Genomic DNA, 56,744 nt, shown 5'->3' with positions numbered 1-56,744 from the left:
ATTAAGAGATTGATGGCTGACGCAGCCACTACAACTTGGGTCGTAGCAGACTCTCAAAAGTTCAACAAAAGCTCTTTTTCACAAGTATGTTCTCTGGAAAAGATAGAAGGCATCATTACCGATGCAGAGTTAACCCCTGAAGATACGGTGCGATATGGGGAAATAACCTCCATATATACCGTAAAAGAAAACGAGGTGAGTCATGGATGAGAATTGCAGTGATCGCCGATGATCTGACAGGCGCCAACGCGACGGGAGTACTTCTGACCAAACAAGGTATATCAACAGCAACCATCCTGCATGGCTTCTCCCCGCAAACGGCCTATAACTATGACGCGATCTGCATTGACACTGACAGCCGCTACACCCCGAAGCACGTAGCGTACAAACGAGTTTCAGATATTATCGGCAGCCTGTCGGGACAGGGCGTAGAGCTTTTTTGTAAACGCATCGACAGTACAGGCCGAGGAAATATTGGCGGTGAAATCGATGCCTGCCTGGATGCCTTGGGAGAAGATTCCGTTGCCGTCGTTATGCCGTCCTACCCTGTGTCTGGACGAACGACCGTTGGAGGCTATCTGCTTGTGAACGGCACGCCAGTCCAGGAAACTGACGTGGCTAAGGATCCGCAAGCACCGCTGAACGAGTCGCACGTTCCTTCCATTATTAGCAGACAATGCGCCAAGCCTGTAGCCACCCTGGAGATGAATGAAGTCCTGCAAGGATCGTTCCAGCTCACTTCCTGCCTTCAGGAAAAAATCAATGATGGCAGCCGGGTCATCGTAGCAGACGCCGTGAATGAAGAACAGATAGAAGCTGTCGCCAAAGCGATGGCGGCTCTGGATGTGATGTTCGTTCCTGTCGATCCGGGACCGCTGACTGCCGCTTATGTAAAGGAAAAATACAGCGGTTCCCCCTTCACACCGAAGATTTTGCTCACGATCGGCAGCTGTACGTCGGTAACTGGAAAGCAGATTCACCATCTGGCTGAAAACCTGCCGCTGCATACCGTTTATATCGATCCTTTAAAACTGGCAAGGGATGAGAATGGAGAAAGAGACGCAGAAATTTTAAGAGGAATGAACGAAGGTCTGCGGCTGTTGGAGGAACAAGCAGTTGTGCTGGTTACGACGTTCCAGGAGGATGCCCCGCTGCTTGATCTTCAGGCAATTGCCAAAGAGCAGCTCACAACCGAAGCATCACTTGCCAGAAGGATTACAGACGGCCTTGCCATCATCAGCCAGAGAATCATCCAAAAAAGCAGAACGAGCATCAGCGGATGTTTTTCAAGCGGAGGAGATGTGACCGCTTCAATATGCGCCGCCGGCAAAACCCATGGCATTCAGCTGCTTGACGAGGTGTTTCCTCTAGCTGCCTACGGACGGTTTATCGGCGGCTACCTCGACGGCCTGCCTGTCGTAACAAAAGGCGGCCTGGTAGGCAGTGAATCTGCGATTACAGAATCCGTTTTATTTTTACAGCGGAAGCTCACAAAAAAGACAAATGAAAAGGAGATATTATCATGACACAACCTACTTCTAAACCAATCATTGCCATTCCTATGGGGGATCCTGCTGGAATCGGACCTGAGATCAGTGTTAAGGCACTCGCTAAAAAGGAAATCTATGACCTTTGCCGCCCTGTTCTGATCGGGACAGCCTCCGTTGTTGAACAGGCGATGACCTTTGCTGGTGTTTCTCTTGGGCTGAATCCCATCAATGACCCCGCAGAAGGAAAATATGAATTCGGAACAATCGATATCGTTAATCTTGAGAATGTGGATATCAGCCAGCTGAAGATCGGAAAGGTTCAGGCGATGTGCGGCCAAGCCGCTTTTGACTATATTGAAAAAAGCATTGCCTTTGCCAACAATGGGCAGGTTGACGCCATTGCCACCACACCGATCAATAAAGAATCCCTGAAAGCCGCAGAAGTGCCGTATATCGGACATACCGAAATGCTTGCCGGCCTAACGGGTGTAGACGATCCGCTAACCATGTTTGAAGTGCGTTCCTTGCGAATTTTCTTCCTGACACGACACTTATCACTGAAGGATGCGATCGGCCAGATTACTGCTGACCGTGTGCATGATTATTTAGTCCGCTGTGACGAAGCACTAAAGCGTCTTGGAATTGAAAGCAGAAAAATGGCGGTAGCCGGCCTGAATCCTCACAGCGGTGAGCATGGACTGTTCGGCTCGGAAGAACTGGATGAGATCGGCCCGGGGATTGAGCGTGCGAAGCAGCAAGGCATCAATGCATTTGGCCCTGTCCCTGCAGATTCTGTTTTCCATCAGGCACTTCACGGAAAATATGATGCAGTGCTCTCCCTTTATCATGATCAGGGGCATATCGCCGCTAAGATGACCGATTTTGAACGTACGATCTCCATCACCAATGGCTTGCCGTTCCTTCGTACATCAGTCGACCACGGCACAGCGTTTGACATTGCAGGCCAAGGGATCGCGGGCTCTGTCAGCATGGAGGAAGCAATCAAGCTGGCTGCTCAATATTCTGTTCATTTCCGTACACTGAAGGTCTGATTTTAGAAAAACGAGAGAGGAATCACCGCCTCTCTCTTCTTCCAAAAACAAATGTAAACGGTTTCTTTTTCAACAATTTTAAAAACAGGAGGGGTTACGATGGCTTCAGCAAAATGGGGTAAGATCATCCCGGTCGCATTTATCATGTACATGCTCGCATATATGGACAGAATCAATATTGGTGTCCTGATGCCTAATATTCAAAAAGATTTGGACATTTCCTCGTCAGCCGCCGGGGATATTGCCGGAATTTTCTTTGTCGGTTATTTGATCCTGCAGATTCCCGGAGGCATTTTGGCCACGAAATGGTCAGCGAAAAAGTTTATCTTCATTCTCATGATCCTGTGGGGCCTTGCCGCGATGGCAACAGGCTTTGTTCAGACAGAAGGCCAGCTGAAATTCGTCCGTTTTCTTTTAGGAGTTGCGGAAGGCGGGGTCTGGCCGGCTGTGCTTGTCCTGCTCGCCAACTGGTTTACCCTTAAAGAACGAGCAAGAGCCAATGCGTTCTGGATGGCTTGCCTGCCTGTATCCGCCATGCTGATGGCTCCCCTGTCAGGCCTTTTGCTTAAACATTTCGACTGGAAGACGGTTCTGATCTTGGAAGGTGTACCACCGCTGATCTGGGCGTTCGTCTGGTATGCCATGGTCAAAGATAAGCCTTCTGAGGCCAAATGGATGAGTGACCAGGAACGGAACGAGCTGACGGCTGAGCTTCAAAATGAACAAAAAGGCGCCGTAAAATCATCCGGATACGGTGCAGCGTTTAAGAACATGACCGTATGGGGACTCGTCGTTATGTATTTCTTCTGGATGACCGGCTTCTACGGATACACCTTGTGGGTACCGAGCGTGGTCAGCACATTTACGAAAGACTCTGCAGTCATGGGCTGGCTGACGGCGATTCCGTTTACCTTCGCACTGGTAGGAATGGTCCTTAACTCTTATTGGTCCGACAGGCGCATGAACCGGGTGCAGCACGTGGTCATTCCTTTGCTGATTGGTGCTGCTGCGATGGTAGCAGGGCAATTTGTGGAATCACCCGCCCTTCAGATGATCTTGTTATCCATTACGGCGATTGGTGTCTATGCGCCGTATGGACCGCTTTGGGCGATTCCTACAGCGATCATTCCTGCAGGCATTGTCGGTGCGGCTCTCGGCCTGCAAAACGCCATTGGCAACCTCGGGGGCTATAACGGCCCAAAATTTGTCGGGCTGTTTAAAGACTTAACAGGCAGCTTCCATGCCGGATTCTATTTCCTGGCTGCTTCACTCGTACTTGCTGCCATTATTACACTTATTCTGGGACGGTCCATCCAGGCCAGCCAGAAGGCTTCATCAGACAAGCCAAAAATCAATAAAATCTCGTAGCATTTCAAGGCTGGTTTCTTACGGGCGGTCCACCGCTCCCGAGGAACCGGCCTTTTTTTCGTTCATTTATGTAAAAAGGCTTTCAAAAAAAGAAAAGTTGAAATTTACTAAAATCTTTTGCGTTTACCCTTGTAAAAAATTATTTAAGCATGTTATTATCGAATAATGAATTCGACACTAGATTCGACATCAATCGACATGAAGTAAATATTCACAATATTCTTATTCGGAGGGTTTTTTCGTGTCTACTAAAGCTCAGTCTTCACATACATTGGTTATCGGCCTCATGTTATTTGCTCTTTTCTTTGGAGCAGGCAACTTAATCTTTCCAGCAATGCTCGGACAAACTGCAGGAACCAACGTCTGGATTGCGACAGCCGGTTTCTTGATTACTGGAGTCGGTGTACCGCTACTCGGTGTTTTTGCTTTCGGAATTTCCGGCAGCGACGACCTCCGGGCGATGGGAAATCGTGTACACCCTTGGTTCAGTGCTCTTTATAGTTTTGTTCTTTATTTAGCAATCGGTCCTCTTTTTGCTTTGCCAAGAGCAGGAAGTGTTTCTTTTGAAATTGGTGTTAAGCCCTTTTTGCCAGCGAACAGCGGTCATTTGCCGCTTCTCATCTTCACGGTCGTCTTTTTCAGTATCACATGTGCCCTTTCACTTAATCCTTCAAAGATCGTTGATATCGTAGGTAAGATTTTAACGCCGCTTAAGCTTTCGTTCATCGGAGTGTTAGTAGCCGCTGCCTTCATTCATCCGATCGGCCCGATTCAGGCGCCTGCGAAAGAGTTTGTTCAAAACTCCTTCTTTAAAGGATTTCAGGAAGGTTACCTGACGATGGACACATTGGCTGCCTTCGTTTTTGGTATTATCATCATCAATGCCATCAAAGAAAAAAGAGGCAGCGATAAAAAAGTCATCGCAAGAACTTGTGCAAAGGCAGCTACCATTGCAGCTGCTGTATTGGCGATCGTGTACACTTCCCTATCGTACATGGGAGCTTCCAGTGTTTCTGAACTTGGCCATTTAAGCAATGGCGGAGAAGTTTTATCAGCTGTAGCCAATTACTATTTCGGCTCTCTCGGGAATGTATTTCTAGGACTCATGATCACAGTAGCATGTCTGACAACCAGTGTTGGATTAGTTACAGCATGTTCCGCTTATTTTCACAGTGTTTTTCCGAAAATCTCATACAAAGCATTGGCTGTTATTCTTTCCTCTTTCAGTGCATTAACAGCAAATCTCGGATTGAACGAGCTGATCGCCATCTCAGTTCCTGTGCTGACAGCGATCTATCCGATGGCCATCATGCTTATTTTCTTAAGCTTCGCCCACAACCTCTTTAAAGGGCGCTCAGAAGTGTATCAAGGAAGCTTGCTGTTTACCTTTATCGTTAGTCTATTTGATGGATTAAATGCAGCTAACCTATCGATAGATGGTGTGAATTCCTTTTTCTCAAACTTCCTCCCTCTTTATGACACAGGGCTTGGATGGATTCTGCCGGCAATTGTTGGAGCTCTCCTGGGCTATGCTGTTAGTCTTGTGAGATCGAATGGTACGGTTCTTCATTCTCATAAAGAAGAAAAGTTTCATAATCAAATTAGATATAAAAAAGCTGAATGAGATTGCTCATTCAGCTTTTTTGTGTTCCTTTCACCGGTCGGGTGCATCTTCAACATAATCAGAGGTCGTAAAAGCCCCGGCTGGAGGTGTCTGATTCTGCTGGGATGATTGCCCGCTCCCGCCGTTTAAATAGGCATTCGTTGAAGCTACCCATGTTCCATATTCACCCGCCAGCATAGATGTCGGCTTCATGTAAAGACGCCCGTTGATCAGATAATGGCGTGTGGTAATCGAGGGGTCGTCATAAATGAACAGATTGCCTGAAAAGGTGGCATAAGGTGAATCAAAAGAGATCTGTCTTGTATTTTCGGTCCAATATCCCTGAATTGGAACCGGAACTCCCCGAAAATTGAGGGTGCCCATTATTTTATTGTTTTCTATGGAATTGAGGACGACCGTTCCCCAGATGAGCGGCCTGCCGCCGACATCCGCACTGATTCCCCATCTCGATGGAACTGGTAAGGTTATCATTGCTGCTTGCTCCCCCTTTATGTTTAAGAAATTCAGCTTTCTTGCCAGTATATGTGCGGCCTGGGGGAATGGCTCACCAACTGAATCGTGTATTACTTCTGACTGGTCAGCAGCTCTCCTGAACCCATGATGACGCTGCAGCCGCCAATTTTAACTTCCTCATACTCCTTTTCTTTGCGAATCGTAATATCAATGATGCTTGGTCTTCCCATTTCAAATCCCTGTTCACTTCGAATACGATAAACTCCTTGTTGATTCTGGGCAATGTCCGTATGCTCAACAATATAGGCACCTAATGGGCCGCTCGCTGCCCCTGTCGCAGGATCTTCAGATATCCCCATCGCCGGTGCAAACATCCGGCTGTGTACAGTGGAATCCTTCATTTCTGTTTCCGCTGTAAACGCGAAAATGTGTTTCGTCGAAGGGTTTTGGCTAAAATACTTTTCCCAAATGTCTGTCCGGAAGTTGATTCTTTTCATCGCATCAAGGGAACGAACAGGGATAAATAAGAATGGTACTGCGGTTGATACCGTGCGGATTGGCAGCTCACCCGTTACATCTTCCGGGGAAAGAGAAAGCAATTTTGCCGCCAATGCTCTGTCTTCAAAATATTCCCCGAATAGTGGCATCGGCTGATTCATTTCAACGTTTAATACACGTCCATTCTCCATATAAACCGTAACAGGAATATCTCCAACACCTTCTTCAAAAATCCACTCATTCTTACCTTCAGAAGCCTCAAGCAAGCCCTTATGAGCCATCACATAGCCTGCGCCAAGGGTCGGGTGTCCAGCCATCGGGAGCTCCACATCCGGTGTGAAAATGCGCAGCTTTTTATCGTTTGCAGGATTGCTTGGAGACTGAACAAATACCGTTTCCGATAGATTCAGTTCTCTCGCTATTTTTTGCATCATTTCTGTCGTTAAGCCGGTGTCATCCAGAAAAACAGCCAGTTGATTCCCGCTGAAAGGCTTGTCGGTAAATACGTCTACAAGCGTATACGTTAAAGGTTTCATCTTTATCCTCCTCAAGTGTTCTTGCTCTCATCATATGATGGCAGTTAACATTAATCAAATGAATGTTTATAATATAAATCATGAAAAATATTAGGAAAAAAGCTGGGGCTTACCCAATCGGCGATCAGCCATGCTATCCGGGGATTAGAAACAGAACTGGAATTAACGCTGATGAACAGAGGGCGCAGCGGCATAACGTTAACGAACGAAGGAAAAAGGATGATGGAATACATCCAGGAGATTCTGGATTTGTCAGAACGAATGAAACAAGAAGCAGGTCTGCTGAACGGTTTAAAAATCGGAACAATCCGCATCGGTACATTTCCAAGTGTATCGGCTAGTCTTTTGCCTTCTATCTTAAAGCAGTTTCATCAAGCCTTTCCGGGGATTCAAACAGAAATATACGAAGGGGGATACGAGGAAATCAAACAAATGATCACTTCAGGAAAGATTGATATCGGTTTTCTGACGTCTTCAACCTCAGAGAGCCTTGATTTTATCCCGCTTATGGAGGATCACCTTTATATCCTCCTCCCAGACAGCCACAAACTGAAAAGGAGGAAAAGGATCAGTATCCATGAAATCAGCGATGAACCTTTTATCATGCCCAAAGCAGGCTGTGATGAGTTGATCAAGGGGCTTTTTAAAGAGAACAAAATCCTGCCCCAGATATTTTGCGAAATTGCAGATAACCAAACGATTATGGCTATGGTGGCAAAGGAGTTGGGAGTAAGCATCGTCCCTGAACTGGTTTTGCAGGGCGATACAAGAAAAAATGTTGCTGCAGTCACTATGAAAGAAAACTGTTACCGGACGATCGGCTTAGCCGTCAACTCTCTCGAACGGTGTTCTCCGGCTGCAGAAGCTTTTATTGAACTGGCAAAAAAATCATTCATAAAAAACTGAGTTTTTACTGTGATTCATGAAGCAATTTTTTAATGACCGGGACAGGATCATGCATCATTTATTGCAGCCGTAAGCTCTCCGGCGAAGGAGAGCTTATTTTGCTGCGATCAAGTTTTGCACGGCACTATCCAGAGATTGATCCGCCTGGAGCAAGCATTCTTTTTTGTTTTGAAGGGTCTTTTCCATATTGAAAAGGTCTTCCTCACGCTCCGCAATCATCCGCTTTACTTCGTCCGGATTAGGTCCGCCCTGAATCTTGCGGCGTTTGACGAATTCACGTGGACAGACGATTCCCTTCCATTCTTCTTCTGTCAAGGCTGCAGGATAGATGCTGCTGATCCATGCGTTCGCTGCTTCCACCTCAATATCGTTCAATTCTTTTCCTGCTGATGTACACTCTTTCGCAACGGCGCTCGCGATCTGGTGCGCTTTTCGGAACGGGACACCTTTATCTCGAGCCAGCACATCTGAAAGTTCTGTAATCGTGATGCATGATTGGTTCGCACGCTTGCCGATCTTTTCTGCATCAACCTCCATCGTCCGGATGACGGCATGCATGAGCTGCAATACCCGTGATGCCTTCTCATAGCTTCGATACAGATGAGGCTGCAGGTCGTCTTCCGTGTCCACGATGTCTCCAAACGGTGTATTATGAATCATCTGGATGGCTGACATCGCTTCACCGGCTGCTGAACTGGCAAGGGATCTGGAATGCTCGATCGACACTGGATTCCGCTTTTGCGGCATGATGCTGCTGATCTGTACGTATGGATCGGCAACACGGATGACCCCGAATTCCCGGGTCGCCTGAAGAAGCAGGTCCTGGATCCAGCGGCCTGCGTTGATCATGAGTGTCATGACTGCAGTTGCCGTCTCCAGCAGATAGTCTCCGCCAGCAATGGCATCATAGGAGTTCTCTACAATACTACTGAATCCTAAAAGTTCTCGGACCCGGTCGCGGCTGATCGGAAAGCTTGTCGTGGAAAGGGCAGCGGCGCCCAGAGGTGAACGGTTGACTCCTTCATACGCGGACCATAGGCGATGAATGTCCCTTATGACGACATCATAGATGGCCAGCAGATAGTGGCCGAGCGTAGTCGGCTGAGCCGGCTGTGTATGGGTATAGGCGGTCATGACCGTTCCGGCGTGTTCCTTCGCCTGCTCCAGGAGGGCCTCGCCGAGCAAGAGTGTGTTTTGAATGAGTGTAAGTATATGATTTCTCAAGACAAGACGGTACATCGCCACTCCCATATCATTACGGCTCCTCGCGATATGGACCTTTCCGGCAAGGTCTCCACCGATTTCCTCTGCAATCCGGCTTTCCATCATAAAAAATAAATCTTCATAAAGAGGATCATAATCCAGCTTACGGAAATCGATCTGCCGCACCTTTTCCACACCGGCAAGAATGGTCCCCGCTTCATCCCTCGCCAAAATATTTTGCTCAGCCAGCATGACCACATGCGCCCTGTGAATCGCGAACATTTCCGCAAACAAATAATCCCGCTGATCATTAAAAACGTGCCTCAGGAGATGTTCCTCATAGGTCTTGCCGGGGAACGAGCTGCCATCTTCGTGGATGAATTCATCCCTAGTTTTCACTTTTTTTCCTCCTTGTTTTTAGAGAGAGCGTTCGATCAAGTAGATACACCATCTTATGAAGCAGCGGATTGATGGGTTATGAAGACAAAAATGCACCTCCTGCTTGTGAACAAGCAGAAGATGCTGAATTACTATCTATACTATGGCCTCTTCGGAGCCAATTCCACTGCTTGGCGGAGGGCTTCGGTCATGCTTTTTTCATCGGCAATACCTTTACCTGCAATGTCGAAAGCGGTTCCGTGGTCCACGCTCGTCCGAATAATAGGCAATCCGATTGTGATATTTACGCCTGCATCCAGTCCCAATACTTTGACCGGTCCATGGCCCTGATCGTGATACATGGCGACGACAATATCAAAATCACCGCGGACCGTGCGGAAAAATAGTGTATCAGCAGGAAGGGGGCCAACAACATTAACGCCTTCTTTTTGTGCTCTTTGCACCCCCGGTATTACTTTCTCTTCTTCCTCACCGTATCCGAACAGTCCGTTTTCCCCAGCATGCGGATTAATTCCGCAGACTGCGATCTTTGGCGACTCAATTCCTGATTTCTTCAACGTCTCGTCCGCAAGCTTAATAACACGATAGACCCGCTCAGGATTAATCATTTTTACGGCATCAATGATACCGACATGAGTGGTAACATGAATGACTTTTAAGTTAGGAGCCGAAAGCATCATGGAAAACTCATCTGTTCCCGTCAGCTCAGCCAATATTTCAGTATGGCCCGGATACTTATGGCCACCTTTATGCAATGCTTCTTTGTTTAAAGGCCCAGTACAAATCGCATCAATCTTTCCTTTATTCGCAAGGTCAATCGCCTTGCTTAAATATTCAAAAGCCGCATGACCAGCAATTGGCGAAACCTGCCCAACCGGAAGATCTTCAGGCACTAGGTTCAAATCCAGACAATACACCGTACCATGTGTAAAATTCAAGTTTTCAAGTTCGTCTTCCGTAATCGTTTGAACTGTAAGGTGGCTATTCACATAGCTCTTTGCCCGCTCAAGAATTCGGGTGTCGCCAATGACAAACGGACGAGATAATTCATAGATTTCTGTGCTTGCAAGGCTTTTCAGAATGATCTCCGGACCCACACCGGCAGCATCTCCCATTGTAATTCCGACCATGCTTTTATTTTGATTCATGCTCTAACACCTCTCCTGTCATATGTTTCAACGCATGGACTAAAGAATTTTCATTGCCGAATCCGCCAGCCTTTGTAACCGTCCAGTACCGGCGTTTTTCATCACTTGCTATTCCTAACGGAAGCCCTGGCTCCACCTCAGACCGCAGTTCCATTTGGGACAACCCAACTTCCGAACAGACCGCCTTGGCCGTATCTCCGCCTGTAAGCACCAATCCTTCAATTGAAGGCACCCCATTAAGCAAAGAACGCGCGATGATGCCAAGCTCCCTTGAAATCATTTCCCCGACCTGATTTTTATGCAAACCCAAGTCCCTGCCAAGCTCCTGAGCTGCTGAACGGTTTACATCTGAGCCATCTACATAAAGGACAATATGGCGTTTTTCTGGAACCTGTTTTATTTTTTCGATCAGGCTCTGCAGATCATACGTCTTCCTGATAAGTTCTGACGGATCCATTTCCAACATCAGGGAGTCAGGCATTATACCAACCTTTCCTAGCTGTCCTTTTGTCGTTTGTGATAAGCTCGCCGACACAGTAAGGGTCTGGCTCACATTGAGCTTTTCTCCTAAACCCTGTGGTCGGGCCGCTAGACCAAGAACAGCTGGGAGGTACTCGATCAGGCCAGCTGATCCTGCCCACACGGTTTTTTTATTTAATGCAGAAAAAACATAAGCCGCTTTCTCCAAATGCTTGTCCGTTTCAGCATCACAGACAAACCAGGATACCCCCTCATCCAAGGACTCTAAAATTTTGGCCAAAACCTCTTCTTTCGAACGTGATAACAGAACACTGTTCACGACGAAGATTTTTTGATGAGCATACTTCTCGAGCAAAGCTGGGATATGGCTCTCCGTGACCGGGGTTTTCGGATCTTTGCCAAACTCGGTTGTTTCCACAGGCCGGCCATCAACATATTGGGTGCCATTGATTGTCTGTCTGTTTAACTTTGGATATGCGGGAGAAATAACAAGCATTTCCGGCTTGAACACCTCATATACCGCTGCCAGTTCTGAACCGATATTGCCGCGAAGAGTAGAATCTATTTTTTTATAAACATGTACTTCATCCCGTTCCTTTACGTGGGAAGCCGCTTGTAAGATACGTTTGCAGGCTTCTTTTTCACCAAGAGCTCTGCTGTCAGTATCATATATTGCCACATCTGCTGCAGCATCCGGTGATTGGGAAAGATCCAGCCAAACGATTGAACGGAAGCCCTGTTTGGATAATTGGACACCCGAATCGTTAGCGCCTGTCAGGTCATCGGCAAGAATAAATAATTGCATTGATGGAAACTCCTTTATGAATGAATCGTCCAGTACATTTTTTAAAATTCTAAAAATTACTACCCCTAGTATAGCGTATTTTTCAAGCTAACTTAGCCGCGGCAAAATGAAAAGATCAGACAAAGGAAAAACTGGATTTTCCCATTCATCTCATTCTTAAAGAAATAGACGAAAGAGGAGTAGGGGGTTTGAAGGGGCAGGTAGTTTACATAATTAGAGTTTGGACAGTATTTGTGCGACTTTGGACAGTAAATCAGTTGGTTTGGACAGTATTTACCCTTTTTTAGACAGTAAAAGTGGATATCTGGACAGTAAATGAATTTGACAGGCATGTTCCCCCGTCAAATTCCCGCTCCGCAGGCCAAAACCACAACAAAAAAGCGTTCAGAACATGGAAAGTAACGTTCTGAACGCAAAAACAAAGCATTTTTACTCCAATTCATCATCAAAAGGACCAGAAAAGAATGGTGCCAGGCACCGGGATTACACAAGTGTGTAATTCGGGTGCCTGGCACCATTATAGTTAACTAGCCTTCAACTAACACAAGGGATTTGTCGTCGTAGTTGCGTTCGATGTGCTTCTCGCCCCATGCACACAGAGAATCGAGGATCTCCTGAAGGGACCAGCCGTAATCGGTAAGAAAGTACTCCACTTTCGGCGGGATCTGCTGGTAGATCTTGCGTTCGATCACACCGTCTGCTTCCAGCTCGCGAAGCTGCTGAGTCAGCATCTTTTGTGTGATTCCAGGCATGGAACGCTTCAGTTCACTCGTTCTTTTTGTTCCTTTTGTAAGGTGGCAAAGAATAACGACCTTCCACTTGCCCCCGATCACTTCCAATGCTGCTTCAACCGGAATGTTATATTTCTTCATTTGCCTTCCTCCTCTTACAGTTACTTTTTTATACTATAGTTCAAAACGAACCCTATAATCGATAATAAACTGTATAAGACTTCTCGTATCATACCATAGGATTGCTTCTGTTTCAATGCCTCCTGTATAGGCACCTTTAAGTACCTATAGCACCACCGGGTTCCTAGCGTACCCAGAAGTGGCTGTGGTACTTGAAAGTGCGTACTTCTCAATACTTCCGCTATGCTCCATAATAACCCTAGTCAGCCGCACAGATTCATTGGGCCCTGTGCGATGGATATGCTGGCCACACTCATTTCTATCATGTTGAAGGGGGATTTATTATGGTTTCAAATACTGTTTCACATAAAACCCAGCCATCAGAGAAAAAAGGAACGTTTGCGCTGCTCGCTCTTGCGATTAGTGCATTCGGAATTGGTACAACAGAATTTGTGCCAGTTGGCCTGCTTTCTTCTTTGGCTGATGACTTAAATGTTTCAATTACACTTGCTGGATTACTCATTTCCGGTTATGCACTCGGTGTTGCATTCGGTGCTCCCATTCTGACTGCAGTTACCAGCCGTTTAAACCGGAAAACACTTTTGCTTCTTCTTATGCTCGTATTTATTGTCGGAAACACGGCGGCGGCGTTAAGCCACAGCTTTGCTTTATTGCTAGCAGCCCGTGTCATTACTGCTTTTTCACATGGCGTATTCTTTTCAATCGGATCGACCATTGCAGCTGATCTTGTCCCGGAAAATAAACGGGCAAGTGCCATTGCTATCATGTTTACAGGTCTTACCGTAGCGACCGTAACCGGCGTGCCGCTCGGAACCTTTATCGGCCAGACGTTCGGCTGGAGAGCAACTTTTGCTGCCGTTGCCTTGCTTGGTGTCATCGCCTTTATCGCTAGTCTATTTTTGATTCCTAACAATTTAAAAAGTGCTTCAAAAGCTTCTTTCAGTGATCAATTCAAGCTGATCACCAACGGAAGACTGCTTCTTGCGTTTTCTATTACAGCGCTTGGCTACGGCGGAACATTTGTAGCCTTTACATTCTTGGCACCTATTTTAGAAAAAATTACAGGCTATCATCCTAAATCAGTAAGTATCATTCTGCTTGTATACGGGGTGGCAATCGCCATTGGAAATACGATTGGAGGAAAAGCAGCAAACAAGAATCCAATCCGTGCCTTGCTTTGGATGTTTGTTATCCAGGCCATCGTAATGTTTGTTCTTTTCTTTACCGCTCCTCTAAAAGTGGCCGGTACAGTAACGATCGTCATCATGGGACTGTTTGCGTTTATGAATGTGCCTGGCTTGCAGGTATATGTTGTGCAACTGGCTGAAAAATATGTTCCATCTGCTGTCGATGTGGCTTCTGCCATCAACATTGCAGCGTTTAATGTCGGGATCGCAATCGGTGCCTACGTCGGCGGACTTGTCGTCGATTCCATCGGCTTGATTCATACGCCATGGGTTGGCGGACTGATGGTCGTCGGTGCTGTCCTGCTCTCTGCATGGAGCGGAGCGTTGGAACGAAGAACAGTGAAGAAATAAGGAAAGGGGCTGTCCAGAAAGTCGAAAATTGACCTTCAGGCAGCCCCTTTTTGGCTTGAAAAATCTTCAATAAAAAGTTATTTGAAGTGGAAGATGCGGGACTCCGGTGCTTGCACCAAAAAGTAGGCGTTCACGCCGGTAAGGCTCACCGCACGCCCTGCGGAAAGCGAGCAGCCTGGAACGGAAATCAAAAGCTTGCAGACTTCTTGGACAGCCCCTTTTTTGTATATTTTGGTCAGTGCTGAGATGTCGAAAGTTTATATAACATTCTTTTCGCGGGTATTTTGCTTATTTTGGCGGGTAAACCGTTCATTTCCGCTGGTAAATATCATGCCGTTCTGCCCGGCTTCTAAGCTTCAATAGAGCTTGCTTTCTCCATGATTTTACGGCGTGTATGCTCACTCCCTCTTCCTCTGCAATTTCGGCTTCTTTCATCTGGAGAAAAATCTTTTTAACCACCCATTTCCGCTGGTTCAGGGTCAAATCTGACAGATACATCTCCAATACTTCATTTTCAAGGGGAAGAACGCCCCCTTCAAAAGGTATGGTTTCTGTAAGCTCCAGGCTGAACCCGACATGAAAGGCTTTATATTTGGCTTCCTTTTTTAGTTGCTCGAGCATTTTTCCTCTAACCGTTCGATAGGCAAATGGACCAAAGTCTCCTTTATTTTGGTCAAACCGTTTGAATGCTTCCCAAAGACCAATAAGTCCTACTTGGTAATACTCATCGTAACGCCCGGTAACACCAAGGGACTGGATTTGCGATTTAATCAAGGGATCGAACTGAAGAGAGAGATTTTCGAAACTGGTTTTCATCTTATTTCATCCTTTAAAAAAGACACGTGCCTTACGTTTTATTCCGCCGGTAATCTAAACATAAAGCTCCGTTTTCATGCTGTCATATGATCAAAAGGGCAAAACCGTACGGGTAAAAGGGGCGAAAATGATGTTTTCGAGAGGGGTAATGGAGGTTTTCAAAAGGTCATGATTAGGGGTTTGGTTATTTTCATTTGTTTTTTATAGAGATGCCTCTTTTTTCACGGAACTTGCTATTTATAGGTGAAAGGAGGTGATGGACATGGCAACCACAGCAATCCAGGATACACAGCTTCGCATGGTGTTTGATGCAGGGATGGATGGCGATAAGCAGCTGTACAAAAACAAAAATTTTTCCAACGTAAAAACCTCTGCTTCGGCTGATCAGCTTTATGCGGTAGCAAACGCTCTTTCCCCTCTTCAGCAGCTGCCTTTAATCTCTGTTGAACGCAATGACTCACACAGCATTTATGCGTAAAAGACTATGAAAAACCAGGCATGATTCTATGGAAAGGAGGATACTAATATGGCTAAAACGTTGGAATTGCAGTTCCTTAACGAACAGGACAAAATGGTGACGATTTCCCTTGATGCTCCGAAAGAACCAGTGGATCCGGCCGCTGTCAAAGCCGCCATGGATACCATCATCGCCCAGAAAGTCTTCGTTTCGAACGGCGGAGATTATGTGAAGAAGAAGGGCGCCCGCGTCACGGACCGCACTTCAAGCGATATCGTTCTTCCATAACAGCGCAGTATGAACAAACCCCAATCGGCCGTCTTGCTGGTTGGGGTATCCTGCTTATAGGAGGTTATTAAAATGGAGTCGTGGCTCTCTTTCGTAAGCGATGTTGGCTTTCCAGTGGTGGTGACGCTGTATCTTCTGCACCGGATCGAAGGCAAATTGGATACACTGAACCACTCCATCCTGTCCCTGGCCGAACGGGTGCAAAGATAGCACAAAAAAAGCCTTGTCCTCCTGATATGGAGAGCAAGGCTTTTAATTATTGCTGAAGAGTTTTGGCAAGGGCAATTGCACCGCATAATCCGGCATTGTCGCCCAGCCCCGGCGGTAAGATAAAGTCTTGAATGTTTTCCTCGATAAGCTGCGGATGCTGTACATAGCCTTTGAGCGTATCCAGCACTTTTTTGCGGATGAGAGGGAAAAGCTGTTCCTGCTTCATCACGCCTCCGCCAAGAACCATCTTCTTCGGAGAAAGAATAAGAATGTAGTTTACAAGAGCCTGGGAGAGATAGTGGGCCTGATATTCCCAGACTTTTTCTTTGCCTGCAAGCTCGATGCCCTTCTGACCCCATCTCTTTTCAAGAGCCGGCCCTGCCGCCATTCCTTCCAAACAGTCTTTGTGGTACGGACAGCTCCCTTCAAAATGATCTTCGGGATGGCGTCTGACTAAGATGTGTCCCATCTCGGGGTGAGTCAAACCGTGAAGCAGCTTGCTCTCTGTGATGGCGCCGACTCCAATGCCCGTTCCGACGGTCATGTAAATGCAGGAGTCCAAGCCTTTCGCTGCTCCCCATTCCAGTTCACCGAGCGCGGCTGCGTTCACATCCGTATCAAAAGCCACCGGAACGTGAATGTGCTTCTGAATTTCTCCAACCAGGTCGTACTGTGCCCAATGCGGTTTTGGAGTACTTGTGATGTAGCCATATGTTTCGCTGTTCTTGTCCAGGTCAACAGGTCCGAACGATCCGATGCCCATCGCACTGATCTCTTTATCGCGGAAAAAATCAACCACCTGGCCGATCGTTTCTTCCGGAGTGGTTGTCGGTATGCTGATCCGCTCAAAAACCTCTCCGTTTTCATCACCGATACCGCAAATAAACTTCGTGCCTCCCGCCTCTATCGCTCCGAGTCTCATGCCATTTCCTCCTATTATTGGTGCCATCTTATTGGTGCCAGGCACCGCTTTTTGACATTTATGTAAGAGAGGGTGCCAGGCACCGGCCGTTACACACTTGTGTAATGGCGGTGCCTGACACCCTGTTAATTCTTAGCTGCTGTGTGATGTTATGAAAGATGCGTTTCCTTTAAGAGAGAATTTCTTTACGGTAGATGGAACGATGAAATGGTCTCCCTTCTTGAACGAAGATGTCCCATTTTGCGTCTCGATCTCCCCTTCTCCGTCAAGAACGCTGACTAGAAGATACATAGGGTTCTCCAGGTCCAGCGCTGTGCCGTTCAATGCCCAGTGGTAAACGGTAAAGTAGGATTCTTTGATCAGTTTTTTCACTGTCAGATCTCCCTGTTTGTTTTCAACGGGCTGGAAGTGGGCGTCCTCATGGGGAATCATCGCCACTTCAATTGATTGCTTAATATGAAGATCTCTTGTGTTGCCTTGAGCGTCTTTACGGTCATAATCGTAAACTCTGTATGTTACGTCAGAGCTCTGCTGGGTTTCAAGGATCATCGTCCCTGCGCCGATGGCATGAATGGTGCCGTTCGGAACATACACGAAGTCACCCGGCTGTATTTTTATTTTACGGAGAAGCTTGTCCCACTGCCCGTTGTCTACCATCGCCTGAAACTCATCCTTGGATTTTGCATAATGGCCGTAAACGAGCTCGGATCCTTCCTCGCAATCTATGATATACCAGCATTCGGTTTTTCCAAACGCCTCATGCTCTACTCGCTGTGCATATTCATCATCTGGATGCACCTGAACAGAAAGATCGGTTTTTGCATCCAAAATTTTAACGAGCAGCGGAAAGTCGTCACCTTCCTGACCGGCAAAAAGCCCCCTGTGCTTTTGCCACGCCTCGTCCAGTGTCAAACCTTTAAGCGGACCATTCAATATAGTGCTTGGACCGTTCGTATGAGCAGAAATCCCCCAGCATTCACCCGTCGTCTCTGACGGAATCTGATAGCCGAAAGTGTCTCTTAGCTTTGTTCCTCCCCATATTCGGTCTTTAAATACCGGCTGCAAAAAAATCGGTTCCGCGTACATACCAACATCCCCTCATAGTTTCATCCAATACAATAGATACAGCTTCTATTTTACATTATTCCTGGGGGATAGTGAAACGTAGAGAGGAGGATTATCTATGGAAAATAAACACATTGCTGCTTAGTTTTGATAGAGGGCCACCCGCGGCCATACAGCAGTCCAATCTTTCTTTCGCAAGCGTTGTTCGTAAATGGCGTAAAACTCCCTTGTTTCTTTAAAAAGTTGGGTAGGCCTCACTTCCATGGCAAGCACATCTTCCATTCCGCAGGGAGCTGTTATAAGGAGCCGATCCTGTTCATCCAGTTTCGCTCCCAGAGCCGTTGGCGTTTCAGGGAATTTAGAAATAGCGTCCTCTGAAGAAACGTACGGCTGCAGATTATTGATCACATGCATCCTCGCCTGGTTTTTCACGGACCAGGGAACTTCCGGCATAAGCATTCCTAGCCTATCCTCGAGTATTTTTTCTTCACTTTCTTTCGGATGTTTCGGGTCAAAATAAATGACATCCACATCTTGAAGGGGTGTCTTTTTTTCAAATCCATGAAGTGCATCCCAAATCGCTGAACGGATCGCTCCCGCACATACCCACCAATCGGGCAGCTGCAGCGTCTTGACCGCTTTTAATATCTCCATCAACCATGGATCATTTTCAAGGAAACGCTCGACATCTTTCTGATTTCTAAGGCTCATCATTTCTCTCCTTTTTAGACATAAAAAAGCAGCGGCAGTTTTGGCTCCGTTGCTTTATTTCACTTGAGTTATCGACAGTTTATAGCTTTGCGTACTCCAATGATTGTTTTCTTCGTAAATTTGCAGATAGGATGTTCCAGGCAACACGGTAACGTAAAGGACTCAGTGCCGTTCAATCCTCTGTCGTTTGTCCTTCTGGCATCGGCAGGCTCTCCCTTAATGATATGATCCATCCAGACTGAGCCGTCCATTCCGGAAACTCCGCTCAGTTCCACCTTTACCGTCATTTTTTTGCTTGAGGAAAATTTAAACCAGTCACTGTCCATCGGCATATGATAGCGGTCGCTGTATGTCTTGCCCAGCTTGATAGATTTTGCCTTCCCCCTGCTGTTGCCTGCGTCTGCTATGATTTTTGGAAGCTTATCAGAGAGCGCTCTGTCAGCTCTTGCCCTTCCATAGCCAGCAACGATGTTCCAATAATCTTTATAAGCAGGCAGCCTGGTTGCATTTTTTTCTAGCAAATATTCAATTTGACAGGGCGAATAATCGGGATGCTTGCTTTATAGAAGTGAAGCCACTCCACTTACTGCAGGGGCAGAGAATGACCTCCCGTTAACCGATTCAAACGAGCCGGTTCGATTGGTGGCCCAGATATTCTCTCCCGGCGCGGAAAGATCAAGCCGCGGTCCATAGTTCGAAAAATCGGAGACACGATCTTTTTCATCGGTAGATCCAACCGCTAGTACTTCTGGGTAGGCAGCGGGATAACTGACCTTCATATGCTCGTTTCCTGACGCCGCAACCACTAGGATTCCTTTGGAGTATGCGGTTAAAATCATTTCATATACAAACTGGCTGTAATTTGTGCTCCCCATGCTGATGTTGATGATATCCGGCTTTTGGCTGATGGCGTACTTCAGCCCATATAAAAAGTCAAACAGTGTTGCTCCTGCTGTGTTGAACGCCTGAATCCAAAACAGCGACGGTCACTTTTGAATGTTTTTTTGCTGCCTTAAGGTTGTCCCAGGCACGCGGCACCCCCATTCTTGGCAGTGACCATTGTCTGGCATAGAGCTTGTCATTCGGCTTAGAAAATGCTGTGAAAGTAAAATTCGGTTCAGCGGCTTCTACCAATGGAGAATTGCGAATCCTGTCCAGTGCAGCCTGATAGTTAGCTGTATGCGGCAGCTCGATCGTATATATATTTTCCTTCTGCAAGTTGGCAGATGTGTTCTTGATTCTGTAGCTTTTCGCAAGCGCAGCAGCAAACTGTCTATTTTTTAATTTAACGATAATCTGGCGGTCGTGAATGCCGGTTGTTTCATTGTCTGCAGCTGACAGAAAGGCGGAAGTCACTGTTTTCCTTTGAAAACGAACTGAGTTTGCGGTCCAGCATTTCCTGGTCATACGCTTCAGCAGAGATTGAAAAAAGCAGCAATAACAATACTGCCAGCAGGACCGTTGCCAGCGTCTTCTTTAACTTATTTTTCATTGTCCCTCCGTGCAAAAATATGTAAATCCATCTATAATTTTACCTTATTTTAGCAATGTAGCAAGAGGTAATGTCGGTGCCGGTAATGTCGGTGCCTTAAGGTCGGTGCCTGGCACCTCTCCCTCTTAGCTCTTATATGTTTTGCTTCCCCAATAAAAGATGCTGTGCCCGTTCCATCTGATTCTCTCAGCCTTCCCGTTGTATCGTTGTTCGTAATGAAGATGCGCTCCTGTAGAACCTCCCGTGCTTCCAACCGCTCCAATCTTTTGGCCCTGCGTAACCTTCTTTCCGACAAAAACATTTATGGCACTCAAATGTCCGTATAAAGTCTGCCAGCCTCCGCCATGATCAATAACAATGTATCTTCCATAACTGCGGTTTCCTAGATTTTTAACTTTAACTACTTTTCCAGCAGCTGAAGCGATCACCGTATCTCCCTCATCATACAACCGGTTTAGATCGACGGCATTTTGAGGGTTATGGTTCATTCTCGTTTGACCGATCCAAACTTGTCCTTCTGGAAACGGTATCCGGAAAACCGGTGAAGCCTCTACCTCCTTAAATGGCGTTTCGAGCAAAACAGCAGCCGTACACAGCGGAATGATAAAGAAAAACATTAGTTTTACTTTTGGCATCTGTTTGGATTCTCCTTTTCAAGTTAATGGGGTGTGAATTCACTATGTAATTGGAATATCTTCTTTTAGGGTGCAGTAAAATCCAAAAATTACTGATGGGAAAAATGTGTAAAAAAAATGGTGTCAGGCACCGCGCATTACACACTTGTGTAATGGAGGTGCCTGACACCAAAATATTAGATGATTCCTTGTTTTACCAAGGATGATTGAGGGCTGTTTTTTGAAACTAAACTCAAAAGAATGTACGCCGCAAGCGAAAGAACGACCGGCAGGACTACAGTATGCATTCCCCACAAATTAGGGGCAAAGGTATCCAGAAGGATGTAGGAAAGCACACCTGTAACGATGGACCCCACTGCACCTGCTGCATTTCCTCTCCTCCAATAAAGACCGAGGACGACAGGCCATATGAAAGCTGCTTCCAATCCTCCGAAAGAAAACAGGTTCAGCCAAATCAGCAAATCTGGAGGATTCAGAGCCATGATGAATACCAGAATTCCGATGATGGCAGTCACTGAAAAACTAAGCCGTTTAACCGATTGCTGGCTGGCTTCCGGTTTGATGTAATTAATATAGATATCCTTAACAATCGATGAGCTTACGATCAGCAGGATGGCGTTCACCGTCGACATGACAGCAGCAAGCGGTGCTGCGAGCACGATACCCGCAAGCCACCCTGGCAATACTTTCAGTGCGAGCATCGGCATCACCTTATCACCGATTTCCACCCCTGGTATGACAACTCTTGCAAACACTCCGGTCAAATGCATCCCAAGCATGATAAATCCGACGACAAACGTCCCGATGATCATGGCCTGATGCATCGCTTTTGAATTCCTATAGGACATGGCCCGGACAGAGATCTGCGGCAGGCCGACCACTCCAACCCCTACAAGCAGCCAGAATGAGGAAACATACAGCGGCGTCAAAGACTTGTCTGCTCCATAAGGTGAGATCAAGTTCGGATTTTCAGCAGCGAGCGTTGAGATGATATGAGGAACACCTCCGCCAGCTATAATGGTTCCCGCGAGTATAACGAGCGTTCCGATAAACATGACGATTCCCATTAGGGTATCCGTGATTACGACTGCACGAAAGCCGCCCGCTATGACATAAACAAGAACGGAAAACGAAAAAATCAGCAGTGCCACAGGGTAGGAAACACCAGTGAATGACTCGATGAGCCGGCCGCCGCCTACCCACTGCGCAGCCGTTGCAGAGAACAAGAAGATGCTGATGCTTGCCGCGGAAAAAATAACGACCCATTTGTTTTCATAGCGTGCTTTTAGAAAATCAATAAGCGTGACTGCGTCGATCTTCCTGGCGACAATCGCAAACTTTTTCCCCAGAACAGCAAGGGTAAAATATCCGGTCACAAGCTGCGCCATCGCCAGCAGCACCCAGCCAAGGCCGAGCTTATACGCGATGCCGGGCCCGCCAATAAAGCTGCTCGCACTTCCGTAAGTCGCTACCATCGTAAGGGCTAGAACGAAGCCCCCGAGGTGCCTGCCTCCCAGGAAATAGTCCTGTAAAAACCCCGAACCACTCTGTACCTGGCGGGAGGTATAGATTCCGACGACAAACATTCCGATCAAAAAGGCAAGTAAAGGAATGACCACTTCCCAGTTCATCGCTGCTCCTCCTTTAGGTTCTGCCGTTCAGGTTCACCTTCAAAAGGGACGTCTTTGAAGAAAAATTTGACCATGATGTATACCAAAATAGAAAACACAATAAAACCGGCGACACAGCTGTAGAAGAACCATGCCGGCAAACCCCATATGTAGTGATACTCCTTAACCGGTTTACCGCCAAGCCCGTAGGCAAATGCGTACCACCAGATAAAGTTCAGAACGGCTAGCCCGATGCCCATCAGCGCTTCCCGATTGGATATTTTAAATCGCGGATCCATCTCAACAGCTCCTTTCAGAATCCGTCAGTTTTTGTAGATCAATGTGTCTATTATGCCATAAAATACTGTCATTTTCTCGGTGGTGTCTTGTACGTGGTTTCTATGTGCACTTTGTGGTGCCCTCTTTGTGGTGCCAGGCACCACGTTTTGACACTTGTGTAAGAGCGGTGCCTGGCACCAAAAAGGCACCAAAAATAAAACAGCCTAGCTATTCGAAGCTACGCCGTTCGTATTCCTTATTTGATCGGCTCGATTGGGCCGCGCAGTTCCCCGCCCGGACTAAACTCCGAATAAACATTCACATAAGCATTTCCTTCGATGATCTCTTCCACAAGCCTAGACAAGGGCATTCCTTGAAGTGGTCCAATTAAATCATTACTGGTTATGCTCCCTGTTACAATCCCTGTATTTAAGCTGATGCCAGGTTTTATAGAGCCAAGAAGATAAGCGGTAACGGGACCGTTTTTCCCTGGTTGTCCTAAATGAATGCGCGCTTGAGTTAACTTCCTTAAATTATTAACCTGAAGCCGATAGTGCAGCTTGGTTCCATTGGAGCTGAGGACAAATTCTGTGGTGCCTGATGCCCGGGTGCCAACAGGGGGAACTACTTGGTCGCCTTTTAACCTGCATAAAAAATTTTTCAACAACAATCCAACCACTCCTTTCCGATAGCTATTGACAGTATATTCAGGAAAGGAAAATAAGCTTGTTTATTCATCTAGGATTTTCAAAAAATAATTTTTATCGAGGTCAAATCGGTTGGTGGATTCTTGCACATTTCCCGGGACATTTTTTTACAAAAACAAACAAAGAAATGTGATTCTTCACTTTTCTCGTAAAAACTATCAAAATTGTCAAAAAATATACTATATATTGAGAAAATTAAATAGACACTGTCCTATATCTAGTATAAAATGGGAATATATAGTGATAGTGACCTGGACGTGAAGTTATAAAACATTTTTCTGTATAGGGGGAATGGATATGACTCATCAAAATATAATAAAATTAAAACTTGAGATCGATGCCATCCGCTTAACTATGTACGTAATGAGCACCCGCGTAAACAACCTTGCAGACCCGCTTCTTGTACAGTTAAGCCAGCTGCTAGACCAAAAACTAAACGAATTGAATCAATGTGCATAAAGCTGTCACCCTATTTGGGGACAGCTTTTTTAGTTGGTTGCCTTTAGTGGGTGCCAGGCACCGCGTTTTGACACTTGTGTAACTGCAGTGCCAGGCACCCACTACGAATGCTAGTCTATGAACCGTTTACGTATGTCCGGTGTGGGGATCATGCAGTGGTCCTTTTTGCCGAACCATCTGTAACGGTTCTTGGCAATCCAGGAATATAGCCCATCGCGTAGCGGCTTAGGGATAACAACAAGAATATAGGCCACACTCCACAAGCCCCCTAGATCTCTCGCAATCTCAAGAGCTGCCGTTGATCTTTGATAGATAAGGCCCTTTTTTATATAAACGAGACTTTCAAAATCTTGTACAGGAAGAAGGAATTCACGGAGCAGCCCCTGGCCGGCATCCGATTGCAGGGAGCCAAATGAAATTCGCCCCTTCTTATCCTGTCTGATCAAAAAATTAACGATTCCGTTGCAAAAATTGCAGACGCCATCAAACAGCAAAATTGAGCCGTCCCTTTGCTTATCCCTCATGCTTGCCCCTCCCCTTCCTTACTTAAGATTCAAACCGTTACTTAAAACCAGCTCGTATGGACGTTCGCCTTTTGTATTTAGTAATTCACGCGCATGCCCTTCACCACAAGGGGAACAAAAATGAAGCTCGCAGCCCTCCAGTTCTAGTACAGCACATTCCGCCTGAAGGCCTTCATTGGTATATCCGGTACCTGCGGACAATCCTAGCCAGTCCTGCCAGAGCGAGGATGTTTTCTTCGCATCCTCTACAATGATGGACAAATGATTCATTCTCAAATCCCCTGCCGGATGGCTGCCGATGATACCTTTCTGCCGAAGGTCCGTTTCCCGATCTTTGTCCGGCTGCAGCCAGTCTATGAAAAATGGAGGCAGCAGTTTATCTTCGCTATCATGATTGGTTATGAAAAGCAGCTTCCAGCCTAGAATGCTTCCATCCTGTCGTTTGCGGCTTCCTGGAAGCAGCCTTGTCTCTAACCCTTTCTTCTCCAGCTGCACCTTTACCTCTTCTATTCGATTGGTGCGGATCGCAAACTGGCCTGGTCCCTGTTTGTCAGGCAAATCGCGCAGAAGCTGGCCGATCAAAGGGTTTTCCTTCGCCTGCTGGGCAATCTGCCCATTTTCAACAGCTAAAAACTCTACATAACTCAAGCCAAAATAGCAGAGTGCATTGAAGGTTCCCCAATTTTTATGGCTCCCGCCCAGAGAAGCGTAGAGACCTTGTTTTTTTAAAGCATCAATATGATTGTTCAGTTCTTTATCGGTAAAGTACACAAGATGGTCAAACGCGAATGCCATGTTAACTCCTCCCGAAACTTTTATCTACTCTAAAATTACCAAAGTTGAAGGCAAAAGGAAAAAAATTGGTGCCAGGCACCGCGATTACACACATGTGTAAAGACGGTGCCTGGCACCAATTAAGGCACCAATCGAACCAATTAAAGGAATTTACGCGGTCTGCTCATTACCTGCTTTTTTGCTGACAGCAAGCGGACGTGTAAGGGCACTGACGATGAGAAGGACGATGATGTTGACCAGCAAGGCGACGATGCCGATGTTCAAATCTTTGACTGCTTGGGGGAGCATAGGCAGCAAGATTGCGAGCGTTGTTCCTTTGATAGAAACATAGGCCACCACGGCTACACCGCAGGCAATGCCGGCAAACGCTCCCTGCTTGGTCACGAAGGGCTTTTTCGCCAGACTGAACAGCAGCGCCGGGAACAGCTGGGTAACGAGGCTGTATCCCATCAGCAGCAGCGTAACGATGGTATCTCCGCCTTTAAAGGTGAAGAAAACGGCGATGAGCGCCATGACCGGCACAAGGTATTTTGCCAGCTTGGCCACTTGCTTGTCCGTTGCAGAAGGTGACACCACTTTATAAACATTTTTCGCAAAAAGGGTAGAAGCCGCCATGAGTAGCAGCGAACCTGGAACCAAAGCGGTAAGCAGTCCGGCCGCTCCGATCAATCCAATAACCCACGGATCAAACGTCTGGACAGCAAGCTTGAACAGTGAAAGGTCGCCATCTGGCCCTTTCAATCCAGGAACTTTTAAGATGGCGGCAAACCCGACAAACATGACGAAAAGCAAGACGAGCGAATACAGCGGCATGAAGACTGCATTTTTGCGGAACACTTTTGCATTTTTCGCGGTAAAAGAGGATGCAAATGTATGCGGCCACATATAAAACCCGAGGGCCGTCAATAGAACGGTAGAGATAAACCAGCTGACGCTCATACCTTCGCTCGGCAAAGCAAGAAAGCCCGGCCTTGCGGCTTCGATGGATTCAAACATGGGCTGAAAACCGCCGTAATGGTGGATGGGAAGATATATTCCAAGAAACAGTACAATCGCTAGAATCATGAAATCTTTTAAAACTGCTGTCCAGGCTGAACCGTGGATACCAGAGATCATGACGTACACCGTTACGGTAATTACGCCGATCCACACCGCGGCAACCGGCGAGATTTTTCCATATGAGGCTTCTGATACGATGATTCCCAACCCTTTCAGCTGCAGCACCAGATACGGAATCATAGCGACGATGCCGACAAGGGACACAAATACACCGAGGTAGGGACTTTTGTATTTGCTGACGAAAAAATCAGACTGTGACACGAGTTTGTTTTCATTGGCGTATTTCCAGATTGCGGGAAGCAAAAAGTAGGAAATGACATAGGCAAGTGCGCCGTATGCCAGTATGTATAATGACGGGCCGCCTTTTCCATACGCCCAGCCGCTTCCGCCAAGAAACGTAAACGTCGTGTAGATTTCTCCTGCCATTAAAAGGAACACGAACATCGTACCAAAACCCCGTCCCCCGACGCTCCATTGCTCGAGGTCCATATCTTTTCCCCGTTTGGCACGGACTCCAAGGTACAAGGACAGAATTAAGAACAATGCGAGTATGATCAGTGATGTGTTCATTTAGTGCTCCTCCTTGTTCACCGGATCTATTTTGTAAATAATAGCCATCAAGGCGGCTGTAATCAAGACCCAAAGCAGGATCCAAAACATGAGGAAAGGCATACCCAGTACATAAGGTTCAACCTTGTTGGCAAAAACCAGCCCTCCAAACATCCCGATAAACGGCAATACTGCAATCCAATGAATCAGTTTCATGCGCCAGCCTCCTCTTCGTTTCTGTACAGCATTTTTTCGGCAGCCCGAACAAACATGGCGACTCCTTGCTCTAACGCATCTTCATCAATGGTAAAACGGGCGTGGTGATGCGGGTAGGTAATTCCTTTCGCCTTGTTGCCCGCGCCGGTAAAAAAGAAGCAGCCGTCCGCTTTTTGAAGGAAAGCAGAAAAATCTTCGGCGACCATATTCGGTTTCATCAATTCAACTTGCTCAGCTCCGTATAGTTCTTCAGCTGTCTCGTGAAGGAAGCGCGTTACCTCATCCTGGTTGATCACTGCCCGGTACCCATTCTCGTAGCGGAACTCATAAGCTGCTCCATGAGCGTCGGTTATTCCTTTGATGACCTGCTCCATCAGCTTGGGTGCCTGTTCCCTGACCGCAGGGTTAAAGCTTCTGACCGTCCCGCAAATCTCCACAGAGCCAGGGATGACATTATGTGTCGTCCCGCCGGTAAACTTTGTAACAGAAAGAACAAGCTGCTCCAGCGGATCGGTGTTTCGTGAAACAATGTGCTGAAGGTTGGTCACGACCTGTGAGGCGATTGCAATGCTGTCGATCGTTTGATGCGGAAGCGCTGCATGGCCCCCTTTTCCGTGAACGGTCAGAAAAAACGTATCTGGTGCTGCCATCATAGGCCCATAAACAATCCCGATTTTCCCTACTTCAAGCGGTGACCAAAGATGGGTCCCAATTACAGCGTCTACACCGTCCATCACGCCTGCCTGTACCATCTCCTCGGCGCCGCCAGGGTAAAGTTCCTCTGCATGCTGAAAAATAAAACGGATTTCGCCTTGAAGCTCGTCCTTTTTCTGAGATAAAATTTTAGCCGCTCCAAGCAGCATGGCTGTATGCCCGTCGTGGCCACACGCATGCATGACACCAGGCCTTCGGGATACAAAATCAAAATCGTTTTCTTCCATAATCGGAAGTGCGTCAATATCCGCACGAATGGCAAGCACACGGCCGGGTTCATTGCCTGTCAGTGTTGCCATTACACTGTTCTTCGTTGGACGGGAAAGCTCAAGATTTCCAAACGATTGAAGCATCTGGTAAATAAATTGGGACGTCTGTTCTTCGCTGAATGACAGTTCCGGATACATGTGAAGATGCCTGCGCCACTTCACAACCTGATCTTTTACCCGCTGACTCTCCTTTACTGCTGTTAACGTTCTCATGATTCTCCCCCACCTTCCAATCGATATGAAGGCCATTATATAAGAAGATTAATAGTTTGAAAAGAATAAATATACGGATTTTTCTGATATTTAAACCCGTTCTCATGGTAGGGATGTACTAAGGCGGTGCCAGGCACCTCGATTACACAAGCATGTAACGGCCGGTGCCTGGCACCCACCGCCCCGTTTAATAATTATGATGTTTAGGGAAGATGATAAGAAAAAGGAGGCTGAGGATAATGGATGCGAAACGAGAAAACAACGGCGAACAAAATGACCTGCAGGATCTCAGCAGTAATGGGGATTTTTCCCAAGACGAAGTATATGGGGAATTAGAATTTTCCGATCAGGCAGTCATCAGCGGTATCGTACATCATCTAGTACATCCTGGAGAAGCAGAAGAAGACTGCGAAGAAGAAACCACATAAAAAATGGTGCCAGGCACGCAAATTACACATATGTGTAACCGCGGTGCCTGGCACCATGCATTTGGTACGATGCATTTATTTTCTATGACCTCACATCACGCTTCTGGAAGACGGCAAACGTGATCACAAGGAAGACCGCCGTATAGGCTGCGAGCATGCCCAGGGAGAAGGAAAGTGACATACCTTTAACGAGCTGCATCCCTTCATCAAGATATTGGGTCAAATCCATGTTGGGAAACAGCGTGTATTTTGCCCATGATTTTCCGCTGAATATGGTTGTAAGAATGTTACCGGCAAACATAATGAACATGGAAACACCAATCGCCACAGAGCTGCTGTAAAACAGTGTGGAAATCATGAAGGCTAATGCAACAAGCACGGCGAATTCGATGAATTCCAGCCCCATGTTCGCCAATACATAATGGGAGATCGATTTTTCTTGGACTACCCCATCGACATTCGTCAAATACGGCTGGTCCATTCCCCCAAACCCATAGAATACACTGCCGATCAGCCATGTGGATACGATAAGAACGATCCACAATAAGAAGGCGAATCCAAGGGTAGCCAGAAGTTTGGAAAGCAGGATCTTCCAACGGCTGTATGGCCGGATCAGCAGCATTTTTACGGTACCCTTCGCAAATTCGGTTGCCACAATGTCACTCGCTACTACAATAACAAACAATCCCAATAACGAGGACAGCGGCGAAAAATCTTTCATAAACTTCCAGCTTGTTGTTTCATAAGGAGAGATATCATGCTTGATGGCGTATTGATTCTGTTTATACTCCGTTTCCAATGACTCCCTGAACATTTTGGGCGTTTTATCCTTTTTAGCCTGAGCAATTTCCTTTTTCAGTTCTTTATTCTGGTCCGTCAGCTCTTGCTTCCAGTTTGCTTTTACCGACTCGTCTTCTGTAACCTTGCCGTAGATCGCCACGCCCAAAACGATAAGTATGGGAAGTGCAATAAACACCCAAGTTCTTACCCTGCTGAAAATTTTGACCCATTCATTAGTGACCAGTGACAGAAACTTCATTTAGATCTCCTCCTTTCCTCGTCATTTCAAGGAACCGTTCTTCCAGCGTTTTCTTCTTCAGCTGAATGCCGTATACCATAAATCCTGCCATGACGAGCCTTTTATTAATATCACCGATCTCATCCGGCTGCTGGATCTGTAAAACGAGTTCATTCCCTTCCACCAGAACCGGGATATTCGGAAGCTGTTCACCGAGAACCCCTTTCGCTATTAAAAGTTCGCCATCCACTTTGAAATGTACGGTGGCGTCTGCCTGATCGGTAACGTTGGTTACGTCATCGATCCGAATGAGTTTTCCGTGCTGAATCACAGCGACACGGTCACACATCAGTTCCATCTCCGTTAAAATATGGCTGGAAACGATGACTGAAGTCCCTTGATCAGCAAGCGCTCGCAAATAATTTCGCAAATCATGCCTCCCTTGAGGATCAAGCCCGTTCGTCGGTTCGTCCAGAATTAGAAGTGAGGGATTGTGCAAAAGAGCCTGGGCTCCACCGAGCCGCTGCCTCATGCCGAGCGAGTAGGTTTTTACCTTTTTATGAATGGCATACTCCATTTCCACCAGCTTCACGACCTCATCGATTCGCTCTTTCGTCACTCCTGGCATGATGCGTGCATATTGCATCAGGTTTTTGTAGCCTGTCAAATAGTCATACATTTGCGGATTTTCTACGATGGCCCCGATCTGTTCCATCGCTTTTTCATAGTTCTTGCGGATATCCAGGCCGTTCACCAGGATTTCTCCTTCTGTCATTGAAATCAAACCGACGATCATACGGATCGTTGTCGTTTTCCCCGCTCCGTTCGGTCCGAGCAGTCCAAAGATTTCCCCCTTTTGAACACTGAACGAAAGATTGTCTACTATATTTTTGCCTTTGATCCGTTTCGTTACCTGTTTTAATTCCAGCGTATGTACCGTTTCCATAATTCCTCCCTGTCCCCTGTTTCATCATTTCAGAATTTTTATTTCCGTTTCCAAATAATAACATATCGCACTCTGTTTTACGGGTCAATCTCGTTAATAAAGGTGCCAGGCACGCAAATTACACAAGTGTGTAATTGCGGTGCCTGGCACCTTTTTACTGGATCAAAAGAAAAGAACCTAAAGATTGCAGCCTGACGTCTCCTTTGAACGTTTCACCTGTTATGGCGTCCTTCCAGGTGCCCTTTGGCAAGGAGACCCGGTGACTTGCTGTCGTTGAATGATTCATCAAACATAAGAACTTGCTGCCGGCCTCTCCATCCCGTATTACCATTTCAACATCGTCCGGCAGTTCGATCGTCTGTACGCCAGCCTGAGCAAAAATGTCTCTGTACAGCCGCACAAGAAAATAATCTTCTACCGCTGTACCGATATAATACACGTTGCCTTTTCCGTACTTGTTCTTCGTGATCGCAGGTGTACCTTCATAGAAAGCGTCCCTGTAGACGGCGAGGACCTCAGCCGATTTCGGCTCGATCAAGTCACACCACACTGTGGCCGGCGACATGATGTCCATGATGTTCCCCGCTATTCCCGTTACACGTGTCTGCTGGCCGGTCTGAAGCGACTCGTACTCGTGGACTTCGATGCCTGCAAGCTCTCCAAGTTCTCCGGGAAGCGTCATTTCTGTAACCGCATTGTTCGGCTCTTTCACGCCTGCCCGATAGGAAAGGACCACCGTTCCGCCATCTGCCGCATACTTCTTCAGTTTTTCCGTAAATACCGGATTGGTTAAAAAGTAAACGGGAACGATGACCGTTTTCAGCCCGTCAAGGCTGCTCTCCGGAGAGACCATATCAGTAGCCGCGTTCAAACGGTAAGCACCGGAATAAAAACGAAGCATCTCCTGCTTATGGGTAAACGCATCACTCTGCGGCTGGATTCGCCAAGCCCAGGCATTTTCCACATCGTAATACACACCGACTTCTGCTTTATATTTAGTGGCGATCCACTCATCTCCGAATACTTTCAGAGCATTGAATACCTCTTTCACTTCTTCAAACTTTCGCCTCGGCTTACCGTCGTGATCCAAGATTCCATGGCAGAATTCTTCGGTTCCGAAACGGGCTGCGCGCCACCTGAAATAGACGATCGCCTCCGCTCCCCGTGCAATAGCCTGGTACGTCCAAAGCTTGATGTGCCCTGAACGAGGCAGGTAGCCGATATGGCTCCATCCTTGTGCCCCGGATAGCTCCTCAAGCACCCAATAGCCTTTTCCGTCTTTTGTTGAACGGCAAAGATCATGCTGCTGGGCAATCGCGGCAGGCGGAATCGGTTCAGGTAGACCGCCCCAGACCGGGTAGTTGTCAAAGGATATGAAGTCGAGGTCCTTCGCGATATCCCGCTGTTTTAGGGCAAGTTCGGTAAAGACAAAATTATGGGTGATAAACTGCTGAACTGAAATATGCTCTCTTAAAATATCAGCCTGCAGCTTGTTGTACGCTGTATAGCTGTCTGCGCAAAACCGGTCAAAATCAAGCAGCAGACCCGGATTATGTTCCTGAAATACTTTCCGGGGAACAGGGATCTGCTCCCACGCCGTATAGGTTTGGCTCCAGAAGACCGTACCCCATGCTTCATTTAATGCATCCAGGCTGCCGTATTTGTTGCTGAGCCATTCCTGAAACGCCATGCGGTCTTCATCACCATAGCTGCGGTCCGATTTTTCATGGCCGTACTCGTTATCCGTCTGCCAGCCGATGACATCAGGATGCTGGCCATATTTCTCGGCCAGTTTGCGGACAATTTTTCGGGTGAATTTCTGATAGGTCTTGCTGTTCACCGTATAATGCCGGCGAGCACCGAAAGAAATCTTTACACCGTTCTCATCAACCGGCAAAATTTCAGGATACTGATGCGCCATCCATGCAGGAGGAGTCGCTGTCGGCGTACCGAGGATGATTTTTATCTCGTTTTCTGTAAGCAGATCAATCGCTTCATCAAAAAGGGAAAAATCGTACACTCCTTCTTCCGGCTCCATCAGCTGCCAGCCGAATTCGGCGATGCGCACCACATTAACTCCAAGCTCCTTCATCAGTCTTACATCTTCAGGCCATCTGGATTTTGGCCACTGTTCCGGATAATAATCTACTCCTATAAACATGCCGCTCACTCCTTTGTCTCTCTATTCTTTCACCGAACCGTGCAAAATACCAGAGATAAGCGGTTTTTAAAGCAGAAGTAAGAAAATCAAGATCGGTGAAGTAGGTACGGGACATTCGAACGCTTCTTCAGTTTCTTTCTTATCTAATGAGGATATCCGGCCGTCGCAGTGTTTGTCCTCCGAATGTTACTTCAAGGTAGGGCCATCCCCCGGTTTCGGTCAAAATTTCAGCTTTATTTTGTTGAATGAGAACGGTGTCTTCTGATTTCACACCGGGCAGCGAAGGATTCCATGTGAATACCATGTTTTCCTTCACCTCAGTTTCTGATTCCATTGTTGCGATAAACTCTCTGGAGTCATATCCAGTTGGCCCTCCTTGATGGAGGAGTTTCCAGTCTTCCGGATGGCCCTCTTCCACGTACTGCTGTATCCCTTTTTTGAACACTTCACCAACCGTTGTACCAGGTTTAGTAGCGGTTATAAAAGCCGCATCAATACGAGCGAGTTTTTCTTTATGATCAGACAGTTCCTGAGACAGCGGCCCGAAATGTACAACCCTTGTCAGGTTGGCGACAAGCCCCTCACGCTCACCGCAAATCACCAGCAGCCCATGCTTCTTCAGTTTCTTAGAAGTAGGAACCGGGTGGCGGTAGGAATAGATGCGTTCATCTGTAGCAACAAGCAAAACTTGAAGCCTGATCCCCTTGGATATCGCCTGTTCTGCCACCATCCCGGCAATTTCATGTTCCGTCTGCCCAGGCTCCATCTTCCGGCAAACCGATTCAAGTGACCACGCCGTATCCTGGCACAGCTTGCGGTAACGCTCCACTTCTTGTTCATCCAATATGGATCGAACACGTTTCAGTTCCTCCGTCATGTCGGCATAGTCTTTAAACGGCGTATCCGTCCCCATCCTTTTCCCTTTTCCAAGTTCAGAGATCAGATGATCAGAGCCTTTAAACCACTCATCCGTCACCACTTTAACTTCATGAGAAAAATGGGAGAGTTCTTCTTCCTTTATGCGCCGTTCTTCCATCTTGGTCGTCACCACATAGACCTCATCTTCAAAAATCACAAGATCTGCAACACCTTCCGTGATTCCAAGCACGATCTGGTTCTGGCGGCCGTTTGTTACCCATGAAAAATGGTTCCGTTTTCTCAGCAGTATTCCGTCCAGATGGTTTTCTTTCATGATGTTTCTGATCTTACCTAGAGCCATTGTCCGGACCTCCATCGGCATAACCGTTTGGATGATGGAGATGCCAGTTCCAGGCGTGTTCTACCATTTCATGGACATCAGGATATTTTGGAACCCAGCCCAGTTCATCCTTTGCTTTTTGAGAAGAAGCGATAAGAATCGCAGGATCGCCTGCTCTTCGCGGAGAAGAAACAGCTTCGATCGTTCGGCCTGTAACCGTTCTGCATGTATCGATCACCTGCTTCACCGAGAACCCCTTACCGTTCCCGAGGTTGTATACGCCGCTCTCTCCAGTTCTCTTTAATTTTTCGAGAGCCAGGCAGTGAGCGTCAGCCAGATCCATCACATGGATGTAATCCCGGACACAAGTACCGTCTTCTGTCGCATAGTCCTCCCCGAATACAGAGATATGCGGCCGTTTTCCAAGGGCGGCTTCAAGAATGATCGGAATCAGGTGAGATTCTGGTGTATGATCTTCTCCAATTCCTCCTTTTGGATCGGCGCCTGCCGCATTAAAATACCGGAGAGCGACTGCTTTCAGCCCATAAGCCTGATCTGCCCAATGAAGAAGTCTTTCAATGGCCAGCTTCGTTTCTCCATAAGGATTAGTCGGAAGCGTCCGGTCGCTTTCCTGAATAGGGACGGTCTCAGGTTCCCCATAGACAGCGGCAGTAGAGGAGAAGACAATGTTTTTCACGCCATTTTTCACCATGCGGTCGACCAGATTCAATGAACCCGCCACGTTGTTCTGGTAATAAGAAATTGGATCTGCAACACTCTCACCTACAAGAGAGTTGGCCGCAAAATGTATAACTGCTTCAATGTCATTTTCTGAAAAAACGGTATCCAGCAAGGCGCTGTCATGCAGATCTCCTTCATAGAACGGAACATCCTTCAGCACAGCCTCCCGATGCCCTTTTTGCAGGTTATCCAACACGATGACTTCTTCGCCTTTTTCACGCAGACACAATACGGTATGGCTGCCGATATAGCCTGCTCCTCCGGTTACCAATATGGCCATTATCTCTTCACCTCTTTGATTTCTTTTACACCGTCTCCAATTTCACAAACATAAAAGTCAGGCGATAAACCCGTTTGTTGTTTGTAGTTTGCTGCCACGTTCTGTTTGAATGCTTCTACCTGTCCGTCTTCCACGATGGAAATGGTGCAGCCGCCAAAACCAGCGCCGGTCATTCTCGTACCTATGCAGCCGGGCTGCTGCCCCTGAATGTCAAACAGTGCGTCAAGCTCCAGTCCGGTCACCTCATAATCGTCACGCAATGAAAGATGGGACTCCTTCATATACAGGCCAAACGCAAGTAAATCTCTATTTTCGAGTGCTGCTACGGCTTTTTGAACACGATCATCTTCAGTAACTACATGTCGGACACGCTTTTTAATCGTTTCATCAGCCAGATGGGCTTCCATTTTCTTAAACTGAAGAGGGCGAAGGTCACCGAGTGCATTAACATCCTCTATATGCCTTTGGATGATTTCCAGCCCTTGTTCACACTGTGCTCTTCGTTCATTGTACTTGGAGTCTGCAAGCCCTCTTCTTTTATTTGTGTTTGTGATGACAAGCTTGTATCCTTCGATTTCAAGAGGAATCAATTCAAACTCATAACTCTGGCAATCTAGAAAAACAGCATGGTCTTTCTTTCCGAATCCGACCGCAAACTGATCCATAATTCCGCTGTTTACACCGATAAACTGATTTTCCATCCGCTGGCACAGCTTGGCGAGCTCCAGCATGGGCAGTTCCTCTTTTTCCAATACTGAAAAACCAAGCGCACTGGCCATGCCAATCGATGCAGAAGAAGAAAGGCCCGCACCATTCGGAAGATTGCCCGCGTATAAAACATCAGCCCCTGAGAGCTGGATACCCAGCTTCTGCAATTGCTGCAGGATACCTTTCGTATAATTTGCCCAATCGTCAGCCTTATCATAGACAATGGGCTGTTTTGTATCGATTGAAACCTCCAATGGGAAGTTCTTACTCTTCAAACGGTAGACACCATCGTTTCGCTGGCGAATGGCCATATAGGTTCCAATCGTTAATGCAGCTGGAAATACAAAACCGCCGTTGTAGTCGGTATGTTCCCCAATTAAATTTACGCGTCCGGGTGCAAAGAAAAGTCGTACTCTGTCGTTATTTCCCGGAAAATATTCTTGAAATCGTTTCACCCATTGGTTCTCCACGGCTTATTCCCCCTTACTTTCACTGTAACGCTTGATACATTGGCGCAGGATTTCTGCATTTTCTTCCACTTTGGTTGGATTAGCTGCTGCCCATCCTCCTGTTTCAGAGGAGGAATTAAATTTTAATTTGTCGTGAGCACGAAGCGGAGGATAGAACTCGATGTGAAACCGATAAAAATCCTTATACGGATCATTAGAGTTCGATGGACGCTGATGCATGACCATCATGTAAGGAAACAGCTTGTCATAGATTTTATCCATACCTCCGACAAGTTCTTGAAGCATATCCCCCAGTTCCGTTCTTTCTTCCTCCGTGAATTCGGTCAGTGCAGTCTTCGCTTCTTTGCTGACAATGTAAGCCCCGTACGGATAGTCCGTAAAGAACGGAATGAACGCAATAAAATGCTCACTTTCCAACAGGACACGCTCCCCGAACCGCTTTTCCTCGGCTACCATATCATCAAACATGTTCCGTTGGTTTTCTTCAAAATACTCTTTGCATGCTTCCAGCTCCGTTTTTACTTTTAGCGGAATAAAAGGGTAAGCATACACCTGTCCATGCGGGTGAGGCATTGTAACCCCAACTTCCTCTCCGCGGTTTTCAAAGATCATGACATACTCATGATACGGATCCTGATCCAGTTTGACGAATGTATCCGTCCAAAGGTTCATCAGCTTTTTCATATGATCTTTGGACAAATCAGGAATCGTGTCATAGTGGCCCGGTGAATACAGCACCACTTCGCACTTTCCATACGCTTCTTTCGTCTGATACAACCCGCCTCCTACTCCATCTGGTTTTGGAGGGTTTGGTGAAAGCACAGGAAAATCATTGTGATACAGATGCACCTCATAGTTATCGGGAACTTTCCCGGATCCCGGGCAGAACGGACAAAAGTCTTTCGGCATATGCGGTCTGTTCTGCCGGCTGGCAGCCACCATCGTCCAGTCTTTTAATAAAGGATTATATCTTAGCTCAGCCATACAAGCGCCTCCTGTCTTCTCTTTTTATTAATTTAATTAAATAAGTAGAGGGGTAAAAAAGGGAGATGTGCCCCCCTTTTACTTGTTGATCTTACGGTTTTCATTCTTAATGTTCTGAGAAGCTTCTTTTAAAGACATTTTTCCTTCATCCGTACACCGGCTTGTTGTTAAAGTATTCGTTGTTCTCCTTAAAATAAGGGACCTCTACGATCTGGCCCAGCTTTCTGCACGGGTGTTCATCGCTTATACAGATTTCCCTGATTGAAGATTGCTGAATCAGAGCCCGCGATCCTGAACAGCCGGCAAGCATTCGGGTCAGCAATGCTGCTGCGAGTTTTCTTTTCAACAGGTTTTGTAAACGCCTTCCATGATCGTTAAAAGATACTTTGTTAAATTAAATTATTAAGTTTTAATTAGATTAACACACACTCTATTATTTGCATACTCCCATCTTAATGCTAGTCTTCTCTAGCCGTATAATTGGAGATTTCAATTAGGTTTTCGTCCGGATCTCGAATATAGACAGAGTTAATCCTGCCCGCCGCCCCTGTTCGCAGTACAGGTCCCTCAATAACCGGCACTCCTTTTTGATCAAAGTGAGCGAGTACAGAAGTTAAAGGAAATTCAGTGATAAAGCAGAGGTCTGCTGAACCTGGAGTTGGGGCGTGTGCTTTTGGTTCGAATTCTTTGCCTGCTTGGTGAAGGTTAATTTTCTGGCTGCTGAATTTGAGTGCTTTTCGGTTTTTTTGAAAAGTAATGATCTCCATTCCTAATACATCATTGTAAAAATCACACGTTCTATCAATATCTTTTACGGTTAGAACAAAGTGATCCAAGCTGTTAATCTTCAATTCACTTCCTCCTTTTTGTCCCGGAATCAGGCAGTTTAAAGATATATAAATTTTATCCTATTCTATCGGTTATCGACAGCTTGATGGCTTCTGTTCAGAGCACAAAAATAACGGTATACTATATATTAATTAATTAATTAAATTAACTTGAGGTGTTTTCATGCAACGCGGCACGTTTCAATTGATGAAGTCGTTAAACCGGAACATAATACTGAATAAAATCCGTCTGGATGGACCCATTTCACGTGCACAGATCGCCAAAGAGACGAAGTTGACGCCCCCTACAGTCAGTTCTATCGTAAAAGAGCTGATCGACTCGGGAATGATTAAAGAAAGTGAGCAAGGCGAGTCCAAGGGAGGGCGGAAGCCAACCATGCTGATCATTAATGCCGATAGCTTCTATGTTATCGGACTGGATGTAGGCCCTAAGGACATTAAGACCATCCTGACTGATTTGAACGGCAAGGTGCTTGAGTTTCATGAAAAGGTTCTTTTCAGTCCGCTTTCGAATCATGAGCTGCTCGATATCATGAAAGCAGAGATTCAGCAGATTATGGAGCAGTATGGTGAGGAAGAAGAGAAAGTGATCGGCATCGGCGTAGGGATGCATGGTGTAGTGGATGTGGAGCAGGGCATTTCCCTTTATGCACCAAACCTGAATCTGAGAAATATCCCGATAAAAGAGGAACTAGAGGCCAGATTCAGCCGTACGGTTAAGGTGGAAAATGATGCAAAGGCACTTGCTCTTGGCGAAGTTTGGTTTGGAAATGGAAACGGTGCGGACAGTGTGGTTGCGGTCAACATCGGGACCGGCATAGGAGCCGGGATTGTGATAGATGGAAAACTGTTTCATGGCGAAAACTTTATTGCCGGAGAAATTGGACACATGACGATTGACATCGGCGGAAAGCAATGCAGCTGCGGCAACTACGGATGTCTTCAAACACTTGCAGCCGGCCCTGCCATAGCTGAAAAAGCGCAAAAAGAGGTAGCGATCGGAAGAGAAAGCATCTTACGGGAGATGGCCGATCACGATTTAGAGAAAATCGATGGGAAAATGGTTTACGAAGCAGCACTCCAGGGAGATGAGCTGAGTGTTCAAGTCTTGAAATCAACCGGGATCTATCTTGGGATCGGGCTGACAAACTTGATCCACCTCATGAATCCTAAACGGATTATTATTGGCGGAGGAGTATCCAATGCAGGAGATTTACTGATGGACAGCTTGAAGGAAACGGTTCAAAAGAAGGCGCTGACCGAAGCCGCAAAACATACCGACATCAGACTGTCTAAGCTTGGAAACAAAGCGACGGCGATCGGTGCCGTTTCTCTATTGCTTGTTGAATTGTTTTCGGTGAAATAAGAAAAGCTCCAGGGCGCTGGAGCTAAACATTAAAAAAAGGTGCCAGGCACCCTGAAGGAATCAGGGACCTGGCGCCTTTTTATGTTATTTCTTTGTGATGATTACATTCTTCTCAACCGTGTTTCCGCCAAGGTCTGTCAGTTCAAGATGAACGGTATTTTTACCTTTTTTCAGGGAAACCTTTTGGCTGATTTTCTTCGTTAATGCTCTCTTTGCAAACGGCTCTTTAAAGTAATGGCGGTATGCCGCATTGTCGTTTACGAAGAAGCGCATCTCATCATAGTTGTCCGCAAGCGTAATTTTAAGTGTTGCTGTTTTCGTTTTGCTTGACACTGTTTTCGGTGCATCTACTTTAATCGTTGGAAGAGTTGAATCCACAATCACCTGGCGGCTGAAGGCCACTCGGTTTCCGCTTTTATCAATCGCTTCAACCTTGAACGATTGGATGTTATCAGAAGTATAGGTAATCTTCTTGCTGAAATCATACTGCTGTTTTGGTGCATTCCATACAAGCTTTGCAGGTTTGCCGTCGATCATGAATGATTTCAGTCCAGAATCATCCGTCACATGTCCGGTTACAGTCACTGTTTTGGAAGAAGTGATGGTTAACGCTTCAGGTGAATCCACTGTGACACTTGGTACGCTTGTATCTTTCCCGCTCATATTAACATTTTTCATTACTGAGTTACCTGCATAGTCGTAAGCAGCAAGAACTACTTTCGTGTGGCTAGGAAGGTCATTCAGCTTATATTCGCTTGCAGAAGAATCAAGCGGCTTGGAAAGAACGCTTTTTCCGTTAACTAAAACATCGTAGTAAGCTACGCCTGTTCCTTGATCGCCCGCTGTCCAGGAAAGCGTATGGCTATCTGCATTCCATTTTGCAGTAACAGCAGGATCTTTCGTATCGACATACACAGGGAACAATGCTTTTTGCCACTTAGCTTTCGGATAATCAACCACTGAACTTACTTGGTAGTAATACAATCCGTCTTTTACTTTAGAACCATTCACCGTTCCATCCCAGGCAGCTTCTGTGACAGGAGTATACCCAGGTTCAGAACCGCCGTCATAATAGTTCTTCACCACATCTTCTTGTGTATCCAACTTGCGAAGTGATGTTTTATTTCTGTCAAGGATGGAGTATTCCACTTTTTTCGCGTTTCTTAGGAAAGAAAGCACCGGGAACGCTTCATCATAAAGCCCGTCTCCATCAGGTGAGAAAGAAACTTTATCTTTTAACACATTTTTCAATGCATCGCTTCCAAGGAACTCAAAGTCATCGTTCACTTCAGCAGCCAGGCCTGTCACTCCGTAGAACGTGTTGTCGTCATATACAGGAGCGTCAATGATAGGTGCTTTGTCCCATTTTCCGTGGAAACCAACGTATGGAACGCTTAGCTCAGGATATTTGTTGCCTGCATCTATTAATCTTACAAAACCTTCTACAAAGTAGCCGTTTTTGAAGATTTTGTCGAGCGGCATGTCATTAGCCCAGTCTACGGTATCTTTTAGATCGACCGTAACATTTACAGTTGCTGTGCTTTTCGCTTTGATCGCAATACTGCTCGCTTTCTTAGAACCAGAAGTGAAAGATATCGGGAACGTTCCTCTATTCGGATCCTCTGAATCTCTTGTTCCATTTTTAAAGATTCCATCTGCTTCAAGCAGGTTCATGCCTTGAAGTGCAAGGTCTGTTTGAACATTGCCCGCAAGCTTGTACGTTACGTCTTTGGAGCTGTAGTTTTTAAGATTTAAAGTAAAGGTGAATTTATCGCCTACTTCTTTTACGGCTGCTTTTCCTTCACCTGATTTTGCTTCTGTTACAACCACTGGAGTTTTCATTGCCGCATGAAGGTCCATTAATCCTGCACCTTCAAGGCGTGGAGAATAGTAGTTTCCAGTTTGGCTCTCTGTATTGAACAAGCCATGATCGGCTTGCGGTCTTGATGTGTTCATTAAGATGTTTTTGGCGAGTTTAACGCGGGTTGCCCCTTTAACTTTGAAATCTTTGTCCACTCTTTCCATCACGAGAGCAGCACCGCCGGCAACATGCGGAGCAGCCATGGACGTTCCACTCATCACCCCATATTGGTTGTCGTTAAGCGTTGAATAAATCTTTCCGCCTGGTGCAGTGATTTCCGGTTTAAAGTCAAGGTTCGGCGTTACGCCCCATGAACTGAAATCAGACATCTTTCCTGCATTAGGATTGGTGGCAGAAATGGCTTTGCCGTCAAAAATGACTTCCAGCTTCTTGCCTTCTTTCGCTTTTGCTTCGAGCTGGTTGCCGTCAGCAATGCTTAACGTAACAAGAGGAATCGTAGGCTTGTCGAGAGCCATATTGACGTAGTCGCCGTGATCCACTCTGCCTCGGATAATGACACCTGCCGCCCCTTGTTTTTCAGCTTCATGCTGAATCTTGGCGTAGTTAAAGTCACCGTTTCGGACAACGAAGACCACTTTTCCCTTCACATCTTTGCCTGTATAGTTAGGCGGGCTGCCGTCACCGACATAAACAACTTCCATCTTATCTTTATCAAACGTGTCGATTGGATTTGGAGATTCCTGCTTTTGGTAAGCAATGTATCCCATATCCGCTCCGTCTACTTTTAAGTTCATGCCTTCAAGTGTAAGCTTTGTGTTTTCAAGTGAAGCAACTTGAAGAGCTTGTCCGATCAATCCAGGAGATCCAACAACGCCTGTATCCGGATTAGACGGATAAGGGCTGCCCGCCCCATGTCCTGCGTAGGCAGAGTTACCTGCAGAAATGGCACAAAGGATGCCGTTGTTTGTTGCGTTCGTGATGGCTTTTTCCTCAGGATCATCATGCTGAACGAAACCAGCTGTCGATCCAAGGCTCATGTTGATGACATCCGCACCGAGGGCAATCGCATCGTCAATCGCTTTAATGTAAATATCACTGAACGTGGATGGCATTCCAGGATCGTTTCCGAATACTTTAAGCGCTAAAAGCTGTGCTTCAGGAGCTACACCTTTAATTCCGCCATTGTCTTCGTCTCCGTTAGCTCCTACGATCCCTGAAACGTGCATGCCGTGCATGGAAGCACCAGGGCCAAGATCGCGGATTTCTTTGTCGTGGTCCGCATAGTTGTATCCGTAAGGTACTTTTTCAGTGAAGTAGTTTCCTTTCAGTCCTTTGGAGTCTTTAAGGCCGTTCACTTTCCCGGGTGTCAGCTTCACTTTTGTATCAGGGCTGAGCACCATATCTTTATGTGAAGGATCGATGCCGGTATCGATAACAGCCACGACCGTTCCTTCTCCTTTATATCCATAGTCCTGCCATGTTTCTTTTGCATGGACGATATCCTTGCTGTACAGCATGTTCGGCTTGTCCCCGTTAATTGACTCTGGACGTTTATATTCATGCGAAATATGTACATCTTTCACACCGTCAAGCTTTTCGATATCTTTAATATCACCATATTTGACTTCACCGCTGAAGCCGTTAAGTACGGTTGTAAAGCTTTCCTTATACGATACCGGGATGTCTTCCTTCTCGATGTCCTCTTTCACTTCTTTTTGTTCATTGGCCAATTTTTTGGTAAGCGCCGTTTTTTCGCTTGTGCTCAAAGCACTGTAGCGCTTGTTTTGAGCCTGTGCGTACTGAATCGCTGGTTTTTGATCAAGTTCGACGACCACTCGAACCTTATCGTTTTTGCCGTATTTCTCTTCCTGAGGCAGTTTTTTCAGATCAAGGCCTAGAGGCTTTGTTCCCGCTGCCTTGCTGTGAGACGGCAGATTCCCCTGAGCATATGCCAGGTTGGAAAACGTCATGATAAATGCTGTCATCAACGCAATCCGTTTCTTCATCCAGTTTCCCCTTTTCCGTGGTTGTATTTTTTCTGGGTGAATGATCATGCTGCTTTAAAAAACCAAAATTTCCATAATTTTAGTTTAATTCCATTATTCAGAAATCGCAATTTATATTTATTTTTTTTGATTTCTTTTTTTGGGTGCCATTTTTGGGTGCCAGGCACCGTGCGTTACATACTTGTGTAATAGCGGTGCCTGGCACCTCATATGCTTGTATGAATGGAAACGGGGAGGGATGGACAGCATGGATTCGTTGACGATGGCCGTTGTGGGAGTGATTTGCTTTCTTGTTTTTACTGGTTTGGTGGGATACGCCCAGACAGGATACCGCCTGAAGATGTGGATCAGAGAACTTCAGGAGCTTGAATCACAGGGAACTGCACAGCCGCGGTCCCGCTGGATTCAGCGTGTTTGTTCGGATTACAGGCAGTATCATCTATCAGGAGTCTCCTCATTGAATTCACAGGCGCTGATTGAAAAGCACCTTTTCCAGGAACGCATTCCTCTTCTTGGACTGATGCGCGTTCCTGTTGGAAATATCCAAAAGGTTCTGCAGCAGCTGCCGGCTTTTACGATTATTCTCGGTGTGCTCGGCACCTTTATCGGCCTCACTCTATCTCTCCTGTCCATGCAGGATACACTGTTCAAGCTCGGAAGTTCTGCCTCTGGCCCGAATATGACCATGAACTCCATCATCTCATCCTTAACTGCTCCTTTTGAGGGAATGAGCGTTGCTTTTATAACAAGTATCGCGGGTATAGGAGGAGCCCTTATCCTCAATATTCTCCAGACAGGCTTTCTGTCCAGGGGATCTTCCCTTACGTACCTGCAGGGCAAGGTGATGTCGGACTGTGAAGTTTACCTGGACCATGCCTTCAACTGTCTTCTTTTACAGGAAAAGCCGCAGGATTCCGCCGAACGGCTGCTTGATCGCCTTGCAGCCAAAGTTGAGGAGAGCTTCCAAAAAAGCGTGGGCCATTTTGGAGCCTCTATGACAGAATTTACAGCTGGATTAAAAACCGCCATGGAGGACGTAAAAGGAATCTATGAAGCACAGCGTCTTCACAGTGAATCGTTTGCGGCTTCTGCAACAACTCTTGAACAGTTCGGCCTGCAGTTCCATAAAACCATTGAAAAACAAGATTCCATGCATAAAGCGGTCGACCAAAGCATTTCGGTGCTGGCCGCCCAGATCAAATCATTTGAACAGCAGCTGCAAAAAAGCACGGAACGCCAGAATGCAGGGCAGCAAACATTTGAGCTCCTGATCCAGCGTTCCGATAAAGTGCTGGCTGAATCACAGCGCCGCTCAGAAGAATTCGCCGGAAACATGGCACGCGCCCTTCAGGAACAGCTTCAGCACTACGCTAATCAGCATGATGCACTGGAGAGCAGGCTGGGACAGAAACAGGAGGAATGGTACTACCGCTATTCCGAAAAACAAGGAGAATACGGCAGAGCTGCCGCTGACTTCGCATCCTCTGTCCAGCAGCTTGAAAAGGGCTTCTATAATGCCGTTGAACATATGAAGCGTGACTTTGTCGAGCAGATTCGGAATGTGCTGGAGCGAGAACGGCAGCTCAGCCAGCAATCCGGTCCGCAGCGAGGCGATGATATGAGAGAACTTGCCCGTACCCTTGAGAACCTTTTCCACGGGCTTTCCCGGGATTTTACGAGCAGCAACCGCACCCTTGGCGACATGTATCATCTTCTTCAGCGCATGTATCAGACGGCTATGGATAATCAGACCGTCTATGACTCCCGTGACCGGGACAATGAGTCAAGGCTTATCAGTTCGCATGAAATTAAAAGGCGGTGATGAACCGTGCGCGCCCGGAAAAACGTTTTTGCAGAACAGCACCAGGAAGAAATCTACTGGCCCAGCTTTACGGACATGATGGCCATGATGGTGCTCATCATGATTTTCATTGCCATACTCGCATACGTCCAAAGTATTTATAACGCCTATGATCAGTCACAGATCAAACAAGAACTGCATCAGGTAGCGGATGTTAAAAAACACATCTCGGACCTGATTGAAAAACAGCTTGAACAGAATGTAGGAAAAGATAAAGTTGTACGCGGCCCGAACAATACGATCTCTGTAGAAGGAAACATATTATTTGATACGGGGAGCGCCGAGGTCAGCGCACAGGGCAAGAAGGTACTGAACCCATTGGCTGATGCACTCGCCGCCATTATCGACGAGAAGGATATGAGTAAATATCTTTATATTATCCTGGTGGAGGGACATACCGATTCGGTACCGTATGACAACTGGTCCCTTTCCACAGAGCGGGCAGTTGCGGTTGTAAAATATCTCGCCAAAGCCAATCCGAAACTTGCACGCCTGCCATATGCCCAGTACCTGGCCGCCACAGGATACAGCGAATACAAGCCGATCGCCAAAGGAAGCTCAGCAGCAGCCCTGCAAAAAAATCGCCGGATCTCCTTTCAAATCATTTTAGATGATGATAAATGGCAGAATAAGCTGAAGGATATTGTTAATCAGCAGTAACAGAGTCATTCCGAAGTCTTTAAGGGAATTGCTATCGACTCGTGCTTGCCTGAACCCGTTTACTTGCGGTTCGACACGTATTACTTGCGGAAACTGCTCTATTACTTGCGATTCGACAAGCTTTACTTGCAGAAATCGTCGTGTTACTTGCGGTTCGACAAGACTTACTTGCAAAACACATCATTTTCATAAAAACGCACTCGCCCATCAAAAAAACGAAGGGAACGCTTATCCCTTCGTTTTTTCTGTGTTCAGCATGAGCTGGTAAAAGTGAACATCCTGCCACTCATCAAATTTGTAGCCTACTTCTTTAAAGTTGCCGGCAAATTCGAAGCCAAACTTTTTATGCAGTTTTACACTCGCTTCGTTTCCGCCCGTAATGCTGCTGATTACGGTATGGTAGCCAAGATCAGCCGCCCTTTTCAGAATATCCTCCATTAAGGCATTGCCGATCCCTTGGCCGCGGAATTCAGAAGATATGTATAATGATAATTCAGTTGTGCGGGAATAGGCCGCTTTATCTCTGAACGGGCTAAGACAGCAGTATCCCGCCACTTTGCCGTCCAGTTTCGCAACAATCAGCGGAAAGTCGCCGCCGTATTTTTCAAACCAAACCTTTCGTTCTTCAAGTGTCTGCTCTTCCAGATCAAATGTAGCCGTCAGCGTTTTTATCGCATCATTATATATGTCCAAGATAGCTGGCAAATCGCGAAGAAGTGCCTCTCTTATATTCACCATGATATTCCTCCTCATGACTGTTATCTTGATGGTCTATGTTTACTGTACCAGAGTTTTTCCGAGAACGACAAAACAAAAACGAAGGGAAATTATTCCTCCCTTCGCCATATCTCTCTATTTCTTTGAACGTTCTGATGAGATCAGAAAAGCTTCCAATATATATCGCTTTGGAGCGGCACCAATATAATTGAACGGATAGCACGTACTGACCGTTAACACCGCGCGCGGTTTTGGAACGATCACCGTGCGGTCATCTTTGTCCACGATTCGAACCTTCCTTACTTTATACGTAAAGGTTCCGGCTGATGTCGTCACTTCAAGTTTGTCGCCTTTTCCTACTTTTCCGAGGCTGCGAAACACAGTGTCACGGTGGCCGGAAAGAACAGAGTTGTCCTTTTCACCAGGAAGAACGCTGTCTTTAAAATGGCCGACTCCTTTTTCCAGTTCATCTTCATTCGTTCCATGATAGATTGGCAGTTTCGCTTCCAATTTTGGAATGTAAAGGGTGCCCATCTTTTCCCCAATCGCTGGACGTTTGGCGTAAAGCGGTGCTTCCTGATTTTCTTTCTTTGTGTCAGCCAGCTTTTTCACAGGTTCGTGCAGTGCTTTTGATTCCACTTTTTCGCCGGCAAAATAACCGCGTGCGTAACTGATGATATTCTTCGAAAACATACCCATGCCGATGAGAATGATCACAATTGAAAAAGAAAGAAGAACAGCCTTTCTGGGCCGTCTTCCTCCTTCTCTCTGTCTGCGTTTCATTAGGACATCCTTGCTCTTCTGTATAGGAATAGCCCTGCTCCAGCAATCGCCAATCCCGCAAGTGCATCGTCAAGATGGTTGGAAGCTGTCTTTGGCAATTTGCCGCCATTTACGGTTCTTGGCTTTTTAGCTATAGGCGCTGGTGCTGCCAATTTTACTTCTTTTTTAACGGTTTGCTCTACCTTGCCTACTGTCGTTGGGACGGATTTAACATCGTCTGACGTGATTTTCAGATCTGCCAGCATTTTTCCGTTCAAATCGAACAGCTGAATCAAAAGATAGTCTCCGTCCAATACTTTCATCTGCATCAGCTCTCCGGCAGATACCGACATTTTCTTGCTGCCGTCTACGATAAAGAAGTTGGCTTTCATTTTAAAGATAGACATGAGCTCTTCGAATGCTGTACCCACTTCCTGGATCTGTGCTTTTGTCGGATGTTCCGGGTCGATGCTCATCATGCGCTCAGCAATGGACTCCAGTCTTTTTTCTGTGTCTGGAGAGTTTAGGTCGTTTTCAATGGACATGAGGTGATCCTGCAGGTTTTGAATCTCAGCCTGAGTCAAATCTATTTCTGCCAGAGCCCCTTCAATTTCTTTTTGAATTTCTTCAAAATCAGGCATTTCTTCATCAGGTGCCTGAAGGTCGGAAACCGCAAAGTACAGGTCATCTACATAAATATAATCCTCGATGGCTTCTCCGTTCTTCGCTAAAAGATCCTTAAGCTGCTGTTCGTTCAAATCTAAATCAGTATAGATCTCATCAAGATTGCTGTTATCGCTCTTGATGACAGCCCCGAGCGTTTCTTTCAGTTCATTGATGTCCTCAAAATCTGACAGCTCCATCCCCGCATAATCGGACAGATAGTTTTGGTAATCCTCTTTGCTAATTTCATAGCCGCGTTCATTGCTGATTTGTGCGAGATAGGCTGTAAGATCAGCATCCTTTATCCCTGCTGCAAACGCGTTCGCAGGCATAAAATAAAAGGCTAAGAGAACAGCCAGCAAGCTTAATAGAATCTTTTTCATTCGTTCCTCCTAAAGTATGTTAGTTTTCCTTATATTAGTATAAATTATTACAATATAATTACATGTTACTTTTGTACTATTTATTTAAGAAGTGATTTGGCAAAATTGCTCATATATCAAAAAAAAGGCAAAAAAAAGGCCGCCTCTTTAGGAAGCGGGGGACAAAAAGATATATAAAAAAGGGGGTACTTCTATCATTCCCGAAATCTCTTTTTTTATCCCTCATTTTTATAAAAGTTTTATAGTTTTTTTTATGTCTCTAAAAACAAAAAATCGGGTATTACTAGAAAGAATGCATAAATGAAAGGAGAATGCACATTGCGTTACTTTATTAACATGAAGAGAGAGTTTAAGGATGAATTCGGCAAGGTGTATACCTTCGATCCCGCCCAGTGCAGGGAGAATGAAGATGAGATCGAGCTCATGAATCAGCTTGATACGATGGATATTGGAAAGCCTTATATTTTTCCGTAAAACGCTGTAGCTGAAATTACGAAACAAGAGTATGACCGGCTGACATCAGCAATCCATGAAGGAGTAGAAGGAGCTGACGCCCGGGAAGAGATTCTCTCAAAATACTCCAGAGACTGACCGCTTACGTGAAGCGGTTTTTTTATTGTTCTTTTTTAAAGGCCGTTCTAAAAGGCTTTGGGAAAAGAGCCTTCATTACATGTTGATTGGAGTGCCAGGTGCGAGACTCCTGCGGGAGATGCGGGACAGGTGGAGACCCACAGGCGCCATGCGCCGAGGAGGTAGGCGCTTGCGCCGGTAAGGCTCACCGCCCGTCCCGAGGAAAGCGAGCATCCTGAAACGGAAATCAACCACTCCTAAGAGCAACAATGGTTACAAACAGCCTTTTTTTAAGAATCCTCATAACGGACTATTGTGCAGCATAGCCAGAGTATGGCAAACCCGAATGTTTAGGTTTATAAATGGTCCTTAGTTTACGTTTACGTTAACGTTATACTATGTTACGATAGTTCACGCATCATTAATTAGCGTAAGGAGATGTTAGTATGTGTGGTATTGCAGGCTGGGTTAACTGGTCAGAAGACCTCTCTCAACAACAATCAATTCTGCGGGACATGACAGGAGCGATCGAGCATCGGGGACCGGATGCAGACGGCATTTGGTTTTCGCCTCGAGCAGCCTTCGGTCACCGGCGCCTGATTGTTATCGATCCTGAAGGCGGGCTTCAGCCCATGCTTCATGAACAGGGAGAGCAGACACTTGCTCTGACCTATAATGGTGAGATTTATAATTTTATTGAATTAAAAAAGGAACTGGAGGAACGGGGCCATACTTTCCGTACCCATTCAGATACAGAAGTTCTTCTTCATTCTTACATGGAATGGGAAGAAGAATGTGTCGATCATTTAAATGGTATCTTTGCTTTTGCCATCTGGGATGAAAAGAGGCAGAAACTGTTCATGGGACGTGACCATCTTGGGGTCAAGCCTCTTTTTTATGCACAGCGCGGCAGCTCCATTATTTTCGGCTCTGAGCTGAAGGTGCTGCTCGCCCACCCGGCTATTGAGCCTGAGGTGGACAAAGAGGGCCTTGCAGAAGTATTTTCTCTCGGCCCGATGCGCACTCCGGGTGTTGGTGTTTTTAAGGATGTAAAAGAAGTACGCGCCGGACACAGCATTACGTTTACGAGCAGCCAGACGCGCGTCAGACAATATTGGAAGGTGCAAAGCAAAGAGCATACCGATGACGTTCAAACGACTGCAGAAAAGATTCGATCTCTGCTCGAAGATACGGTAAAACGCCAGCTCATTTCCGACTTGCCGCTCGTATCCATGCTATCCGGCGGACTCGATTCCAGCGGATTGACGGCACTTGCAGGAAAGGATTTTAAAGAAGCAGGAAAGATTCTTCATACGTATTCCATTGATTTTGCCAACAGTGCAGAACATTTCCAGACGGACTTGCTCCACTTGGGGCTTGATGAACCTTGGGTAAAACGCGTGTCTGAACACGTTGGAACTCAGCATCACTCTACTGTCCTTGGGGCTAATGATCTGTTGGACAACTTCCTGAAGCCGCTGTATGCAAGAGATCTTCCAGGGCTTGGAGAGATGGAGACCTCCCTCTATCTTCTGTTCAGAGAGATGAAAAAGGACGCCACCGTCGCTCTTTCAGGAGAATCTGCGGATGAGGTATTCAGCGGATATCCTTGGTTCCATCAGGATGAGTTCCTGAATGGCAGCACGTTCCCATGGCGCCAGAGCCGCGGTAACTTTGGCAATATCCTGTCAGGGGAAGCCAGCGCCTCTATACGGCCTGATGAGTACGCGGATCGCCGCTATCAGGAAGCATTGGCAGAAGTTCCTGAATTGGCCGGCGAGAGCGAGCTTGGAGCCAAACAGCGTCAAATGTCGTATCAGTTCATCACGCGCTTCCTGCCGTTCATGCTCGACCGTAAAGACCGCATGAGTATGGCCGTCGGCTTCGAAGTCCGTGTTCCATTCTGTGACTATCGCTTGGTCGAATATCTCTGGAATGTTCCGTGGGAAATGAAAAGCGTCGACAACATCGAAAAAGGAATTCTTCGCCGCGCATTAAAAGGCTACCTTCCTGACGATGTCAGAAACCGCCGCAAAAGTGCCTACCCGACCGCACAGGATCCGGTCTATTTTGGAGCCATCAAAAAATGGCTCATGGACATTGTGGAAGACAGCAATGCACCGCTTCGTCCATTGATCGATACGAATAAAATCAGAACGGTCGCTGAAGGTAGAACAGGAATGAGTGAGGGACAAGCCACAAAGCTGATGGAATATCTCATTCACGTCAACACTTGGCTGAAAGATTACCACATCAAACTTGTATAAAATGGTGCCTCGCACCTTTCATGAAAGAAGCACACCTGCGCTCGCGCGCGGATGTGCTTCTTTTATCATTTATTGATCAGACGATTCAGTATCAGTGCTCGTTTCTTGATCCTGCTTGCTTTCATCTGTACTGGTTTGATCTGCTTGTTTTTCATCATCTACTTTTTGTTCTGTGCCTGTGCCGCTTTCCTTTTTCTCGGTGTCGCTGTTGTTGCAAGCTGTCATTAACATAATCGCCATAAGAGAAGCCCCAATTTTCATTAAGAAACTTTTATTCATCCCATCGTTCTCCCTTCGATTAGTTCAGATTAGAACCGCTCCGCTTCACCATGTACCAGCGGCTCTATCCACACTATAGCAGGAAAACATCCCATTTAGTCGCGATTTACCAATACCTTACATAGCCTTTACAGTGCCTTAAAAAAAGAAAATGGTGCCAGGCACCGGCTTTTGACATATGTCAAAAAGCGGTGCCTGGCACCATCAATTACAGAAACTATCTTCCAACAGCAAATGTGATTTCAGCGTCCATTGCGAGCTCGCTGTCCACTGTTGCCGTTACTTTCCCTTTTCCGATTCCTCGGCGAATTTGAAGCAGCTCCACTTCCATCAACAATGTGTCTCCCGGTCTTACCTGGCGCTTCCATCTTACTTTGTCTGCACCGGCAAACATGGCGATCTTTCCTTTGTATTCATCCAAAGACAAGAGCGCCACCGCTCCGGTTTGGGCACAAGCTTCTAAGGTTAATACGCCTGGGAAAATATTATAATCAGGAAAATGCCCATTAAATACTTCCTCGTTGGCCGTAATATTTTTCTTTCCGACCGCACGTTTTCCCGGCTCGAGCTCTTCAATTGTATCAAGAAGCAAAAATGGATAACGGTGGGGGATGATTTCTTTGATCTGTTCAATGTTTAGTTTCATACCGAGATACTCCTTTTCTTTCTGGTTTACGGTTCTATTGTTTCTATGTATCTCTGCACATTATACATGATAGAAAAAGGTTAATCCAATAGGCCGAGAGGAAGAGAACGGTTACCGCTCCCCCAGTCAAAATAAAAAGAGAGCCGCAGCTCCCTTGTCTCTTCACATCATTCTATTCGCTATACTACTTATCTTTGTTCACCAAATCAGAGATATGCGTCCATGTCTCTTTCTTGAACACATCCCCTGCTTTGCCATCGCCTACAACTGAATAGCCAATCACAGATCCAACTACAAGGCAGATCACCATTAAAACAAAAATTACAATCAGACGGAGCCAGATCGGAAAACGGCGTCTTTTTGACTTCCCGGTCTTTTGCTCTTTCTTTTTGTTTTCCCGCGATTTTGGATTCTTTTCTTTAACCGCTTCCTCTTGCTTCATCACTGCCATTTTATTTTTACGGTATTCTTCCCTGCTGAGCTCGTTCGCCATTTTTCATCACCTGTTAACGAATTCCGTTGACAAGCCCCATCATTTGGTCAGCCATCGTAATGGTGCGTGCGTTGAACTGGTAGGATCGCTGCATATTGATGATATCCGTCATTTCATTTCCTGTATTTACGTTGGACATCTCAATGGCACCCTGCTGCATATTAACGCTAGCCGGATTTGCCGCCCGAACCACTTGATTTTCATTTACACCAGCCGGAATTCTAAAATTGTGCCCCACCGCTTTAAGCAGCTGGGGATGGACGACATCAACGAGCGCCATTCTGCCGCTGTTGACGACCCTTCCATTACTTAACGTTACCGAAATATTCCCGTTTTGTCCAATAGAAATTTCTTTGTATCCGGCAGGAATACGAATCGGCCCTTTATCACCCATCACCGCACTGCCGTCAGAGGTAACGAGTTCAAGGTCACCCTTCCCTCCTCCTGGCTTTAAATAAAACGCACCATCACGTGTGTATTCCGTTACAGTTTTTCCATAGGTGTCCTTTTTCTGGACCTGGAAAAAGAGCTCAGGGCTCAATAGGGCGATGTCCAGCGGGCGTTCTGTCGTCTTGATCGCCCCCATCTCCAGGCTGACTGCCGTAGAGCTGACTCTCGCACCGCTTCCTGCACGAATTCCCACAGGGGTAAGGCGGCCGACTTCATTCTTGCTATCAAATTTATTATTGATCTGCTGAAAAAGAAGGTCAGAAAATTGAACATTTCTTCGCTTAAAGCCATTAGTATTGCTGTTTGCCATATTGTTGGCCGTTGTATCGAGTTTCTGCTGCAGCTGTCCCATGGTCACTGAAGCGTTAATCATAGATGTATTCAATGTCTGTCCCTCCTTATCCGATCTTTCCTACTTCATTCGCTGCTTTTTCCATGCTTCGGTCATAAGCCTGAAGCACTTTTTGATTGGCTTCAAATGAACGGTAAGCTTCCATCATATCTGTCATGGATTGTTCAGCATCTACATTGGAACGTTCAACAAAACCTTGTTTTACTTGATAGGCGACCTGCGGATTTGCTGTGGCAGAGCCCGGTTTCTGAGTGCCTTGAAGCTTCAATAGGCCGTTGCCCTCTTTCACCAGATCCATCGGGTTCGTAATCAGTGCCACTCCCAATCTGCCTGCATTACGGCCGTGATCAAGAATGACGCCCTCTCCGTTTACTGTGAAATTTTCATCAGAGACAGTGATATTTTTTCCGTTTGTATCCAAAACATAGTTCCCGTCCGCTGTAACCAGATTGTTTTTGGCATCTACGGCGAAATTGCCGTTCCGTGTATAGCGTGTTTCACCTGCGGCGGTTTCCACCATATAGAATAAAGACCCTGGCTTGCCCGTTTTTTTATCGATTGGAACGGAACCCTGCACGAGAGCAAGATCGGTGTTCACACCGCTTTCCTGCATATCTCCCTGAACAAAGTTCGGAATGGCTTCCTGCATGTAGACACCTGTCGCCAGCTGGCCGCTCTGTTTTTGGCCTGGAATGGTTAAAGGCGTTTTCCCGTTTGAGTCCATTCTTTCTAACAGCATGGAAGGAAACGTCCTAAGCGATGATTGATCTGCCTTATAGCCCGGTGTGTTGATATTGGCAATGTTGTTGCTCAGCATTTCCTGGCGCCGCTGCTGAGCAATCATTCCGGCAGCTGCAGTATAAAATCCTCTTAGCACAGTGGTTCCCCCTCTTTTTCGCACACTTCTTCTTGTCTTTATTATCGGCAAATACTTTTGGATGTTTATGCTCGAACAAAAAAAAGACCCGCTTTTTTATGAAAAGCAGGTCTTGGAATTACGCTTTATCTTATTTTCCGTTTTGGAAGCTTATCAATGTGTTCAAGCATTAGGCCGGTACCGTTTGCTACAGCCTTCATCGGTTCCTCCGCTATAAAAATAGGAACCTTAAGCTCCTCGGCGAACAGCTGGTCAATACCATGGAGCAATGCCCCTCCGCCCGTTAAGATAATTCCGCGGTCAATGATATCCGCAGACAGCTCAGGAGGCGTTTTTTCCAGAACGCTTCTTGCTGCATGGACCATCATCATGACCGGCTCAAGCAAAGCTTGTGTGATTTCTTCTGAATGGATGGTAACCGATCGCGGAAGGCCTGTTACCATGTCACGCCCGCGAATATCCATCTCCTCATTTCGGGCACCAGGGAAGACGGTGGCCACGTTCAATTTAATGTTTTCTGATGTTCGTTCTCCGATCAACAGCTTATATTCTTTCTTGATGTAGTTTAGGATTTCACTGTCAAGCTTGTCCCCACCCATCTTAATGGAAGAAGCCGTAACAATATCGCCCATGGATAATACCGCAACGTCTGTTGTTCCGCCGCCGATATCTACTACCATGTTGCCGCTCGGCTGGAAGATATCCATACCTGCTCCAACAGCTGCCACTTTCGGTTCTTCTTCCAGATAAATCGCTTTTCCTCCGCATTTTTCAGCGGCTTCCCGAATCGCTTTTTGTTCAACAGAGGTAATGTTTGCAGGGGTGCAGATCAGAATTCTCGGTTTGGTAAACATACCCTTTACATTTATTTTATTAATAAAATGTCTTAACATCTGCTCTGTTACTTCAAAATCAGCGATTACTCCATCTTTTAACGGACGGATCGCCACGATATTGCCTGGAGTACGTCCCACCATCCTGCGGGCTTCTTCACCTACAGCAAGCGCTTTCCCCGTGTTTGTGTCAATCGCCACAACAGATGGCTCATCCAATACAATTCCTTTTCCTTTAACGTAAATCAGTACATTGGCCGTACCGAGGTCAATACCAACATCCCTTGAAAACATTCATATATCCTCCCTGTATGTTCCGCAACGCTTTACAAAAATCGTCAATTTTCGAATTTCTATCCAATAAAACATTCTATCATAAGTTTTGTTGAACCGGGAAAAAATATGTTAACTTTTTTGTATATTTTCCTGAACGCACAACAGCGGCATGCATTTTATGCACGCCGTGTGAAGTGGTGTATCTTATTGTACGACTTCCTCTGCACCCTTTTTGTACTTTACCCGTGTCGCTTCACCACCCCGTAGATGTCTGATAGACTTATGGTACTCTAAAATTTCTTTCACGTTGTTCGCCAAATCCGGGTTGATTTCAGGTAATCGTTCCGTTAGATCTTTATGAACGGTGCTTTTCGAGACACCAAATTCTTTTGCGATCATACGCACTGTTTTTCTTGTCTCCACGATATACCTTCCTATCTTGATGGTTCGTTCTTTGATGTAATCGTGCACACCACTCGCCTCCCCAAATTGGATGTGAGAGATGCGATAGAGACTTCTATGTTCAAGCTACGCGACCTGTCCTTGTGTGTCGTCTCCATGAAGTCAGAGTGTCCCGTCCCCTTTTCACCGCAGCCATACTACGTCTTCTCACCGCTCACCCTCAAAAGAATTGTAGGTTTTGTAACATCTTATTAAGACGAACGTACTTATATGCCAAAATCTCAAGAAGGACAAGGGAAAAAAGAAAAGCTGAAGGACCTGGTTAGGCCCGACAAGCGCTGGAACTCTCACACAGCAACACGCTCTTTGTGTTGAGGTGGGAGAGTGAAGGGACTCGAGGGCCTGGGTCCTGAAGCTGGATCGAGAAAAGCTGAAGGACCTGGTTAGGCCCGACAAGCGCTAAAACTCTCCTAAAGGAGCACGTGTTTTGTGATCATGCTGTGCATTACTTGCAGTTTGGCAAGGTTTACTTGCGAAAATGCTCTGTTTACTTGCGATTATGCCTCGTTTACTTGCGAAAATGTCCTGTTTACTTGCGAAATTGAGGACTTTACTTGCAAAGCACATCATTTTCATAAGTAGCCCACAGGAAACACTACTTTCCCCCAAAAAAAGCAGCCCGCACATCGCGGGCTGCTTTCTCAATTTGTTCAGTTATCGTTTGCAGATGACTGTTTAGAGTTTTCGCTAGTTGAAGAAGATTCTTTTTCTTTGTTTTTTTTAGGAGCAGTACTGCTGTCCTGAACACTGTCAGATTTGCTTTTTTCAACTGAAGCTTTCTCTTCCTTATTGCTCGCTTGTTCTTCCTTATCCACTAGCTTCTCAATTTGGGAAGCCGATTGGTTCCATGCAGAT

Annotated in this window: 62 protein-coding genes (2 of these 62 running past the window's edge); 17 read left to right on the top strand and 45 right to left on the bottom strand. The window is 46.3% G+C overall.

Going from position 1 to position 56,744, the window contains the following annotated elements:
* From AR335_RS18010 to brnQ, 5 genes are all read left to right on the top strand, one after another.
* Positions 1–210 carry the 3' portion of a DeoR/GlpR family DNA-binding transcription regulator gene (locus AR335_RS18010; RefSeq protein ID WP_062238502.1) on the top strand. It extends 570 nt beyond the left edge of the window, so the window shows 210 of its 780 coding nt (coding positions 571–780); its start codon lies beyond the left edge, outside the window; the stop codon is at positions 208–210.
* Positions 207–1,526 carry a four-carbon acid sugar kinase family protein gene (locus AR335_RS18005; protein ID WP_062238460.1) on the top strand — a complete coding sequence of 440 codons (1,320 nt, stop codon included), beginning with the start codon at positions 207–209 and terminating at the stop codon, positions 1,524–1,526. Before AR335_RS18010 ends, AR335_RS18005 begins: the two co-directional genes overlap by 4 nt.
* Positions 1,523–2,542, top strand: a complete 1,020-nt coding sequence (gene pdxA, locus AR335_RS18000) for a 4-hydroxythreonine-4-phosphate dehydrogenase PdxA (RefSeq protein ID WP_053356558.1) — start codon at positions 1,523–1,525, stop codon at positions 2,540–2,542. The genes AR335_RS18005 and pdxA (AR335_RS18000) overlap by 4 nt, the downstream gene beginning before the upstream one ends.
* A gap of 99 nt (positions 2,543–2,641) precedes the next feature.
* Positions 2,642–3,910: an MFS transporter gene (locus tag AR335_RS17995; protein ID WP_062238459.1), complete on the top strand. Its 1,269-nt coding sequence runs from the start codon at positions 2,642–2,644 to the stop codon at positions 3,908–3,910.
* Positions 3,911–4,151: 241 nt separating this feature from the next.
* Positions 4,152–5,534, top strand: coding sequence for a branched-chain amino acid transport system II carrier protein (gene brnQ / locus AR335_RS17990; protein ID WP_062238457.1), 1,383 nt, complete (start codon positions 4,152–4,154; stop codon positions 5,532–5,534).
* 30 nt (positions 5,535–5,564) lie between these two features.
* Here the strand turns inward: brnQ and AR335_RS17985 are convergent, their stop codons facing one another.
* Both AR335_RS17985 and AR335_RS17980 read right to left on the bottom strand, forming a co-directional pair.
* Entirely contained in the window at positions 5,565–6,005 is a 441-nt protein-coding gene (locus AR335_RS17985; RefSeq protein WP_062238455.1) for a hypothetical protein, read from the bottom strand.
* A 92-nt stretch (positions 6,006–6,097) separates the two neighbouring features.
* Positions 6,098–7,021: a PhzF family phenazine biosynthesis protein gene (locus tag AR335_RS17980; RefSeq protein ID WP_062238453.1), complete on the bottom strand. Its 924-nt coding sequence runs from the start codon at positions 7,019–7,021 to the stop codon at positions 6,098–6,100.
* A gap of 87 nt (positions 7,022–7,108) precedes the next feature.
* Between AR335_RS17980 and AR335_RS17975 the strand changes: the two genes are divergently transcribed.
* Positions 7,109–7,927: a LysR family transcriptional regulator gene (locus tag AR335_RS17975; RefSeq protein ID WP_369795853.1), complete on the top strand. Its 819-nt coding sequence runs from the start codon at positions 7,109–7,111 to the stop codon at positions 7,925–7,927.
* Positions 7,928–8,020: 93 nt separating this feature from the next.
* Here the strand turns inward: AR335_RS17975 and argH are convergent, their stop codons facing one another.
* From argH to AR335_RS17955, 4 genes are all read right to left on the bottom strand, one after another.
* Entirely contained in the window at positions 8,021–9,529 is a 1,509-nt protein-coding gene (argH, locus tag AR335_RS17970; RefSeq protein ID WP_062238448.1) for an argininosuccinate lyase, read from the bottom strand.
* A 140-nt stretch (positions 9,530–9,669) separates the two neighbouring features.
* Positions 9,670–10,677 (bottom strand): 4-hydroxythreonine-4-phosphate dehydrogenase PdxA, encoded by a 1,008-nt coding sequence (pdxA, locus tag AR335_RS17965; protein WP_062238445.1) that lies wholly within the window; start codon positions 10,675–10,677, stop codon positions 9,670–9,672.
* Positions 10,664–11,962: a four-carbon acid sugar kinase family protein gene (locus AR335_RS17960; RefSeq protein WP_062238444.1), complete on the bottom strand. Its 1,299-nt coding sequence runs from the start codon at positions 11,960–11,962 to the stop codon at positions 10,664–10,666. The genes pdxA (AR335_RS17965) and AR335_RS17960 overlap by 14 nt, the downstream gene beginning before the upstream one ends.
* A 527-nt stretch (positions 11,963–12,489) precedes the next feature.
* The gene (locus tag AR335_RS17955) at positions 12,490–12,834 is read right to left on the bottom strand and encodes a winged helix-turn-helix transcriptional regulator (protein ID WP_062238442.1); all 345 of its coding nucleotides are present in this window, start codon (positions 12,832–12,834) and stop codon (positions 12,490–12,492) included.
* 323 nt (positions 12,835–13,157) lie between these two features.
* Between AR335_RS17955 and AR335_RS17950 the strand changes: the two genes are divergently transcribed.
* Positions 13,158–14,372 carry an MFS transporter gene (locus AR335_RS17950; RefSeq protein WP_062238440.1) on the top strand — a complete coding sequence of 405 codons (1,215 nt, stop codon included), beginning with the start codon at positions 13,158–13,160 and terminating at the stop codon, positions 14,370–14,372.
* Positions 14,373–14,681: 309 nt separating this feature from the next.
* Here AR335_RS17950 and AR335_RS17945 read toward each other — a convergent pair whose 3' ends face one another.
* Complete coding sequence (locus AR335_RS17945) at positions 14,682–15,188, bottom strand: sigma-70 family RNA polymerase sigma factor (RefSeq protein ID WP_062238438.1); 507 nt, start codon at positions 15,186–15,188, stop codon at positions 14,682–14,684.
* A 262-nt stretch (positions 15,189–15,450) separates the two neighbouring features.
* Here AR335_RS17945 and AR335_RS17940 point away from each other — a divergent pair, with 262 nt between their 5' ends.
* The 3 genes from AR335_RS17940 (at position 15,451) to AR335_RS17930 (ending at position 16,143) form a co-directional block, all read left to right on the top strand.
* Complete coding sequence (locus AR335_RS17940) at positions 15,451–15,666, top strand: DUF1659 domain-containing protein (RefSeq protein ID WP_053356541.1); 216 nt, start codon at positions 15,451–15,453, stop codon at positions 15,664–15,666.
* A 48-nt stretch (positions 15,667–15,714) separates the two neighbouring features.
* Positions 15,715–15,933, top strand: coding sequence for a DUF2922 domain-containing protein (locus AR335_RS17935; protein WP_062238436.1), 219 nt, complete (start codon positions 15,715–15,717; stop codon positions 15,931–15,933).
* Between the two features lie 72 nt (positions 15,934–16,005).
* Positions 16,006–16,143 carry a YvrJ family protein gene (locus AR335_RS17930; protein ID WP_053356539.1) on the top strand — a complete coding sequence of 46 codons (138 nt, stop codon included), beginning with the start codon at positions 16,006–16,008 and terminating at the stop codon, positions 16,141–16,143.
* A 46-nt stretch (positions 16,144–16,189) separates the two neighbouring features.
* Here the strand turns inward: AR335_RS17930 and AR335_RS17925 are convergent, their stop codons facing one another.
* The 11 genes from AR335_RS17925 to AR335_RS17880 form a co-directional block, all read right to left on the bottom strand.
* The gene (locus AR335_RS17925; RefSeq protein ID WP_062238433.1) at positions 16,190–17,065 is read right to left on the bottom strand and encodes an ROK family protein; all 876 of its coding nucleotides are present in this window, start codon (positions 17,063–17,065) and stop codon (positions 16,190–16,192) included.
* A 132-nt stretch (positions 17,066–17,197) separates the two neighbouring features.
* Positions 17,198–18,151, bottom strand: coding sequence for a mannose-6-phosphate isomerase, class I (gene manA / locus AR335_RS17920; RefSeq protein ID WP_062238431.1), 954 nt, complete (start codon positions 18,149–18,151; stop codon positions 17,198–17,200).
* A 120-nt stretch (positions 18,152–18,271) separates the two neighbouring features.
* Entirely contained in the window at positions 18,272–18,841 is a 570-nt protein-coding gene (locus AR335_RS17915) for a nucleotidyltransferase family protein (protein WP_062238429.1), read from the bottom strand.
* A gap of 68 nt (positions 18,842–18,909) precedes the next feature.
* Complete coding sequence (locus tag AR335_RS17910; RefSeq protein WP_062238427.1) at positions 18,910–19,362, bottom strand: hypothetical protein; 453 nt, start codon at positions 19,360–19,362, stop codon at positions 18,910–18,912.
* 39 nt (positions 19,363–19,401) lie between these two features.
* Entirely contained in the window at positions 19,402–19,749 is a 348-nt protein-coding gene (locus AR335_RS23290; RefSeq protein WP_369795852.1) for a S8 family serine peptidase, read from the bottom strand.
* Between the two features lie 25 nt (positions 19,750–19,774).
* Positions 19,775–20,197 carry a S8 family serine peptidase gene (locus AR335_RS17900; RefSeq protein WP_062238422.1) on the bottom strand — a complete coding sequence of 141 codons (423 nt, stop codon included), beginning with the start codon at positions 20,195–20,197 and terminating at the stop codon, positions 19,775–19,777.
* Entirely contained in the window at positions 20,163–20,333 is a 171-nt protein-coding gene (locus AR335_RS24380) for a hypothetical protein (RefSeq protein WP_156419075.1), read from the bottom strand. Before AR335_RS24380 ends, AR335_RS17900 begins: the two co-directional genes overlap by 35 nt.
* A 125-nt stretch (positions 20,334–20,458) precedes the next feature.
* A complete protein-coding gene (locus tag AR335_RS17895) occupies positions 20,459–20,968 on the bottom strand; it encodes a M23 family metallopeptidase (protein WP_062238421.1) in 510 nt (169 codons plus the stop codon).
* Positions 20,969–21,144: 176 nt separating this feature from the next.
* Positions 21,145–22,599, bottom strand: a complete 1,455-nt coding sequence (gene panF / locus AR335_RS17890) for a sodium/pantothenate symporter (RefSeq protein WP_062238418.1) — start codon at positions 22,597–22,599, stop codon at positions 21,145–21,147.
* A complete protein-coding gene (locus tag AR335_RS17885; protein WP_062238416.1) occupies positions 22,596–22,877 on the bottom strand; it encodes a YhdT family protein in 282 nt (93 codons plus the stop codon). Before AR335_RS17885 ends, panF begins: the two co-directional genes overlap by 4 nt.
* A gap of 236 nt (positions 22,878–23,113) precedes the next feature.
* Entirely contained in the window at positions 23,114–23,527 is a 414-nt protein-coding gene (locus AR335_RS17880) for a CHRD domain-containing protein (RefSeq protein WP_062238414.1), read from the bottom strand.
* A 334-nt stretch (positions 23,528–23,861) separates the two neighbouring features.
* Between AR335_RS17880 and AR335_RS24375 the strand changes: the two genes are divergently transcribed.
* On the top strand, positions 23,862–24,023 hold the full coding sequence (locus AR335_RS24375) for a Spo0E family sporulation regulatory protein-aspartic acid phosphatase (protein WP_175501972.1): 162 nt from the start codon (positions 23,862–23,864) through the stop codon (positions 24,021–24,023).
* 110 nt (positions 24,024–24,133) lie between these two features.
* Here AR335_RS24375 and AR335_RS17875 read toward each other — a convergent pair whose 3' ends face one another.
* The 5 genes from AR335_RS17875 to AR335_RS17855 form a co-directional block, all read right to left on the bottom strand.
* Positions 24,134–24,547, bottom strand: coding sequence for a thiol-disulfide oxidoreductase DCC family protein (locus tag AR335_RS17875; protein WP_062238412.1), 414 nt, complete (start codon positions 24,545–24,547; stop codon positions 24,134–24,136).
* Positions 24,548–24,565: 18 nt separating this feature from the next.
* Positions 24,566–25,342 (bottom strand): VOC family protein, encoded by a 777-nt coding sequence (locus AR335_RS17870; protein ID WP_062238410.1) that lies wholly within the window; start codon positions 25,340–25,342, stop codon positions 24,566–24,568.
* 150 nt (positions 25,343–25,492) lie between these two features.
* Positions 25,493–26,971 carry a sodium:solute symporter family protein gene (locus tag AR335_RS17865; protein WP_062238408.1) on the bottom strand — a complete coding sequence of 493 codons (1,479 nt, stop codon included), beginning with the start codon at positions 26,969–26,971 and terminating at the stop codon, positions 25,493–25,495.
* Positions 26,972–27,166 (bottom strand): DUF3311 domain-containing protein, encoded by a 195-nt coding sequence (locus AR335_RS17860; RefSeq protein ID WP_062238406.1) that lies wholly within the window; start codon positions 27,164–27,166, stop codon positions 26,972–26,974.
* The gene (locus tag AR335_RS17855; protein ID WP_062238404.1) at positions 27,163–28,362 is read right to left on the bottom strand and encodes a M20 family metallopeptidase; all 1,200 of its coding nucleotides are present in this window, start codon (positions 28,360–28,362) and stop codon (positions 27,163–27,165) included. Before AR335_RS17855 ends, AR335_RS17860 begins: the two co-directional genes overlap by 4 nt.
* A 239-nt stretch (positions 28,363–28,601) precedes the next feature.
* Here AR335_RS17855 and AR335_RS17850 point away from each other — a divergent pair, with 239 nt between their 5' ends.
* Positions 28,602–28,790, top strand: coding sequence for a hypothetical protein (locus AR335_RS17850; RefSeq protein WP_062238402.1), 189 nt, complete (start codon positions 28,602–28,604; stop codon positions 28,788–28,790).
* Between the two features lie 82 nt (positions 28,791–28,872).
* Here the strand turns inward: AR335_RS17850 and AR335_RS17845 are convergent, their stop codons facing one another.
* The 9 genes from AR335_RS17845 to AR335_RS17805 all read right to left on the bottom strand — a co-directional run bounded on the left by AR335_RS17845 (position 28,873) and on the right by AR335_RS17805 (position 38,147).
* The gene (locus AR335_RS17845; RefSeq protein ID WP_062238400.1) at positions 28,873–29,829 is read right to left on the bottom strand and encodes an ABC transporter permease; all 957 of its coding nucleotides are present in this window, start codon (positions 29,827–29,829) and stop codon (positions 28,873–28,875) included.
* Complete coding sequence (locus AR335_RS17840; protein ID WP_062238397.1) at positions 29,804–30,754, bottom strand: ABC transporter ATP-binding protein; 951 nt, start codon at positions 30,752–30,754, stop codon at positions 29,804–29,806. The genes AR335_RS17845 and AR335_RS17840 overlap by 26 nt, the downstream gene beginning before the upstream one ends.
* A gap of 154 nt (positions 30,755–30,908) precedes the next feature.
* A complete protein-coding gene (locus AR335_RS17835) occupies positions 30,909–32,915 on the bottom strand; it encodes a beta-galactosidase (protein WP_062238395.1) in 2,007 nt (668 codons plus the stop codon).
* 139 nt (positions 32,916–33,054) lie between these two features.
* On the bottom strand, positions 33,055–34,134 hold the full coding sequence (locus AR335_RS17830) for a M24 family metallopeptidase (RefSeq protein ID WP_062238393.1): 1,080 nt from the start codon (positions 34,132–34,134) through the stop codon (positions 33,055–33,057).
* Entirely contained in the window at positions 34,121–35,134 is a 1,014-nt protein-coding gene (gene galE / locus AR335_RS17825; RefSeq protein WP_062238391.1) for a UDP-glucose 4-epimerase GalE, read from the bottom strand. Before galE ends, AR335_RS17830 begins: the two co-directional genes overlap by 14 nt.
* Positions 35,134–36,312: a galactokinase gene (locus tag AR335_RS17820; RefSeq protein WP_062238389.1), complete on the bottom strand. Its 1,179-nt coding sequence runs from the start codon at positions 36,310–36,312 to the stop codon at positions 35,134–35,136. The genes galE and AR335_RS17820 overlap by 1 nt, the downstream gene beginning before the upstream one ends.
* Positions 36,313–36,315: 3 nt before the next feature.
* Positions 36,316–37,296: a galactose-1-phosphate uridylyltransferase gene (gene galT, locus AR335_RS17815; protein WP_062238387.1), complete on the bottom strand. Its 981-nt coding sequence runs from the start codon at positions 37,294–37,296 to the stop codon at positions 36,316–36,318.
* A 145-nt stretch (positions 37,297–37,441) separates the two neighbouring features.
* Positions 37,442–37,642, bottom strand: a complete 201-nt coding sequence (locus AR335_RS17810; RefSeq protein WP_062238385.1) for a hypothetical protein — start codon at positions 37,640–37,642, stop codon at positions 37,442–37,444.
* A gap of 112 nt (positions 37,643–37,754) precedes the next feature.
* Complete coding sequence (locus AR335_RS17805; protein WP_062238383.1) at positions 37,755–38,147, bottom strand: VOC family protein; 393 nt, start codon at positions 38,145–38,147, stop codon at positions 37,755–37,757.
* A 160-nt stretch (positions 38,148–38,307) separates the two neighbouring features.
* Between AR335_RS17805 and AR335_RS17800 the strand changes: the two genes are divergently transcribed.
* Positions 38,308–39,510 carry an ROK family transcriptional regulator gene (locus tag AR335_RS17800; protein WP_062238381.1) on the top strand — a complete coding sequence of 401 codons (1,203 nt, stop codon included), beginning with the start codon at positions 38,308–38,310 and terminating at the stop codon, positions 39,508–39,510.
* An 84-nt stretch (positions 39,511–39,594) separates the two neighbouring features.
* Here the strand turns inward: AR335_RS17800 and AR335_RS17795 are convergent, their stop codons facing one another.
* On the bottom strand, positions 39,595–43,338 hold the full coding sequence (locus AR335_RS17795) for a S8 family serine peptidase (RefSeq protein WP_062238379.1): 3,744 nt from the start codon (positions 43,336–43,338) through the stop codon (positions 39,595–39,597).
* A gap of 247 nt (positions 43,339–43,585) precedes the next feature.
* On the opposite strand from AR335_RS17795, the gene AR335_RS17790 reads away from it, so the two are divergent.
* A complete protein-coding gene (locus AR335_RS17790) occupies positions 43,586–45,160 on the top strand; it encodes a hypothetical protein (RefSeq protein ID WP_062238377.1) in 1,575 nt (524 codons plus the stop codon).
* Positions 45,161–45,166: 6 nt separating this feature from the next.
* Positions 45,167–45,859: an OmpA/MotB family protein gene (locus tag AR335_RS17785; protein WP_062238375.1), complete on the top strand. Its 693-nt coding sequence runs from the start codon at positions 45,167–45,169 to the stop codon at positions 45,857–45,859.
* A 228-nt stretch (positions 45,860–46,087) separates the two neighbouring features.
* On the opposite strand, the gene AR335_RS17780 is transcribed toward AR335_RS17785, so the two are convergent.
* The 3 genes from AR335_RS17780 to AR335_RS17770 all read right to left on the bottom strand — a co-directional run bounded on the left by AR335_RS17780 (position 46,088) and on the right by AR335_RS17770 (position 48,384).
* Positions 46,088–46,597: a GNAT family N-acetyltransferase gene (locus AR335_RS17780; RefSeq protein WP_062238373.1), complete on the bottom strand. Its 510-nt coding sequence runs from the start codon at positions 46,595–46,597 to the stop codon at positions 46,088–46,090.
* A gap of 114 nt (positions 46,598–46,711) precedes the next feature.
* Positions 46,712–47,359, bottom strand: coding sequence for a class D sortase (locus AR335_RS17775; RefSeq protein WP_062238371.1), 648 nt, complete (start codon positions 47,357–47,359; stop codon positions 46,712–46,714).
* Positions 47,359–48,384, bottom strand: a complete 1,026-nt coding sequence (locus AR335_RS17770) for a processed acidic surface protein (protein WP_062238369.1) — start codon at positions 48,382–48,384, stop codon at positions 47,359–47,361. Before AR335_RS17770 ends, AR335_RS17775 begins: the two co-directional genes overlap by 1 nt.
* Before the next feature lie 318 nt (positions 48,385–48,702).
* Between AR335_RS17770 and AR335_RS24370 the strand changes: the two genes are divergently transcribed.
* A complete protein-coding gene (locus AR335_RS24370) occupies positions 48,703–48,858 on the top strand; it encodes a hypothetical protein (protein ID WP_156419074.1) in 156 nt (51 codons plus the stop codon).
* 164 nt (positions 48,859–49,022) lie between these two features.
* Here AR335_RS24370 and AR335_RS24365 read toward each other — a convergent pair whose 3' ends face one another.
* Positions 49,023–49,205, bottom strand: a complete 183-nt coding sequence (locus tag AR335_RS24365; RefSeq protein WP_156419073.1) for a hypothetical protein — start codon at positions 49,203–49,205, stop codon at positions 49,023–49,025.
* A 195-nt stretch (positions 49,206–49,400) separates the two neighbouring features.
* Here AR335_RS24365 and asnB point away from each other — a divergent pair, with 195 nt between their 5' ends.
* Complete coding sequence (gene asnB / locus AR335_RS17765; protein ID WP_062238367.1) at positions 49,401–51,221, top strand: asparagine synthase (glutamine-hydrolyzing); 1,821 nt, start codon at positions 49,401–49,403, stop codon at positions 51,219–51,221.
* Positions 51,222–51,290: 69 nt separating this feature from the next.
* On the opposite strand, the gene AR335_RS17760 is transcribed toward asnB, so the two are convergent.
* From AR335_RS17760 to AR335_RS17720, 8 genes are all read right to left on the bottom strand, one after another.
* Positions 51,291–51,500: a hypothetical protein gene (locus AR335_RS17760; RefSeq protein ID WP_053356505.1), complete on the bottom strand. Its 210-nt coding sequence runs from the start codon at positions 51,498–51,500 to the stop codon at positions 51,291–51,293.
* A 217-nt stretch (positions 51,501–51,717) separates the two neighbouring features.
* Positions 51,718–52,146 (bottom strand): 3-hydroxyacyl-ACP dehydratase FabZ, encoded by a 429-nt coding sequence (gene fabZ / locus AR335_RS17755; protein ID WP_062238365.1) that lies wholly within the window; start codon positions 52,144–52,146, stop codon positions 51,718–51,720.
* Between the two features lie 184 nt (positions 52,147–52,330).
* Positions 52,331–52,639 carry a DNA-directed RNA polymerase subunit beta gene (locus tag AR335_RS17750; RefSeq protein WP_234293341.1) on the bottom strand — a complete coding sequence of 103 codons (309 nt, stop codon included), beginning with the start codon at positions 52,637–52,639 and terminating at the stop codon, positions 52,331–52,333.
* A gap of 13 nt (positions 52,640–52,652) precedes the next feature.
* Positions 52,653–53,474 (bottom strand): flagellar hook-basal body protein, encoded by an 822-nt coding sequence (locus AR335_RS17745; protein ID WP_062238363.1) that lies wholly within the window; start codon positions 53,472–53,474, stop codon positions 52,653–52,655.
* Positions 53,475–53,487: 13 nt separating this feature from the next.
* Positions 53,488–54,318 (bottom strand): flagellar hook-basal body protein, encoded by an 831-nt coding sequence (locus AR335_RS17740; protein ID WP_062238361.1) that lies wholly within the window; start codon positions 54,316–54,318, stop codon positions 53,488–53,490.
* A gap of 125 nt (positions 54,319–54,443) precedes the next feature.
* On the bottom strand, positions 54,444–55,445 hold the full coding sequence (locus tag AR335_RS17735; RefSeq protein WP_062238359.1) for a rod shape-determining protein: 1,002 nt from the start codon (positions 55,443–55,445) through the stop codon (positions 54,444–54,446).
* 186 nt (positions 55,446–55,631) lie between these two features.
* Positions 55,632–55,898, bottom strand: coding sequence for a sporulation transcriptional regulator SpoIIID (gene spoIIID, locus AR335_RS17730; protein WP_026677325.1), 267 nt, complete (start codon positions 55,896–55,898; stop codon positions 55,632–55,634).
* A 641-nt stretch (positions 55,899–56,539) separates the two neighbouring features.
* On the bottom strand, positions 56,540–56,744 hold the 3' portion of the coding sequence (locus tag AR335_RS17720) for a M23 family metallopeptidase (RefSeq protein WP_062238355.1). Its footprint extends 647 nt past the window's final position; the window shows 205 of its 852 coding nt (coding positions 648–852); its start codon lies beyond the right edge, outside the window; it ends in the stop codon at positions 56,540–56,542.

Origin of the sequence: Fictibacillus sp. FJAT-27399 (genome assembly GCF_001510655.1) — a bacterium.
Taxonomy (GTDB): domain Bacteria; phylum Bacillota; class Bacilli; order Bacillales; family Fictibacillaceae; genus Fictibacillus_C; species Fictibacillus_C marinisediminis.
The sequence above is the reverse complement of the archived record's forward strand: the minus strand, read 5'-3'. Positions and strand labels throughout refer to the sequence as shown.

Bases quoted from the DNA above. Each gene is read 5' to 3' on its own strand.
- AR335_RS18005 (WP_062238460.1), top strand. From the start codon at position 207: ATGAGAATTGCAGTGATCGCCGATGATCTGACAGGCGCCAACGCGACG.
- pdxA (WP_053356558.1), top strand. From the start codon at position 1,523: ATGACACAACCTACTTCTAAACCAATCATTGCCATTCCTATGGGGGAT.
- AR335_RS17995 (WP_062238459.1), top strand. From the start codon at position 2,642: ATGGCTTCAGCAAAATGGGGTAAGATCATCCCGGTCGCATTTATCATG.
- AR335_RS17985 (WP_062238455.1), bottom strand. From the start codon at position 6,005: ATGATAACCTTACCAGTTCCATCGAGATGGGGAATCAGTGCGGATGTC.
- AR335_RS17980 (WP_062238453.1), bottom strand. From the start codon at position 7,021: ATGAAACCTTTAACGTATACGCTTGTAGACGTATTTACCGACAAGCCT.
- pdxA (WP_062238445.1), bottom strand. From the start codon at position 10,677: ATGAATCAAAATAAAAGCATGGTCGGAATTACAATGGGAGATGCTGCC.
- AR335_RS17960 (WP_062238444.1), bottom strand. From the start codon at position 11,962: ATGCAATTATTTATTCTTGCCGATGACCTGACAGGCGCTAACGATTCG.
- AR335_RS17955 (WP_062238442.1), bottom strand. From the start codon at position 12,834: ATGAAGAAATATAACATTCCGGTTGAAGCAGCATTGGAAGTGATCGGG.
- AR335_RS17950 (WP_062238440.1), top strand. From the start codon at position 13,158: ATGGTTTCAAATACTGTTTCACATAAAACCCAGCCATCAGAGAAAAAA.
- AR335_RS17945 (WP_062238438.1), bottom strand. From the start codon at position 15,188: ATGAAAACCAGTTTCGAAAATCTCTCTCTTCAGTTCGATCCCTTGATT.
- AR335_RS17940 (WP_053356541.1), top strand. From the start codon at position 15,451: ATGGCAACCACAGCAATCCAGGATACACAGCTTCGCATGGTGTTTGAT.
- AR335_RS17935 (WP_062238436.1), top strand. From the start codon at position 15,715: ATGGCTAAAACGTTGGAATTGCAGTTCCTTAACGAACAGGACAAAATG.
- AR335_RS17930 (WP_053356539.1), top strand. From the start codon at position 16,006: ATGGAGTCGTGGCTCTCTTTCGTAAGCGATGTTGGCTTTCCAGTGGTG.
- AR335_RS17925 (WP_062238433.1), bottom strand. From the start codon at position 17,065: ATGAGACTCGGAGCGATAGAGGCGGGAGGCACGAAGTTTATTTGCGGT.
- manA (WP_062238431.1), bottom strand. From the start codon at position 18,151: ATGTACGCGGAACCGATTTTTTTGCAGCCGGTATTTAAAGACCGAATA.
- AR335_RS17915 (WP_062238429.1), bottom strand. From the start codon at position 18,841: ATGAGCCTTAGAAATCAGAAAGATGTCGAGCGTTTCCTTGAAAATGAT.
- AR335_RS24380 (WP_156419075.1), bottom strand. From the start codon at position 20,333: ATGAAAAATAAGTTAAAGAAGACGCTGGCAACGGTCCTGCTGGCAGTA.
- AR335_RS17895 (WP_062238421.1), bottom strand. From the start codon at position 20,968: ATGCCAAAAGTAAAACTAATGTTTTTCTTTATCATTCCGCTGTGTACG.
- panF (WP_062238418.1), bottom strand. From the start codon at position 22,599: ATGAACTGGGAAGTGGTCATTCCTTTACTTGCCTTTTTGATCGGAATG.
- AR335_RS17885 (WP_062238416.1), bottom strand. From the start codon at position 22,877: ATGGATCCGCGATTTAAAATATCCAATCGGGAAGCGCTGATGGGCATC.
- AR335_RS24375 (WP_175501972.1), top strand. From the start codon at position 23,862: ATGACTCATCAAAATATAATAAAATTAAAACTTGAGATCGATGCCATC.
- AR335_RS17875 (WP_062238412.1), bottom strand. From the start codon at position 24,547: ATGAGGGATAAGCAAAGGGACGGCTCAATTTTGCTGTTTGATGGCGTC.
- AR335_RS17870 (WP_062238410.1), bottom strand. From the start codon at position 25,342: ATGGCATTCGCGTTTGACCATCTTGTGTACTTTACCGATAAAGAACTG.
- AR335_RS17865 (WP_062238408.1), bottom strand. From the start codon at position 26,971: ATGAACACATCACTGATCATACTCGCATTGTTCTTAATTCTGTCCTTG.
- AR335_RS17860 (WP_062238406.1), bottom strand. From the start codon at position 27,166: ATGAAACTGATTCATTGGATTGCAGTATTGCCGTTTATCGGGATGTTT.
- AR335_RS17855 (WP_062238404.1), bottom strand. From the start codon at position 28,362: ATGAGAACGTTAACAGCAGTAAAGGAGAGTCAGCGGGTAAAAGATCAG.
- AR335_RS17850 (WP_062238402.1), top strand. From the start codon at position 28,602: ATGGATGCGAAACGAGAAAACAACGGCGAACAAAATGACCTGCAGGAT.
- AR335_RS17845 (WP_062238400.1), bottom strand. From the start codon at position 29,829: ATGAAGTTTCTGTCACTGGTCACTAATGAATGGGTCAAAATTTTCAGC.
- AR335_RS17840 (WP_062238397.1), bottom strand. From the start codon at position 30,754: ATGGAAACGGTACATACGCTGGAATTAAAACAGGTAACGAAACGGATC.
- AR335_RS17835 (WP_062238395.1), bottom strand. From the start codon at position 32,915: ATGTTTATAGGAGTAGATTATTATCCGGAACAGTGGCCAAAATCCAGA.
- AR335_RS17830 (WP_062238393.1), bottom strand. From the start codon at position 34,134: ATGGCTCTAGGTAAGATCAGAAACATCATGAAAGAAAACCATCTGGAC.
- galE (WP_062238391.1), bottom strand. From the start codon at position 35,134: ATGGCCATATTGGTAACCGGAGGAGCAGGCTATATCGGCAGCCATACC.
- galT (WP_062238387.1), bottom strand. From the start codon at position 37,296: ATGGCTGAGCTAAGATATAATCCTTTATTAAAAGACTGGACGATGGTG.
- AR335_RS17800 (WP_062238381.1), top strand. From the start codon at position 38,308: ATGCAACGCGGCACGTTTCAATTGATGAAGTCGTTAAACCGGAACATA.
- AR335_RS17795 (WP_062238379.1), bottom strand. From the start codon at position 43,338: ATGAAGAAACGGATTGCGTTGATGACAGCATTTATCATGACGTTTTCC.
- AR335_RS17790 (WP_062238377.1), top strand. From the start codon at position 43,586: ATGGATTCGTTGACGATGGCCGTTGTGGGAGTGATTTGCTTTCTTGTT.
- AR335_RS17780 (WP_062238373.1), bottom strand. From the start codon at position 46,597: ATGGTGAATATAAGAGAGGCACTTCTTCGCGATTTGCCAGCTATCTTG.
- AR335_RS17775 (WP_062238371.1), bottom strand. From the start codon at position 47,359: ATGAAACGCAGACAGAGAGAAGGAGGAAGACGGCCCAGAAAGGCTGTT.
- AR335_RS17770 (WP_062238369.1), bottom strand. From the start codon at position 48,384: ATGAAAAAGATTCTATTAAGCTTGCTGGCTGTTCTCTTAGCCTTTTAT.
- asnB (WP_062238367.1), top strand. From the start codon at position 49,401: ATGTGTGGTATTGCAGGCTGGGTTAACTGGTCAGAAGACCTCTCTCAA.
- AR335_RS17760 (WP_053356505.1), bottom strand. From the start codon at position 51,500: ATGAATAAAAGTTTCTTAATGAAAATTGGGGCTTCTCTTATGGCGATT.
- fabZ (WP_062238365.1), bottom strand. From the start codon at position 52,146: ATGAAACTAAACATTGAACAGATCAAAGAAATCATCCCCCACCGTTAT.
- AR335_RS17750 (WP_234293341.1), bottom strand. From the start codon at position 52,639: ATGGCGAACGAGCTCAGCAGGGAAGAATACCGTAAAAATAAAATGGCA.
- AR335_RS17735 (WP_062238359.1), bottom strand. From the start codon at position 55,445: ATGTTTTCAAGGGATGTTGGTATTGACCTCGGTACGGCCAATGTACTG.